Source organism: Nioella ostreopsis, from assembly GCF_004000255.1.
GTDB lineage: Bacteria > Pseudomonadota > Alphaproteobacteria > Rhodobacterales > Rhodobacteraceae > Nioella > Nioella ostreopsis.
Genome location: NZ_RCIQ01000002.1, coordinates 1 through 57,449 on the forward strand (window position 1 = coordinate 1; position 57,449 = coordinate 57,449).

Sequence of the window (57,449 nt, forward strand, 5' to 3'; positions counted from 1 at the left end):
GCGTTTCTTGTTCTGACACTTGCCAACAAACTGGATGTCTTCGCGCATCATAGCTTCCTGCTGGTCATGTGGTTTGGGATGCTTGGGGCCTACCTGTCGCGAATGATTGCTTTTCAGGGGGCATTTCGCCAACTCGACCATTCAAGCTTGAGAATAGATTTTTCTCTCATGTCACTCGGGGTCCGCCTCATCGTGGGAGCGTTGGCCGCACTTATCTTTTATCTGCTTATTCTGGGCGACCTCGTGGGTGGAGAATTCTTTCCGGAATTGGCGGAGGAACCGTTTCTCGTAGATCGGGATATTTTCCGGGAACCGCGGGGCCCGGATGGCGCCGATCAAGTGCTGCTCGATGATGAGGGCGCTGGCCAGACTAAGATCGAAGGCGAATCCGAGCCAGCGAATCAATTGCCGTCCGTACAGGCTAGCAATGTCACTGCAGTGGCCTCGACTCCAGCTTTGCCGGAACCGGCGCCAGACACGAGCGGTGACGCCGGTACCACTGAACGCAACACCAAGATCAACCTCTTCTCTTCCGCTTTCGCAAAGCTGTTGATCTGGGCCACCCTTGCAGGTTTCTCGGAAAGACTCCTGTCCGACAGGTTGCAAGGGATATGGCGGGGAAACCGCCGCGGCGAAAATGGTTCAGCGTCAGAAATGAGTTAGCGCTTGGGCGTTTCACGCACCGTGTCGATCATCAGCTGCACGTTCTCGGGATCTGCATCCGGCGTGATCCCATGGCCGAGATTGAAGATATGGGGTCCGCCCCGGAAGGCTTCGACAATCCGGCGGGTCTCATCAATCAGCGCCTGACCGCCGGTGACCATGTGGCCGGGCGCGAGGTTGCCCTGGATGCAGCTGTCGGATTGCAGGTTCTCGGCCGCCCAGGTTGCCGAAACCGAATTGTCGATGGCCAGGCAATCGGCCCCGACCGCCTTTGCGAAGCCGATATAGTTGTCACCGGCCTCTCGCGGGAAGGCGATGATGGGCAGGCCGGGATGGCGGGCCTTGAGTTCGGAGATGATGCGTTTCGCGGGGGCGAGCGCGTATTTAGCAAAGGCATCGCCCTTGAGTGACCCGGCCCAGGAGTCGAAGAGCTTCACAACCTCGGCCCCGGCCTCGACCTGCATCGAAAGGTACTCGATGGTCGACTCTGTCAGCAGGTCGATGAGGGTTTCGAACGTCGCGTTATCGCCTTCGCGCAGCGCATGGGCCGGGCCCTGATCCGGCGTGCCGCGTCCTGCGATCATGTAGGTGGCCACCGTCCAGGGCGCACCGGCGAAGCCAATGAGCGTGGTCTCCGACGGCAATTCCCGCGTCAGGATACGCACGGTTTCATAGACCGGGGCAAGGTGATCGTGGATGTCATCCTTGCCCTTCAGGCCGCGCATTCCTTCGGGGCCGGTGATGGTTGACAGGCGCGGCCCCTCGCCGGTGACGAACCACAGATCGGCCCCAAGCGCCTGTGGCAGCAGCAGGATATCGGCGAAGAGGATCGCCGCATCGAACCCATAGCGCCGGATCGGCTGCAGCGTGACTTCGGCGGCGAGATCCGGGTTGTAGCACAGGGACAGGAAATCCCCCGCCTCGGCCCGTGTGGCCCGGTATTCCGGCAGGTAGCGTCCTGCCTGCCGCATCATCCAAATGGGCGGGTTGGGCAGGGTTTCGCCAGCCAGGGCGCGCAGCAGGGTCTTGGTCATCTTGGGCCTCCGTCACAGTCGGCGCACCCTTTTACGCGCGGCCCCCGGTGTCAAGCAGGTCGCGTTGTCACGGGGGCAAACTGCGGCTAGGAAGGCGGGCATGAATCACTCGTTGCCCACCCCCGCCCAACCCCTGAAGATCGGCACGCGCGGCTCGCCGCTGGCGCTGGCCCAGGCCCATGAAACGCGCGACCGGCTGGCCGCCGCCTTCGACCTGCCGAAAGAGGCCTTCGAAATCGTGGTGATCAAGACGACCGGCGACAACCGGGCGCTCATCGACGCCGACAAGCCGTTGAAAGAACTCGGCGGCAAGGGGCTCTTCACCAAGGAAATCGAAGAGGCGATGCTGGCGGGCAGCATCGACATTGCGGTGCATTCGATGAAGGACATGCCGGTGCTGCAACCGGCGGGGCTGGTGCTGGACTGCTACCTGCCGCGAGAGGATGTGCGCGATGCCTTCGTGTCGCTCAACTGCGCCGGGCTGGCGGACCTTCCCGAAGGCGCTGTTGTCGGATCCTCGTCCCTGCGCCGCCGGGCACAGCTGCGCGCGCGGCGTCCCGATCTGAAGGTGGTGGAGTTCCGCGGCAACGTGCAGACACGGATGAAGAAGCTTGGCGATGGCGTGGCCGATGCGACCTTCCTGGCGATGGCCGGGCTGCGCAGGCTCGGCATGGCCGATGTCGCCAAGGCTCCGATCGCGGTCGAGGATATGCTGCCCGCCGTGGCGCAAGGGGCCATCGGGATCGAACGGCGCGGGGATGACAGCCGTGCCGCCGACATGCTTGCCGCGATCCATGATCGCGAGACCGGTATGCGGCTCGCGGCCGAGCGGGCTTTCCTCGCCGGACTCGACGGGTCTTGCGAAACGCCCATTGCCGGCCTTGCAGAGTTGAGCGGCTCCACTTTGCGCCTGCGCGGCGAAATCCTGCGCCCTGACGGGTCGGAGGTTCTGTCGGATGACATCACGGTTCCGGTCGAGGACGGGGCCGCTGCGGGCAAGGACATGGCCACCCGCCTGCGCGACCGGGCCGGTCCCGGTTTTTTCGACTGGATCGCGTAAGCCCGACCCTGCTTTCATCTTGGCCAAAATACCTCGGGGGAGTCGCGAAGCGACGGGGGCAGAGCCCCCGGAAACGCTCTTGCAAGAGCGTTCTGCACGGCCCGCATCGAGACGGAACGAAGCGGCGCGGGGCGCGAGTTACAGCGAGGGAAACCCGCCCCTCAGGCCACGCGGCCAAGCTCACGCCTCAGGGAATGACCTTGCCGGGATTGAGGATGCCATTGGGGTCAAGCGCCGCCTTGATCCGGCCCATCACCGCCAGCGCAACCGGGTCCTTGTGCGCCGCCATGGCGGAGCGCTTCAGCACCCCCACCCCGTGTTCGGCCGAGAATGACCCGCCAAGCGCGATGACCTCCTCCTCCACGGCCCGCGAGATGGCCTTCATCAGCTCTTGATCCGGCGATGAGGGCCAGCCTGCGAAATGCAGGTTTCCGTCGCCCAGATGCGCGACGTTCAGGAAGTCTATGCCGGGGTCCAACGCCCGCGCGCGGCGCTCAATACGCTCCAGCAGCTCTTGCATCAGGTCGGGCCGCACCGCCACGTCATTGTCGACGAAGGGCAGTTTCAGCAGCGCCAGTTCCGCCGCCGCCTCCCGTCGCGCCCACATCTCGGCCCGCTGCGCCTCGTTCTGGGCCACGACCGCATCGAGGACGCCTCCGGCTTCCATCGCGGCCACCAGAACGGCCTCCAGATGCGCGGCGATCGGCACGACCCCGTCAGCTCCAGGCACGGCATCGCGGTCAGAGACCGCGCCCACCTCCACCAGCACATTGACCTCGTGCCGGTCTGCAAAGGGCAGGCGGGCGTCAGGATAGCGGGTCTTGAATGCGTCCAGATAGGCGCCGGGCATGTATTCGAACGCCTCTACCGCGCCGCCGGTCTCGGCCTGCAACGCGTGCAGCAGGCTTATCGCGTCGTCGATCGTGGCCGTCGCCACCATAGCGGTGGCGTAGGCGCGTGGCTTGGGGAACAGCTTCACCACGGCGGCTGTGATGATGCCCAAAGTGCCCTCGGCCCCGATCACCAGATCCCGCAGATCGTAGCCGGAGTTGTCCTTGTGAAGCGCGCTCATCAGGTCCATCACCTCGCCCGTGGGCGTCACCACTTCGACGCCCAGGCAAAGCGCGCGGGCATTGCCGTAGCGCAGAACATTCGATCCGCCGGCATTGGTGGACAGCGCGCCCCCCAGCATCGCCGACCCGCGCGCGCCGAAAAACAGGGGAAAGATCAGGCCCTGCGCCTCTACCGCCATGTGCAGATCAGACAGGATGACCCCGGCCTCCGCCACCGCGATCCGAGCTTCGGGGCGAATGTCCCGAATGCGGTTCATCCTGTCCATCGACAGCATGATCGCACCCTCGGCGAAGGTGCCGCCTGCCATGCCGGTATTGCCGGATACCGGCACCACGGGCACACGCAGGTCATTTGCAAGCCGTACGACGGCGGCCACCTCTTCGATGCAGTCGGGCCGCGCGACCGCCAGCGGCGTCCAGCTCTCCTCGCCGCTCCAGTCGCTGGACCAGCGTGCCATATCCGGGCCGGTGACCAGCTTGCCGGGGCCGAGGATCTGCTCCAGTTGGGCGAGGATGTGATCGTGTTCCATGATCGGGACGTTGCGACCATTCCGTCGCCCGTGCAAGAGGTTGGGTGACCGGGAAGGGGAGTTTCCGCCCCGTATCCCCAAAAGGGCGATTTTCTGGCTTGACGCCATCCTGAGGCTGTCATACCTAGCCCCCCGTTCGGCGGTGTAGCTCAGTTGGTTAGAGCAGCGGAATCATAATCCGCGTGTCCGGGGTTCAAGTCCCTGCACCGCCACCATCTTCCCCCATATATTGATCAGAGAACCACGCGCGGATCGTCTGCCTGTCTTGCGCTCTCGTTCAGGGTCCGGTGACCGTCGGAATGCGTGGATCGGCGTCACCCGTCTGCACCCGTGCCGCGACCGCGAGCGCCAGGGCCTGCGCCAGGCACATGGGCGCGGCGAGCGATCTTGAAAAGCTGTAGTCGTGTTCGGGCACCGGGAACAGGACGCTCGCGGATTTGGCCAGCGGGCTCAATGTGCTGTCCGAAACGGCGACAACCGGAATCCCGGCCTTGGCGGCTTCATCCACGATGCTTACCACCTCGTTGGCATAAAACCGGAAGGACACGGCCAGCAGAACGTCGCCTTGCCGCATCGTGCGCCCGACATGGGTGGCCAGGCCGCCGCCGCTGTCCAGCAGGATGCAGCGTTTGCCCAACATGGTCAGGATATAGCGCAACAGCTCCACCACGGGGGCGGAGCGTAGCTGCCCCACCAAATAGATCACATCCGCCATGTGCAGCAATTCTGCCGCGCGGGCCAGGTCCGCGGTGTCGATGGCGGTCACCAGATCCTGAAGCGAGGCGATATCCCGCACCACCAGATCGCGCAGGAACGTGGCGTCGGACCCGTCCCCGGAGGCCAGCAGTTCCGCATCCAGCGCCTTGACCCGGGCTTCGAATCCCGGCGCTGCGGTGGACAGGCGTTTCTGGAACAGCGCCTGCAATTCCTTGAAACCGGAATAGCCGAGCGACTGCGCAAAGCGCACGAAGCTGGAGGCGTGGATGCCACAATGTTCCGCAATGGCGTTTACCGACAGCACCGCCACGTCATTGGGGTTCTGCGTCAGGTAGAGCGAGATTTTCTGATAGGTCTTGCTCATCTGCCCATGGCGGTCGTGAATCAGCCGGATCAGGTCCTCGTAATCTGCCGGTGCCTTGGCCGATGTCATCGCTGTCCTCCTGTGTCATGCCGAAACCGCGCAACGGCTCGGAACAGTTTGCAATGTCTATTGCAGGCGGGCTGCGTTCAAGTGGATTGTTTTCGCATGATCGCCTTCTGCGGTGCATATCCGCGAGGTCAGGTAATCCTTACTCGTGCTCCGGTTGCGCGATACCTATGTGAATGTGATGCCAGCGCAACGGACCCGCTGCATGGCGTCCGCAAGGGGAGAAATGTCATGGGCAGGATTTCAAGACGGGCCTTTCTGCTTGGCGCAGGCGGTGCCGCCGGATGGTATGGCGCGCGGCGCTTTGGCAGTCATCTGCCCGTGCTGGATGGGGCAGGGCTGACCGTACCGGCCTCTGGTGACGGCATTCTGAACGATGCAAGCGGCCTGTCCCCCACCCCGATCCACCGCCACATCACCCTGTCGCAGGATCCGGGCGAGGCGCTGATCACCGCGATCCGGGCCGAGATCCGCGAGGCCTCTGCCGAAGGCCGCCCGGTCAATATCGGGGCCGCGCGTCATTCCATGGGCGGGCAGGCGATCCCGCGTGAGGGCCACGCGATCACCTTCGACAATGGCATGGTGGAGGCTGATACAGCCAATGGCACCTACCGCGCCCATGCCGGTGCCCGTTGGTCACAGATCATCGGGGCGCTCGATCCCATCGGGTTCTCCCCCAAGGTCATGCAGTCGAACCACGATTTCGGCGTCGCCGCCACGTTCAGCGTCAATGCCCATGGCTGGCCGGTGCCCTGGGGGCCGATGGGGTCGACCGTGCGCAGCTTCCGCATGGTGCTGCCCTCAGGCGATCTGGTGACCTGTTCGCGCACGGAAAACGCGGACCTCTTCACCATGGCCATGGGCGGCTACGGGCTGGTGGGCGCGATCATCGACATGGAGGTCGAGATGGTCCCGAACCAGCGCCTCCTGCCAACTGCGCAGGTCATGCCTGCCCAAGACTTTCCCGCCGCTTTCGATGCCGCGATTGGGTCTGGCGAGGTGCCCATGGCCTATGGTCGCCTGAACGTGGCCCGCGCCGAATTTTTCGAGGAAGCGATCCTTGTCAGCTTCCGTCCGGATGCGGATCAATCCGACCTGCCCGCCGCCGAAAGCTCGGGTCTCATGTCGCATCTCGCCAGTTACATCTATCGCTGGCAATTGGGGAATGAGCCGATGAAGCATTTACGCTGGTGGACCGAAACCGTGGTCGGCCCTGCGCTTGGCAACGGAGCCTACACACGCAACAGCCTGATGAATGAACCCGTCGAAACCCTCGGCGACCGCAACCCGACGCGCACCGATATCCTGCACGAATATTTCGTGGCCCCCGACCAGTTCGACGATTTCCTGACCGCCTGTCGAGAGGTCATCCCCGGATCGTATCAGGAGTTTCTGAACGTCACCCTGCGCCATGTGGCGCAAGACGATGAAAGCTGGCTGTCCTACGCACCCGTAAACCGGATGGCCGCAGTCATGAGCTTCAGTCAGGAACTGACCGAAAGGGCCGAGGCCGACATGGCCCGCATGACCCGCGACCTCATCGACCGGATGATCGAGATCGGCGCGAGCTACTACCTGCCCTACCGGCCGCACGCGACGGTGGATCAGCTTGTCGCCACCTACCCGCGCGCACCGGAATTCGCGGCGGCGAAGCGGGAACTGGACCCCGATCTTATCTTCCGCAACAATCTTTGGGACAGCTATCTGGGGGCGCTATGACTATCCTGCAAAAGATCTGTATCGGCTATTTCGTCGCCCTGATGATCGCGGCGTCGCTGAATTACATCCCCGGCCTCACCGATGAAAACGGGCTCGTCTTCGGGATCTTCGCGCTCGATATCTTCGACGATTCCCTGCATGTGGTGTCCGCCCTCTGGGCGCTGGCCTCGGCCTTCATCTCGTCCCGTGCCGCGCGGACCTTCCTGATCCTCTTCGGCGCGGCCTATCTGGGCGACGGGGTGTTCGGGTTCTTCACCGGCTGGGGCTATCTGGACCTCGGCATCTTCACCAACGAGTCTCTCGGCATGGATGTCTCGCTGCCCCGCGTTCTCGCCAACCTGCCCCATCTGGCGCTCGGCGGCTTCGCGCTATGGGCAGGGCTGAGGCTGGGGCGCGGCTGATGCGCATCCTGTGGCGCTGGCTGAAACGGTTGATCATCACGCTTGTCGTGGTGGTGCTTGGGCTGCTCTCACCGGTGCTCTACGTCGAAACCATGTGCCGGGGGCAGGCCGTTGCGTCGGATTACACAGCACTTCTGCCGCCGGAACATCACCGCACCGAATCCCGCACGCTAATGACCTACCCCGAATGGCAAATCGTCCATGCCTATGACGATTATGCCGAGGTCATCCGCACCGGCGACCCGCATGAGTACAACTTCCTGCAGGCGATCACCGGTTACTGGTCGTCGCTTTGCGCGCTGAGCGAGGCCTCCGCCGCCCATGGCGGGGTCGATGGCCCCACCCGGCAGATGGTGCATGTGATCGGCGTCAGCTTCACCGCCGAACTGCTGCTGAAGGCGGCCTATGAGGAAACGGTGGGCCGTGTTTTCACCTGGCTGCGCGGGCAGGATCGGGCGCCGCTGGATGCGCTTTCCGCCGATCAGGCGGGCCGCTATGCCAGCTTCCTGCAACAGGTGCCGTGGTATCGGTGGGATTTCGCTGCCGACGCTCAAGCGCTGCGGGACAACGCGGGCGACAGCCTGCGCGACCGGGAACGCGCCTTTGCCCTCGGTCTCGAATTCCGCGCCAAGGCGGCCTACGCGCAGGTCATCGCGGCGGCGGTCGCCAGCACCGGGTTTGACGAGCTGCGGCTCAGGATGATCGTCACCGACCTGCCAGAGCCCTTGCCAGACGTGGACATCATCGCCGAACGCCCCGAGGGGCTGGAGCTGGAAACGCCCCGCTACCGGGAACTGACCCACCTGATGGCACGGATGGCCGGGGCGGGTGCGGATTTCGTGGAGATCGCCGGCAATGACGACATCCTGCTGACCGTGACTTCCTCCGAGGCTGAAATGCCAGAAGCGCTGCACAGCTTCCCCCGGCAGGGCTATGGTGACTATCGGCACCTTCTGCTGATCCCGGTGAGAGATCTGGCCGAAACCCTGCGCGGGCTGGAGGCGCGCGGGGTCACGCTGGAACATATCCATGATTATTAGGCGGGTTCTGCTGATGCTGCCCCTGCTGGTCGCAAGCTGGCTGCTTGTCCTCACCCTCGTCATGCGCTTCTCCGATGCCGCACCTGGGGCGGTGGTGATGTTCCCGCTCGAAGGGTTCATCGCCGGCCTCCCCGCCGATCTTTCGGTCGTGGCGGCCAACGGCTTCACCGTGACGCTGGTCAGCGACACCCCCGATATGGCCCGCCGCCTCTACGAGGCAGGCGCGCCCTGGGTGCTTCCTGCAGGTCTGCCCGGCTGCCTGCCATTGCCCGACCCGCGCTGAAGGCGTTTTGACATCCCCGCCCTATCGGCTAAGCCTGTTCCCAGATGACGCCACAGCCGGGGAGGGGCATGACCGTCACCCGCACCATCCTGTTCTCGATCCTGTTCCTGGCCTTCGCGTCCGGGGCCTATGTGCTGTCGTCGGGCTATTTCCGGTCCGAGGAGGTGACGCGCGCCGAGGGCCGCCTGTCGCTCTACCACTCCACCGTGGTGGCGGAGCTTGACCGGTTCTCGCACCTGACCTTTGTCCTCGCCCGCGACCCGTTCGTGATCGAAACCGCCAGCGGCGGGCCCACGGCACCGCTCGACGGACGACTGGCCAGTTTCGCCAACCAATCCGGCCTCGACGCCATCTACCTGATGGATTTCGAGGGTCTGACAATCTCTGCCTCCAACGCGGGCAGCGCCAGCAGTTTCGTCGGTCAGAATTACTCCTTCCGCCCCTATTTTCAGGAAGCGCTGGAAGGCGGGCAGGGCCGGTTCTACGGCATCGGCGCCACAACCGGGCTGCCGGGCTATTTCATTGCCGATTCCGTGGTGTCCGATCTGGGCGAGGCGCTGGGTGTCATCGCCATAAAGATCGACCTCACGCGGCTGGAAAACAGCTGGCGCGAGGGTGGTGAACAGGTGCTTCTGACAAATGCCGACGGGGTGGTGCTGCTCGCCTCCAACCCCGATTGGCGCTACCGCACCCTGACCCCGCTCGACGCCGATCAGCGCGCCGCGATTGCTGAAACCCGCCAGTTCCCCGGCCAGCCGCTCGACCCGCTCGATTGGCGGGAAGGGCAGGGTGACAGCGCCATCATCGCAGGCATGGAGGTCATCCACCTGGCCACCGATGATCTGCCCCATGGCTGGCAGCTGCACTATTTCGCCAGCACCGATCCGGTGACGACCCGCAGTTGGCTTGCCACGGTTCTGGCCGTGGTCATCGCGGGCGGCGTGGTGCTGGTGTTCCTGATGCGCAGGACCGCGCAGACGCAGGCGGCGCTCACCGCGCTGGAAGCGGAAGAGGCCGAACTGCGCCGCGCCTATGACCTGCTGGCCGTCGAGATCGAGGACCGCCGCGCCGCCGAACGCCGCCTGTCGCGCACCCGCGATGAACTGGCTCGCGCCAGCCGTCTTGCCGCGCTTGGGCAGCTTGCGGCATCGGTCACGCACGAATTGGGCCAGCCCATCACCGCCATGCGCAACCATCTGGCCGCGGCAGAAATCGGTGGCAGCGACCGCGCGCTTCCGCAACTGACCGGCCTTGTGGAACGGATGGAGGGCATCACGCGGCAGCTCAAGTTCTTCGCCAATCCCGGCGAGGACGCGCTGAAACCCGTCGATCTGGGCCATGCCATGCGCGAGGCGCTGAAACTCGTTGCGCCGAATGTCGAGGCGCTGCAGATCAATCTTGTAGAAGAAATTGAACCCGCCCCCGTCACAGTTCAGGGCAATGCGCTGCGGATCGAACAGGTGATGGTCAACCTTTTGCGCAATGCCATCGACGCGATGGAGGACAGCACCCCCCGCGACCTGACCGTGCGCGTCGGCAGCGGGGCCGGTACAGGCTGGTTCGAGGTGGCGGACCGGGGCCACGGGCTTGGCCAATCCAGCCTGCCGGAGCTTCAGGAACCCTTCGTCACCAGCCGCGAATCCGGACAAGGCATGGGGCTTGGCCTCGCCATTTCCGCCGGGATCGTGAAGGAACATCACGGGGCCATGACCGCCCGCAACCGCGCCGGGGGTGGCGCCGTCTTCCGCGTTGAGATCCCGCTGGCCGACACCGCAAAGGAGGCCGCGGAATGAGCGCCCAAGACACCGCGCTATCGGTCCTCATCGTGGACGATGACAAATCCATGCGCGCCTCGCTGGTCGATCTGCTGGAGGCTGCAGGCTGGCGCACCGAGGCGCTTCCCCGCGCCACGCAGGTGGCCGAGCTGTTGCCCAAACTGATGCCCGACGTGATCCTGTCGGACGTGCGTATGCCGGGTATGTCGGGGCTGGACCTGCTGGACAGCCTCGACCGCGCAACGACGCCGCCCATGGTGCTGATCTCGGCCCATGGTGACATCCCCATGGCTGTTCAGGCGATCCAGAACGGCGCCTACAGCTTCGTCGAAAAGCCTTATGATCCGCGCCGGTTGCTGTCGATCCTGCGCCACGCCGCAGACCAGCACCGCATGGCCAAGGGCACCGAACGGCTGAAACAAAGGCTGGCGCGGCTGTCGGGTCTCGACCGGGTGCTGCTTGGCGGGACCGGCGATATCACCCGCGTCCGGCAGGACGTGCTGGACCTTGCCGACACCCCCGCGCCGGTGCTGTTGCAGGGCGAAACCGGCACCGGGAAAGAGGTCGTGGCCCGCGCCCTGCACGACCTTGGCCCGCGCGCCGACGCGCCCTTCCTGGCGCTCAATTGTGCGGCCATCGCCGAGGCCACGTTCGAAGCCGAGATGTTCGGCGTGAAGGGCGAGGCGACGGGGCGTCTTGTGGCGGCCAATGGTGGCACGCTCTTCCTCGATGAAATCGCCGCCTGTCCCCTGCCGGTGCAGGCCAAGCTGCTGCGGGTGATCGAGGAAAAGGAGCTTACCCCCATCGGTGCGACGACGCCGGTGAAACTCGACCTGCGAGTGATCTCCGCCACCAATGAAGATGCTGAAAAGGCCGTGACAGAGGGTCGTCTCCGCCAGGATCTGCTGTTCCGGCTCAACACCGTCGTGCTGACCCTGCCGCCTCTGCGCGCCCGCCGCGATGATATCAGCCTGCTCTTCACCCATTTCCTGACCCAATATGCCCGCGTCTACGAGGTGGCCGCACCCGACCTGACCCATGACGACATGGCGGCGCTTCTGGCCCATGACTGGCCAGGCAATGTGCGCGAACTCAGGAACGCTGCCGAACGCCGCATTCTGGCCGCCCGTCGCGGGCGCGGATCGGTGGCCGAGGCGATCCGGTCCGACCAGACGCCCGAAGACGTCCCCGACACCCTGCGCGAGGCGGTCGCCGTCTTCGAACGCGAGCTGATCGGCAAGGCCATCAAGGCCCATGAGGGCCGCATGGATGCGGTGGCCGAAGCGCTCGGCATCGGGCGGCGGACGCTGAATGAGAAGATCGTCAAACTGGGGCTCGACAAGGACGCGCTGCTTTAGTCTGGTCCCGCGCAAAGGAGAGTGCCCGCTTAAGGCAAGCGCATAGCCGCGGAGCGTCGGGCCGCGGTACGGCGATCGAACCGCTTTTGGGCAGCGCTTTATGCCTGCCAAGCCCGTGCCACGTCAAAATCATGCGCCTGAGGTCGCCAAATCGCCGTGCCGGGGGGCGGCCCGACGATGCGCGGCGGCCTGACGGCCTTGATTCCGCGCGGGGAATCTCCTCAAGTGCGGGGCAGTTCGACGCGCGTCGCACAGGGGGCCGAGAAACTACAGATGATGCACCCGGTTGTTGCGTGACTGTGGTCAGCCGCAAAGGAGCCCGCCCATGAAAGACCTTGCCAGCCTCATGACCCACTGGCGGCACGATCTGCACCGCCACCCCGAGTTTGGCTTTGAGGAAACCCGCACGGCGGCGTTCGTGGCCGAGACCCTGCGCGAACTGGGGCTGGAAGTGGCGGAGAGCATCGGCGGCACCGGCGTCGTTGGCACCCTGAAACGCGGCACCTCGAACCGGGCGATTGCGCTCCGCGCCGATATGGATGCGCTCAGGATCGCTGAGGCCACTGGCGCGGGCTATGCATCAAAAACCCCCGGCACCATGCATGCCTGCGGCCATGACGGACACACCGCGATGCTGCTTGGCGCCGCGAAACTTCTGGCCGAGGAGGGCGGCTTCGACGGCACCATCCGGTTCCTCTTCCAGCCGGCGGAGGAATGGGGGCAGGGGGCGCTTGCCATGCTGAAGGATGGCCTCATGGAATGCTTCCCCTTCGACGAGGTCTACGGGTTGCACAACATGCCGGGGCTTCCTGTGGGCCATTTCGAGACTCGCCCCGGCCCGATCATGTCGGCCGAGGATATCTTCGAGATCACGCTCACCGGGCAGGGCGGCCATGCCTCCAGCCCGCATTGGGGGCGGGAGGTCATGGTGCCCGCCTGCGCGCTGGTGATGGACCTGCAAACCATCGTCTCGCGCCGCATCGCGCCGACGCAGACAGCGGTTGTCTCGGTCACTGAACTCATCTCTGACGGCACCCGCAACGCGCTGCCCGGTCACGCCCGCATCCTGGGTGACGCCCGCAGTTTCAGCCCCGAAGTGTCCGCCACCATAGAAACCGAAATGCGCCGGATCGCGGAGGGCATCGCAACCCAATACGGGGTCACCGCGCAGGTCAGATACGACCGCGAATTCGTGCCCACCATCAATGACCCGGAATTGGCCGAGGCGATGATGCAATCCGCTGCGCCCATATCCGCCGTGACCCAAATCCGCCCTGAACCCATGACGGGATCAGAGGATTTCGCCCGCTTCCTGACCCACGTTCCCGGCTGTTTCGCCTTCATCGGCAATGGTGAAAGCTCCGCCCCCCTGCACGCGCCGGATTACGATTTCAACGACGCGGCGCTGATCCATGGCGCACGGGTCCACGCTGCCATTGCGCGCGCGAGGCTGCCCGAAGCTTAGTCGCGCAGGAGTGCACAACTGACCCTGCCACAACGCACGGTTGCACCTCGCGCCTGCCCGTGCGACCTTCCGCCAACAGCGGCGGCTTGCATTCGGAGCGAATCCGCGACCCCGTTTCCAGTCTCGAACCCCACAGGTTTTTTCCAATGCGCGACCCCCTGTTCCGCATGGCGTTGCTTCTGGGTCTGCTCTCTGCAGTCGGCCCCTTCGCCATCGACATGTATCTACCGGCTCTGCCCATGGTGGCAGAAGACCTCGGTGCGTCGGAGGCCGGTGTGGCCCTGACCCTGACCGCCTATTTCCTGACCTTCGGAATCGCCCAGATGATCTACGGCCCCATGGCCGATGCGGTCGGGCGCAAGCCCCCGCTAGTGATCGGGCTGGCAATCTTCCTGCTGGCCACGGTTGCAGCCAGTCTGGCTCCGACGCTTGGCTGGCTTGTCGCCGCACGGGCCGCTCAGGCGCTTGGGGCGGCGACGCTGATGGCCGTGCCGCGCGCGGTGATCCGGGATATGGCCACCGGCCCGGATGCGGCGCGGATGATGGCCGCCGTCATGATCGTGATTTCCATCTCGCCCATGCTGGCCCCGCTGACCGGGTCTTTCGTCATGGTTTGGGGCGGCTGGCGAGAGATCTTCGCCGTGCTTGGTGCTGCGGCCCTGATCAGCCTTATGCTTGTCCTTTTCGTGTTGCCCGAAACGCTGCCTCAGGAACGCCGCCAACCCGTGCGCCTGCGCTCGATGGCAGCGGGGGCGAAACGGCTGCTGACCGATCGCCGATTCATGGGCCTGACAATGGTGGGCGGCTTCGGCATGGCCAGCTTCTTCGTCTTTCTCTCCACCGCCAGCTTTGTCTATACGCGCCAGTTCGGCCTATCGCCCACGGGCTTTTCCATCGCCTTCGCCGTGAATGCTGTGGGCTTCTTCTCGGCGTCGCAATTCGTCGGGACACTGGGCCGCATGTTCGGGATGGAACGGGTGATTTCGGTGGCTATTGCAGGCTTTCTCGGTGCCACGACCGCGCTCGCGGTTGCCGTAGGCCTCGGGGCTGAGACGCTGGTGGTGGTTGTGGCGGGGCTGTTTCTGGCCAATGCCTGCCTCGGTCTGGTGATTCCCACATCCATGGTGCTGGCACTCGACCCGCATCCGGATATCGCGGGCCTGGCCTCGTCGCTTGGCGGGACCATCCAGATGCTGACGGGCGGTGTCATGATCGCTCTGACCGGTCTGGCGATGGAGGCCACGGCATTTGGCATGGTCGTGGCCATTGCCATTTGCGCCGGGCTGGCATGGCTGTCGGCCGTGATTTCGTTGCCGCGGCAGCGTGTCGCCATCTAGGCCCCTGCGGAAATCCGCAGGCCCCCGCCAAAACCCTACGCAATTTCCTTCATAGGCAGGCGCGCAGGCGGTCCCCCATACTCCCCCCATCCACGAAACGTGTGATCAATTGGGAGGACATCATGAAAAAGACACTCACGGCCACCGCAGTGGCCGCAGTGACCGTTGGCTTCGCAGCCGAGGCACTTGCCACCGAATGGAACGTCTCTGTCTGGGGCGCGCGCCGCGCGTTTACCGAGCATGTGGAGCGGCTGGCGGAACTGGTCGCCGAACGCTCCGGCGGCGAATTCACCATGAACATTTCCTATGGCGGCCTCTCCGGCAACCGCGAGAACCTCGATGGCATCTCCATCGGCGCCTTCGAAATGGCCCAGTTCTGCGCCGGTTATCACGCCGACAAGAACCCCTCGATCACCGTGCTTGAACTGCCGTTCCTCGGCATGGGCTCGCTGGAGCAGGAGGCCGAGGTCTCCATGGCGCTCTACCAGCACCCCGCCGTTGTGGCCGATCTGGCCCGCTGGAACGCGACGCTGCTGATGCCCTCGCCACTGCCGCAGTATAACTTCGTCGGTCGCGGCGATGCGCCGTCGTCGGTCGAGGACTTCGCAGGCATGGCTGTGCGCGCAACCGGTGGTATCGGGGCCGCGATGTCCGCCATCGGCGCGGTGCCCACCTCGATGACCGCGACGGAAGTGCGCCAGGCCATGGATAGCGGCGTCGTGCAGGCGGTCAGCTTCGCCCCCCACGCGCATATGTCCTTCGGCACCATCGAAAACGCCGACTGGTGGACCACCAATCTCAACCCCGGCACCGTGAACTGCCCGGTGGTGGTGAACACCGACGCGCTTGACGCCCTGTCGGATGACGAGCGCGAGATCCTGATGGGCGCAGTTGACGAGGCGCTTCAGCATTACCTCGACTACTACAACGATCAGACCATGGCCGCCTGGGGCCCGGCGCTGGACGAACGCGGGATCGAACGGATCACCTTCGGCGATGCAGAGCTTGCCGCCTTCCGCGCTGCCGCTGCCGCCCCAGCCGCCGCTGCCTGGATCGAAGAGAACAATGCCCGCGGCCTGCCCGCGCAAGAGCTCTACGATTTTGTCACCGGCCTGATCGCCGAGGGCAACTGAGCCCGCGCGCCTGACAACCCCGCCCGAACATCCTTCGGGCGGGGTTTTTCTTTCGGGAACATCCATTCAAGGAGAGCCATAAATGGCCGGAGCTTCCCTCGTGCTGTCCGATGACAGCCTCGTCAGCCGTCTCGACCAATCCCTACTATGGCTGGAACGCAAAATGGCGTTGGTCAGCGGTCTGGCGGTCTTTTCGCTGATGATCCTCGCCGTGATCTCGGTCGGCGGGCGCAACTTCTTTTCTCAGCCGATCCCCGGCTATGTGGACTGGATCGAACAGGCCATGCCGCTGATCGCGATCATGGGCATCGCCTATACGCAGCGCGAAGGCGGTCACATCCGCATGGATCTGCTGGTCGGCAACCTGCGCGGACGGCCCATGTGGGCGGCGGAATTCGTCACCACGCTCGCCATCCTGATCCTGATGGTGCTGCTCGTCTGGGGCTCCTGGGCGCATTTCCAGCGCAGCTTCGACTTCAACGAACCCTGGTGGAGCCGCGACAGTTCCATGGATATCCGCCTGCCGCTCTGGCCTGCCAAGCTGGTGGTGCCGGTGGCCTTCTTCGTCATCTGCCTGCGCCTTGCGCTTCAGGTCTTTGTCTATGGCCGGGCGCTGATCCGGGGCGAGGATCAACCCGTGGGGGTTCCTCTGCACGCAGATGCCGCCACCCAAGCCGCCATGGAAGCCGCCCAGGTTTCCGGCCGCGACGACTAGGGGGGCAGAGACATGGAACCCATTCAAATTGGCCTCATCGTCTCGGGCGGCATGCTGGTGCTTGTCATCCTCGGGATGCGCGTGGCCTTCGCCGCCGGTCTTTCCGGCCTCGTCGGCCTGATCTGGATCTTCTGGAGCCGCCGGGGCTACGACCCCGAGGATTTCCTCTGGGCGCTGACCGTCGCTGTGAAAACAGCGGGGCAGGTGCCCCATTCCAAGATCTCCAGTCAGGCGCTCAGCCTCATCCCCACCTTCATCCTGATCGGCTACCTCGCTTATCACGCAGGGCTGACCAAGGCGCTGTTCGAGGCCGCCAAACGCTGGTTCGCCTGGGTGCCGGGGGGGCTGGCCGTCTCGACCGTCTTCGCCACCGCAGGCTTTGCCGCCGTGTCGGGGGCCTCGGTCGCCACCTCCGCCGTCTTCGCCCGCATTGCGATTCCGGAGATGCTGGCCGTGGGCTATGACAAGCGCTTTGCGGCGGGGGTCGTGGCAGCAGCGGGAACCCTTGCTTCGCTGATCCCGCCCTCCGCCATCCTCGTGATCTACGCGATCATCGTGGAACAGGATGTGGGCCGCCTGCTGCTGGCAGGCTTCATCCCCGGTGTGTTCTCCGCAGTGGTCTACACCCTGCTGATCGTCGGCATGGCCATGACCCTGAAGAATTTTGGCCCACCGGTGACCGGCTTCACCTGGAAGGAACGCTTCGCGTCCCTGCCGCCCGCGCTGCCGATTGTGGCGGTGGTCGTGATCATCATCTTCTTTGTCTATAACCCCTTCGGCGGCGACGCCTGGGGCACGCCGACAGAAGGCGGGGCCATCGGCGCATTCATCGTCTTCCTTATGGCGCTCTATCGCGGCATGCGCTGGCCGCAGCTGAAAGAGGCGTTGCTGGAAACCGCCAAGCTGTCCGTGATGATCTTCACGATCATATGGGGCGTTCTGATCTATGTCCGCTTCCTTGGCTTCGCCGACCTGCCCGGCGCCTTCGCCGACTGGCTGACGACGCTGCACATGTCGCCGATGCTGATCCTGATCTGCATCCTCCTGGCCTATGCGGTTCTGGGCATGTTCATGGACGCCATCGGCATGCTGCTGCTGACCCTGCCTGTGGTCTTTCCGGCGGTGATGGCGCTGAACGGCGGCATGAACGTCACGGCAGAGGCCAGCACCTTCGGCATGTCCGGCACCATGTGCGCGGTCTGGTTCGGCATCCTCGTGGTGAAGATGGCAGAGTTCTGCCTGATCACGCCGCCCATTGGCCTCAACTGCTTCGTGGTGGCGGGGGTGCGCGATGACCTCAGCGTGCAGGACGTGTTCAAGGGGGTGACGCCCTTCTTCATCGCCGATGCGATCACCATCGCGCTGCTGGTCGCCTTCCCCTGGATCGTGCTTTGGCTGCCGAGCCAGATGTAGCCTGATCTTCCATAAGATATAGAGGGCGGCGGCCTGGGACATCCCGGGCCGCCGTTTTTCGTGTTCGGTCTGCACGAGGGGTGTACGGGGGGGGTACAGGGGGTGCACGCATGGCGCCCCCCTGTTTTTGGTGTCGGGGCGAGATGCGGGGACTTGACTCACGCCACGCGCCGTGAAATTAATTTATCTATCAAAATAAATGCGGCGCCGGGGAGGGTGCCATGGGAGGAGCCATGTATCTCGGACTAGATCTGGGCACGTCCGGCCTGCGCGCCGTGCTCGTCGATGCGGATGGCACACTTGTCGCCTCGGCAGAGCAGGCGGCCCCCGTCAGCCATCCTGCACCCGGCCACAGCGAACAGGATCCGGCCCACTGGGTCGACGGATGTCGCGCCGCCATTGGCAAGCTGAAAGCGGAGGTGCCAGAGGCCCTGTCCGCCCTGCGCGGCATCGGTCTTTCCGGTCAGATGCATGGCGCGACCTTGCTGGATGCCTCGGACAACGTGCTGCGCCCCTGCATTCTGTGGAACGACACTCGCTCGCACGCCGAGGCAGCGGTGCTGGATGCGACCCCCGGCGTTCGGGAAGTGTCCGGCAACATCGTCTTCCCCGGCTTCACCGCGCCCAAGCTTCTGTGGGTGGAACAGCACGAGCCGGAGATCTTCGCACAGGTTGCCAAGGTTCTGCTTCCAAAGGATTATCTCAGGCTCTGGCTGACCGGGGACCATGTGTCGGACATGTCGGATGCGGCCGGCACAAGCTGGCTGGATGTGGGCAAGCGCGACTGGTCATACGACTTGCTGGACGCCGGTCACATGCGCCCCGACCAGATGCCGCGCCTTGTGGAAGGCAGCGAAGCATCGGGCCAGCTGCGCGCCGATCTGGCCGCTGAATGGGGCATCGAAAATCCCGTCGTCGTGGCTGGTGGTGGCGGCGACAATGCCGTTGCGGCCTGCGGCGTCGGCTGCTTCCGCGAGGGCGATGGCTTCGTGTCGCTCGGCACCTCCGGCGTGCTACTGGCCGCGAAAGACAGCTTCGCGCCCGCCCCCGAAACCGCCGTCCACAGCTTCTGCCACGCGGTGCCGGATACCTGGTACCAGATGGGCGTGATCCTGGCCGCGACCGACTGCCTGAACTGGCTGGCCAAGACGCTGAACGACAGCCCCGCCACGCTGGCGGGCCGCCTGCCCGACAGCATCAATGGCCCCTCCGACACGCTCTTCCTGCCCTATTTGTCAGGCGAACGGACGCCCCACAACGACGCCGATATCCGCGGTGCATTTGTCGGGCTCGACATCGGATCGGACCAACAAAACTTGACCCAATCCGTCATGGAAGGCGTCAGTTTCGCGCTCAGGGATTCGCTGGAGGCGCTGAAATCCACCGGCACGCAACTCGAGTCCGTGCTTGCCATCGGCGGCGGCACGCAATCGCGGTTCTGGCTGGAAAGCCTCGCCACCATCCTGGGTCTTCCCCTGCGCCTGCCCGCCAAGGGAGAATTCGGCGCAGCACTTGGCGCGGCGCGGCTCGCCATGGTCTCGGATGGCGCCGATCTTCACGATACCATGACGCCGCCGCAAGTGGCGGACACCATCGACCCCCGCGCGGACCTGCAGGCAGCTTACGACGACAGCTACGCCCGCTACCGCGCCCTTTACCCTTCCATCAAGGCAGCACTGACATGAGCACCGGCTTCTTCAAGGACATCACCGAGATCCCGTTCGAAGGCGCGGACAGCGCCAATCCGCTGGCCTTCCGCCACTACAACCCCGATGAGGTCGTCCTGGGCAAGCGCATGGAAGATCACCTGCGCTTCGCCGCCTGTTACTGGCACAATTTCGTCTGGCCCGGGAATGACCCGTTCGGCGGGCAGACCTTTGAACGCCCTTGGTTTCCGGCCGACACGATGGAGCTGTCGAAGCTCAAGGCCGACGTGGCCTTCGAGATGTTCAGCCTGCTGAAGGTGCCCTATTTCTGCTTCCACGACTTCGACATCCGCCCCGATGGCGCAAGCTTTGCCGAAAACCGCGACACGCTGAACCAGATCGCGGATTACTTCGCCGAGAAGATGGAGCAGACCGGGGTAAAGCTGCTCTGGGGCACGGCCAACATGTTCTCGAACCGCCGCTTCATGGCGGGCGCGGCCACGAACCCTGACCCGGATGTCTTCGCCTTCGCCGCCGCGACGGTGAAATCCTGCATGGACGCGACGCACCGTTTGGGGGGCGAAAACTATGTTCTGTGGGGCGGGCGTGAGGGGTATGAGACCCTGCTCAACACCAATCTTGCACAAGAAGACGCACAGTTCGGGCGCTTCCTGAACATGGTGGTGGACTACAAGCACAAGGTCGGCTTCGATGGCACGATCCTGATCGAGCCCAAACCGCAGGAACCCACCAAGCACCAGTATGATTACGACGTCGCCACGGTCTACGGCTTCCTCAAGCGTCACGGGCTGGAAGGCGAGGTGAAGGTGAATATCGAACAAGGCCACGCAATCCTTGCGGGGCACAGCTTCGAGCATGAAATCGCTCTGGCGCAGGCGCTTGGTATCTTCGGGTCGATCGACATGAACCGGAACGACTATCAATCTGGTTGGGACACCGACCAGTTCCCCAACAACGTGCCCGAGGTGGCGCTGGCCTACTACCACATCCTGCAAGGGGGCGGCTTCACCACCGGCGGCACCAATTTCGACGCCAAGCTGCGCCGTCAGTCGCTTGACCCGGAGGATCTGCTGATCGCCCATATCGGCGGTATGGACGTGTGCGCGCGCGGCCTGAAAGCCGCCGCCGCGATGATTGAAGACGGCACCCTGCCGGGCTTCGTCGAGGATCGCTACGCCGGATGGTCCTCGCCCGAGGCGCAGGCGATGCTGAACGGCGACCGCTCGCTGGAGGACATCGCCGCGCGGGTCGAGGCCGAGGGGATCAACCCCGCGCCCGTGTCGGGCAAGCAGGAATACCTTGAAAACGTCGTGAACCGCTTCGTCTGAGGGGGAAATGCCACGCGCCGGGGACATCCGAGACTTCAGGTTGGAGGACGGGGGCGTTTCGCTCTCGCTCCTCAACCTCGGCTGCATCACGCGGGGCTGGTGGGTGCCCCTTGGCGGGGCCTCGGTGCCGGTGGTTCTGGGCTTCGACGACCTGGCGGATTACCTGCACAACCCTACCTATATGGGTGTGATCGCCGGGCGCGTGGCAAACCGCATCGGCGGGGCACGCTTCGTGCTGAATGGGCAGGATCATCGCCTGACGGCGAACGAAGGTGCGAACCAACTGCATGGCGGGGCAGGGGGGCTGCATTCCCGCATCTGGCAAGCCGAAACTGACGGCGTGCGTGCGGTCCGTTTCTCTTACCGTTCCCCCGACGGGGAGGAAGGGTTTCCGGGCAAGGCCGATATCGAGGTCACCGTTCGGTTGAGCGGTTCGCGCGTGAACTATGATATGCGCGCGAGGGTAGACCGGCCCACGCCGATCAACCTTGCGCAGCACAGCTATTACAGCCTCGGGGTGCCGCAGACGTCCCGCAATGCCCACTTCACCTGCCCGGCGGACCGGTTGACGCCCGTGGACAGCGCCCTGATCCCGACCGGCGACATCGCCCCCGTCATGGGCACCCGCCACGATTACCGCGCCGGGGCCGTGCTGGCGGAAGCGGACCCGGACGGCATGGGGACCGATCTGAACCTTGTGACGCCTGAGGACCGCGACCCGGCGCTGCCGGTTGCCGAACTTCTGGCCCCGAACGGCCTTCGCCTGCGGATGTGGTCGGACCAGCCGGGGCTGCAGGTCTATACTGGGCATATGTTGCCCAATCTGCGCGGCGCGCACCTCGGCCAACACATTGCCCCCTGGGCCGGGATCGCGCTGGAGCCGCAGGGCTTTCCAAACGCGGTGAATTGCCCATCCTTCCCGTCGATCATTGTCACGCCGGATCAACCCTATCGCCAACGGCTGACGGTCGAGATCATGGAGATATTGCAATGAGATGGCTGCCGCTCGCCCTGATCCCGCTGCCCCTGCTGGCGCAGCCGGTATTCCCCCCGGCGGAGTTCGCCCCGACCGATCCCGCCCGCGTCGAACTGGGGCAGCTTCTGTTCTACGACCCGATCCTGTCGGGCAACCAGGAGGTCTCCTGCGCCACCTGCCACCACCCGCGCTTGGGCACCGGTGACGGGGTGTCGCTGTCGCTTGGCGACGGGGCGCATGGGCTGGGGCCGGACCGGGTGGCCGACCCCGAGAACCTGCCCGAGCAGCGCATTCCCCGGAACGCGCCGGGGCTGTTCAATCTTGGGGCCTCCGAATTCACCCACATGTTCCACGATGGCAGGCTGGAGGCGGACCCGACGCGGCCCAATGGCATCCGCACGCCATTGGGCGATGCAATGAGCGAAGGGTTCGACTCGGTCCTGTCCGCGCAGGCGATGTTCCCGGTGCTCTCGGCGGATGAGATGGCCGGGCACTATTCCGAGAACCCGATTTCGCAGGCCGTGCGCATGGGGCATCTATCTCTGGCGGGTGGGGCCTGGGACCAGATCGCAGCGCGGGTGGATGCGATCCCCGAATATCGCGCGCGGTTCGACGAGGTGTTGGGGCCGGGTGCGGAGATCCATTTCACCGACATCTCCAACGTTGTCGCCGATTTCATCCGCTTCGAATGGCGCGCGGATCGCAGTCCCTTCGATCTCTATCTTGCCGATGAGGCCGAGTTGCCCGAGGCGGCGGCACAGGGAGTGGCGCTGTTCTACGGCGAAGCGGGCTGTGCGGACTGCCACACAGGCCGTTTCCAGACCGACCACGATTTCCACGCCATCGCCATGGTCCAGATCGGCCCGGGCAAGGCCGCGCGGTTCGAAAGCCACGCCCGCGACGAGGGGCGGATGCGCGTCACCGGCGACCCGGAGGATGCCTATGCCTTCCGCACGCCGAGCCTGCGCAATGTGGCCCTGACCGCGCCTTACGGGCACGCGGGGGCCTATGCGACGCTGGAGGGGGTGATCCGGCATCATCTGGATCCCGTCGGATCGCTCTACGCCTATGATCGGACCCAGGCGGTGTTGCCCGTCCTGCCGGGGGTGGAGGATTGGCGCATTCTGGATGATCCGGCCGAGATGGCGGCGATTGCGGCAGCGAATGAGCTGGAGCCAATGGAGCTGAGCGACGATGAGGTTGCCGCCCTGGTGGCGTTTCTGGAGACGTTGACCGATACGGCAGGCGCGGAGGGGCGTTTGGGCGTGCCGGAAAGCGTGCCAAGCGGATTGCCGGTGGATCGGTAGCGGGGAAGGGTCTTGCAAGACCCTTGCAAGGATTTTGGAAAATCCTTGGCCCGCCTTACCCTTGGCGCGTGAGCGTTACCCGCTGGTTTGCATTGACCGAGCGCCAGTCGCTGATATCCCCGTCGGGCCAGACCACCCTCAGTTCGACGGTTTGCGCGGTCCCAAGTCCGACATGCAGCGGCCCCGCGACGCCGCCCGCATGCCCGCCGCCCACGGTGATTTCCTGAGTCCAGAGCCTGCCCTCCGACCGAAGTTCCACGAAGGCCCCCACGGCATCGCGATTCGGCCCTGATTGCGTGACATGGACCAGCAGCCATCCGCCGGCTTCCTCCGTTACGTTCTGGTAAAGCTCCATCGGGGCGTGACGGTTCAGGACCGCCAGATCCAGCAACCCATCCCCGTTCAGGTCGGCCAGCGCCGCACCCCGGCTGCGGTGCAGGCTGGCCACTCCGGCCTCAAGTCCCGCCTCGGCAAAACGGCCATCAGGGCTGCCCATCAGCAGGTTGTTTGGGTCCTCCATGGCGCTGCCCGGCATCTGTTCCACATTGCCCTTGGCGACGAACAGGTCATCCCACCCGTCATTATCCACATCGCCAAACACCGCGTGCCAGCCGGTCGAGGGCCTGCCATCGCCGCCCGTATAGGGCCGGTGTGCGGTGGCGCCGCTTTCATAGGGCGCGTCGAGATAGCTGGGGCCTGCCGCACCCTGGCTCAGGGCCTGCAGGCGCTGATCGCCCATGGAGGTCAGGTAGACCTCTGACAACCCGTCGCCATCCAGATCACGCGACGCGATGCCCATGCCCCAGAGCTGGTGGCTGTTCCATCCGTCCTCGGGTCCATAAAGGCGTGGCTCGGGCTCCATCGCCCACATCTGTTCCTCGCCACCGCGCACATAGTAGTGCCGGTCGTTCGAGACGCGCAGATCGGCGCGGCCCTGCCGCCCCCAGTCTGTGAAGAGCATGGAGAGCGCACAGAAACCGGGGGCCAAGGGCAGGGGCGGGGCGTAGCTGTCTCCCTCTGGCCGGTAGAGCTGGTTGATGTCGCAGGCTTCGAACGGGCCTTCCGGGTCGGTGCGGTCCACGTAGTTGCCGAAGGCGAGGGTGGGCAGGGTCTGGCCAGCCTCCCATGTGGCGGAAAACGCCGTGGTCCAGCGCGTGTCGGTCTGGAAGCCGATCCCCTCGAATGGGGCAAACGCGCAGTTGCCTAGCCCGCGCATCAGCATGTTGTCCCCCACCCGCAACACGGCGAGATCCATGATCCCGTCGCTGTCGATATCGAGCGGATAGGCCCCGATGACGGCGGTTAGGGACAGGGCACTGTCCACCGCATCGAAAACCAGATCGCCGCCAGAGGCAGAGCGATTGAGGAAAAGCTGCGCCGGGTTCTCCCCACCCGCAGCGTATAGCTCCGGTAGGTCATCGCCATTGCAGTCGAAGGCCGCGACCCCGCCGCCCACGAAATGCTCCCATCCGCCTTCGTAGCTGTGGGGGGCTATGGACCGTGGCTCGAACAGTGGGTCCGCCATCGCGGGCGTTGCGGCGATCAGCAGAACCGTCAGGCACAGGTCAGGCCGCATCGGCACCGAGGTTGCGGATCGTGAGTTCCGACACCCCCTCCATCGCGCAGGCGGCAGCCCCCTTGGCCCACATCAGGTCGCCCCATTTATGCACCCGGATTTCCGGCAGGGGCGCGTCGACCTGCACGACCGAGGATTTCACCCGGTCCAGCACATCCGAGCCATAGAGAAAGTCGAAGGTCATCTGTTCCCCCGACAGGATCACGAGGCTCGGGTCGAAGATGTTGATCACATTGGCCAGCCCCATGGCGAACATCCGTCCCGCCCGGTCGAAGATCGACCGCGCCATCGCATCGCCCGCCTTGGCGCGGGCGTAGAGCGCCGACAGATCGTCCTCGGGCTGTGCGCTGCCGCGGATATTGGCCTCGCGCAGCAGGGCATAGTCCCCGACATAGGCCTCCAGACAGCCGCGTTGCCCGCAGCGGCAGAGCGCCCCGTCGAGCTGCACCTTGGTGTGGCCGAATTCTGCCCCGCAACCGCGTTCGCCGCGATAGATCTTGCCGTCGATCACGATGCCCATGCCGACACCTTGTTCAATGGTGATGACGATGAAATCGGACACGTTGCGCGCTTCGCCGAATAGCTGCTCGGCCTTCGCAACGAGGTTGGCATCATTGTCCATGTAGAAGGGCACCGGCATGGCATCGGATAGCATGCGCCCCAGTTCCACGTTGCGTTGATCGAGAGAGGGCGACCAGTGCACGAAGTTGCGGGTCGCGTCGATGAGCCCGGCAAGTCCGAGGCCGACCCCAGAAATCTCGCGGACATGACGCCCGGCGGCGGCACAGGCCCCGGCCAGGGCCCGCATGACCAGATCGACAATCTCTTCGGCGGACATGACCGGGCCGGGCAGTTCGTGATCATATTCCCCGACGGTCTGGCCTTCGAAATCGACGAGGATCACGGTGGCCGAACGGTCGGAGATCTTGATGCCCGCGATCAGATGCGCCGCGCCGCGGACCTTGAGCGCCACCCGGGGGCGGCCCCGTTTGGCGCCTGTGCGGTCGCCTTCGGGGGTGATTTCCTCGATCAGCCCGGCGCTCAACAGTTCAGAGGTGATTGCGGTGACGGTGGCCGGGCTGACCTGGGTTTCGCGGGCGATGTCGATTCGGGCGATCCGGCCAGCCTGGCGAATCGCGTCGAACACATGCTGGCGCCCGTTCTCGCGCTGATCATTCGCAGGTGATGTGCGTTGAATGCTGGCCACAATGTCCTCCCACAGGTATAATTCACCAAAAAAAATAATTCAGCAAGCGCAGTGTTCGATGGGACTGTGGCCCCGGCTTCATCATTTAATTTGATCTTTGAAAAAAATAGTGCTAGAGCAGGGGAACATGGAGGGACTCGGTCACGCATTGGGCCCGCCAGGTATCACAGGGAGGAAAGCATGAAGTTTCTGAAAGCAGCCGCAGCAACGGTGTTTGCGGCAACCATGACCACCGCTGCCTTTGCGCAGGACATCACCGTTGGTGTCAGCTGGTCCAACTTCCAGGAAGAACGTTGGGCAACCGACGAAGCGGCCATCGTTGCCGCGCTGGAAGCCGCAGGCGCGGAATATATTTCGGCCGACGCTCAGTCGTCCGCATCCAAGCAGCTGTCGGATATCGAAAGCCTGATCGCGCAGGGCGTTGATGCCCTGATCATTCTGGCCCAGGACGCAGCAGCCATTGGCCCGGCCGTACAGGCCGCCGCCGACGAAGGCATTCCGGTCATCGCTTATGACCGCCTGATCGAAGACGATCGCGCCTTCTATCTAACCTTCGACAACGTCGAAGTGGGCCGGATGCAGGCCCGCGCGGTTCTGGAAGCAGCACCGTCCGGTCGTTACGTCATGATCAAGGGCTCGCCCACTGACCCGAACGCAGACTTCCTGCGCGGCGGTCAGCAGGAGGTTCTGCAGGCGGCAATCGACGCCGGTGAGATCGAGATCGTGGGCGAGGCCTACACCGATGGCTGGCTGCCCGCCAACGCACAGCGCAACATGGAGCAGATCCTGACCGCGACCGACAACGGCGTTGACGCTGTCGTGGCCTCGAATGACGGCACCGCAGGTGGTGTTGTCGCCGCTCTGACCGCGCAGGGCATGGAAGGTATCCCGGTGTCCGGCCAGGATGGTGACCACGCCGCGCTGAACCGTGTGGCGCTTGGCACCCAGACCGTGTCGGTGTGGAAAGACGCCCGTGATCTGGGCCGTGCGGCCGGTGAAATCGCTGTCGCTTTGGCACAGGGCACCGCGATGGCCGACATTGAAGGCGCACAGGAATGGACCAGCCCCGCTGGCACCACCATGACCTCGATGTTCCTCGCACCGGTTCCGATCACCGCCGAGAACCTGAGCGTCGTTGTCGATGCTGGCTGGATCGATCTGGAAACGCTCTGCCAGGGTGTTACCGACGGCCCCGCGCCTTGCAGCTAAACCTGTGATACACTGCATAGTGTAGCACCCGGTACGCCCCGCTTCGTCGGGGCGTACCACCACCAGACACGCTGAACTCTGGAGTCCGGACATGACCGACACCACGTCTCAGCCAATTCCCCCGCAGCGCAAGAGTTTCGTCCAGCAACTGGAGCTGGATACGCGTCTATTGGGAATGGTTGGCGCCTTCATCATCCTTTGCATCGGGTTCGATTTCTTCACGGAAGGCCGCTTCCTGACCCCGCGCAACATCTTCAACCTGACGATCCAGACCGTTTCCGTCGCCATCATGGCCTGTGGCATGGTCTTCATCATCGTCACCCGCCATATCGACCTGTCGGTCGGTGCCTTGCTGGCCACCTGTTCGGCCATCATGGCGATCACACAGACCGATATCCTGCCCAACATGATGGGGCTGGGGCTTGGGCATCCGCTCATCGCGCCGATCACCATTGTCGTCGGGATCGCGGCGGGGGCCCTGATCGGGGCCTTCCATGGCTACCTTGTGGGCTACCTGACCATCCCCGCCTTCATCGTGACGCTTGGTGGCCTGCTGGTCTGGCGCAATGTGGGCTGGTTCCTCACCCGCGGTCAGACCATCGGCCCGCTGGATGAGACCTTCATGGCCTTCGGTGGCATCAACGGCACGCTCGGGCCGAGCCTGTCCTGGATCGTCGGTGGGGTTCTGACGGTCGCTGCCATTGCCGCGATGTGGAATTCCCGCCGCAGCAAGGCCAGCCATGACTTTCCGGTCAAGCCGGTCTGGGCCGAGCTGACCCTGTCGGCAATCATCGCCTCTGCCATCATGGGTTTCATCTGGGTTCTGAACTCCTACGAAATTCCCACGGCCCGTCTGCGCCGCCTGTTCGAGGCGCGGGGCGAGGTCATGCCCGAAGGGTTCACCACCACCTACGGTCTGCCGATCTCGGTTCTGCTGCTGATCGGTATCGCCATCGCGATGACCATCCTGGCCCGCCGCACCCGTCTTGGCCGTTACATCTTCGCCACTGGCGGCAATCCGGATGCGGCAGAGCTGTCGGGCATCAACACGCGCCTTCTGACGGTCAAGATCTTCGCCCTGATGGGCGCGCTCTGCGCCGTGTCTGCGGTCGTGGCCTCGGCGCGTCTGGCCAACCACACCAACGACATCGGCACGCTCGATGAACTGCGCGTCATCGCGGCGGCGGTCATTGGCGGCACGGCGCTTTCGGGCGGTCTTGGCACCATTCACGGGGCGATCCTGGGGGCGCTGATCATGCAGTCGCTGCAATCGGGCATGGCCATGGTCGGTGTCGATGCGCCCTACCAGAACATCGTTGTCGGTGTTGTGCTGGTCGCGGCCGTCCTGATCGACATCATCTACCGCAAACGCACGGGGGATCACTGATATGACCGCACCACTTGTAGAAATGCGTGACATGTCGATCTCGTTCGGCGGGATCAAGGCGGTGGATCATGTGACGGTCGACCTGCAACCCGGCGAGGTCGTGGGTCTGCTCGGCCACAATGGCGCGGGCAAGTCGACCCTGATCAAGATGCTGTCGGGGGCCTACAAGCCCGATGGTGGGCAGATCTTCATTAACGGAGAGAAGGTCACCATCAACAACCCGCGCGACGCACGGGCGCATAATATCGAGACGATCTACCAGACGCTGGCGCTGGCCGACAATCTCGATGCGGCGTCCAACCTGTTTTTGGGGCGGGAACTGGTCACGCCTCTTGGATTGGTCGACGACGCCGCGATGGAGGCGGAGACGCGCAAGATCATGGGGCGGCTCAACCCGAACTTCCAGAAGTTCAACGCGCCTGTGTCGGCCCTGTCCGGCGGTCAGCGTCAGTCGGTCGCCATTGCCCGCGCCGTCTACTTCAACGCGCGCATCCTGATCATGGATGAACCGACCGCAGCCCTTGGCCCCCATGAAACGCAGATGGTTGCCGAACTGATCCAGCAGTTGAAGGCCGAAGGCATCGGGATTTTCCTGATCGACCACGACGTTCATCAGGTCATGAACCTCTGCGACCGGGCCAGCGTGATGAAGAACGGGCAGCTGGTCGGGACCGTCAATGTGAACGAGGTGACGGATGACGACCTGCTCGGCATGATCATCCTCGGCAAGCACCCGCACGAAACCGCCGCCTGATCCGGGGGCGAGAGTTCAGCAAGGCGGCGGTCCCCTGGGGGCCGCCGTTTTTCGTTGGCGATTTTGGCGCATGTCGTATCCTGCAAGGGCGTTTCGCATTCGGGCAGGTGCCCCGGGGCGAAGCGCGGTCAAGTTGGTCCACCTTCAGGATGGAGACCGCCCATGTCCGATACCGCCCTCAAGCCCCGCGCCCGCGCCGGTGGCCGCAACGCCCGCCGCAGTCAGCGCATGGTCACCGACAGCCGCATGCTGCCGGGGCTGGTGAACAGCCTTCCACATTGCGAAGTGATGGACGGATCGCAGGTGGAGCGGATTGACTCGGCCTCAATGGATATTCTGGAAAACGTGGGCGTCGTGTTTCGCGATGATATTGCTCTGGCGGATTGGAAGCGCGCGGGCGCCGATGTGCGTGGCGACCGGGTGCATCTGGACCGGGGGCTGGTGCGAGAGCTGATCGCGACGATCCCGGCCGATTTCACCTACCACGCCCGCAACCCGGCCCATAACGTGCGCCTTGGCGGGCGGCACGCGATCTTCGTGCCGATGACCGGCGCGCCCTTCCTGCGGGATCTCGATGACGTGCGCAGGAACCCGACGCTGGCCGATCTGGCGATGTTCCACAAGCTCAGCCACATGTCGCCTGCGCTGCACAGCTCTGCCCACCACATCGTGGAGCCATATGACCACCCGATCAGCCAGCGGCACCTGCGGATCACCTATTCCTCGATGAAGCACTCGGACAAGACCTTCATGGGCATGACCACCAGTCCGAAGAACGCCGAAGACGTGATGGAAATGTGCGCGATCCTGTTCGGGGACGATTTCCTCGAAACCCACCCCGTCACCACCGGCAATTGCAACGGCAACAGCCCGCTTGTGTGGGACGAAACCATGTTGGGCGCGATGCGCGCGTTCTGCCGTCGGAACCAGCCGGTGCTGTGCAGCCCCTTCGTTCTGGGCGGCGCCAACACGCCCGCATCCGTCGCGCCCGCCGTGGCACAACTGAACGCAGAGGCCCTGTCGGCACTCGCCTACACTCAGGTGATCCGACGCGGTTGCCCGGCGATCTACGGGCATTACCTGTCGACGGTCTCCATGAAATCCGGCGCGCCGATGGCGGGGACGCCCGAGATCAGCCTGATGAACTTCATGATCGGCCAGATGGCGCGGTTCTATGGCGTGCCCTGGCGGACCTCGAACACGCTTGGCGGGGCCAAGACCTTTGATGCGCAAGCGGGCTATGAAAGCGCCACGACGCTTTCCGCCGTCATGCATGCGGGCGCGAACTACATCTGGCATTCGGCAGGCTGGAACGAGGCCGGGATGCACTGTTCCGTCGCCAAGTTTGTGGTGGATGCCGAACAATGTGCCATGGCCTACCGCATGGCCGAAGGGCCGAGGTGGGACGATTTCGACGAAGGCATCGCCGCGGTGTCCGATATCGGGCCGGGCGGGCACTACCTTGGCCATCCGCATACGCAGGAGAATTTTCAACGGGCCTTTTTCATGCCGGAGCTATTCGACAACAACTCCATCGAGCAATGGGTTGCGGAGGGGTCGAAAGAGATCACCGAACGGGCCCTGACCCATGCGCGGAAGCTTCTGCGGGAATATGAGGAACCGATACTCGATCCGGCGAAGAACGAGGCGCTGCTGGACTATATCGCCCGGCGCGAGCGGGAAATTCCCGCTGCCGATGCCCTGAACCAGGAGTTCTGACCGCATGGCCGATCCCCTGCTGGAGCCCTTCCAGCTGCGCCACCTGACGATCCGCAACCGGATCATCTCGACCGCGCACGCCCCGAACCTGGTGGAGGAGGGGCACCCGCGCGACCGCTACCGTCTCTATCATGAGGAGAAGGCCAAGGGAGGGATCGGGATGACCATGGTGGGCGGGTCCACCAATATCGCGCCCGACAGCCCGTCTGTGTTTGGGCAGCTCTACGCGGGCGATGACAGCATCGTGCCGTGGTTCCAGCGGCTGACCGAGGGGGTGAAATCCCATGGTGCTGCGATCATGTGCCAGATCACCCATATGGGGCGGCGCACGGCCTGGGACGATGGCCATTGGCTGCCGGTGATCGGCCCGTCGGGGCGGCGAGAACGGGCGCATCGGGCCTTCCCGAAGGGGATGGAGCGGGAGGATATCGCGCGGGTGGTGGGCGATTTCGCCGCCGCCGCGCGCCGCTGTCAGGAGGGCGGGTTCGACGGGATCGAGCTGCTCTCGCATTCGCATCTTCTTGGGCAGTTCCTGTCGCCTTTGGTGAATGACCGAGAAGACGACTACGGCGGGTCGCTGGAAAACCGGTTACGCCTGACGCTGGAGGTTCTGGCCGCCGTGCGCGCTGCCGTGGGACCAGAGATGATCCTTGGCATCCGCATGACAGGGGATGAACTGGAAAAGGCCGGGCTCTCCGCTGATGACTGTGTGGCCGTGGCGCGGATGCTGGCGAATACGGGGCAGGTGGATTTCCTGAATATCCTCGCCGGTGCGCCGTATGACGACCTTGGCCTTGCGGGATGGGTGCCGCCTATGGGGATGCCCGCCGCCCCGCATCTGCCCATAGCGGGCCGTATCCGGCAGGCGACGGGCCTGCCCGTGATCCACGCAGGCGGCATCGCCGATCTGGCCACTGCCCGACATGCGGTGAGCGAAGGCCATGTGGACCTCGTCGGCATGACCCGCGCCCATATCACCGACCCGCATCTGGTGGCGAAACTGATGCGCGGCGAGGAAGATCGTATCCGCCCCTGTGTCGGCCTCGGCGCCTGTGTCGACCGCGTGAACCAGGGCAAGCCCGCCGTTTGTGGCCACAACGCCGCGACGGGGCGCGAAGCGGTGATGCCGCATGTGATTGCCCCCGCTGAAATCCGTCGCAAGGTCGTCGTTGTGGGTGGCGGCCCCGCAGGGCTGGAGGCGGCGCGCGTATCCGCGCTTCGGGGCCATGACGTGGTGCTGATGGAAGCGGCGGATCGGCTTGGCGGGCAGCTGCTGCTCGCGTGCAAGGGCAGGGTGCGGCGGCAGGTCAGGGGCGTGGCCGACTGGCTGATTGCCGAGGTGGAGCGGCTCGGAGTCGAAACCCGGCTGAATTGCTATGCAGAGGCCGGGGACGTGCTGACTGAGGCGCCCGATACGGTCATCATCGCCACTGGCGGCTGGCCGGAGCCGCCCGCGATCCCCGGCGGCGACCTGACCCTGTCCGGTTGGGATGTGCTCTCCGGTGCGGCCCGGCCATCCGGCGCGGTCCTGCTGATGGACGAGGCAGGCGACCAGCCCGGGGCCGTTACCGCCGATGCGCTGGCCGAGATGGGATGCGCGGTGGAATTGGTCACCCCCGATCGCACCGCGCTGCACGATCTCGGCCCCACGACCTCCGCCGTTGCCCTGCGCCAGTTGGCCCGCGACGGGGTGCGAATGACCTGCCTGCACGAATTGACCCGCGTCGAGGCGGACGGTGCGAAACTCTTGGCCACGCTGCGCCATGTGCTGACCGGCGACACCGTCAGGCGGAGCGTGGATCATGTGGTGGTGGAACATGGCCTGACGCCCTCGGACGCGCTTTATCACGCGCTGAAGGAAGGCTCGTCCAACCTCGGCCAGCTTGACCATGCGGCCATGATCGCGGGCACCGACCCGTTCCGGCAGCTGAACCCGCACGGCCGCTTCCGGCTGGCCCGGATCGGGGATGCGGTGGCGGGGCGGAACATCCATGCCGCTGTCTACGATGCGTTGAGGGTCTGCAAGTCCCTATAAGGGATTTACTTTTCCCGCGCTTTGCCGCTCTGTCACCACCATGACCGACCACCTCAAAGGCCTTCTGATCACAACCTGCGGCGTCCTGCTCGTGGTGCCGGATTCGCTTTTCGTGCGGCTCATCGTGGCGGAACCCACGGTGATCGTCTTCTGGCGTGGGCTGATCGCGGGGCTTCTGGTCGCCTCCGCCGTGCTGGCGTTTCAGGGGTTGAGCGGCTTCCGCGCCGTGCTGCGCACCGGCTGGCCGGGGGTGATCTACACCGTTTTGCTTGCCTCCACCGCGCCGGGCTTCGTCATGGCGGTGGCGCATACGAGCGTGGCAAACGTGGTGTTCATCCTCGCCTCGATGCCCATCTTCGCCGCCGTCTTCAGCCGGGTCTTTCTGGGCGAGCCGATCACGCGACGGATGCTGTTGACCATCGTCGCCGTTCTGGCGGGGCTCGGGGTCATCGCTTATGGCTCGGGCGAGAATGAACTGGCCTCGTGGAAGGGCGACCTCTGGGCGCTTTACACCTCCGCCTCCTTCGCCGCTGCGCTGACGGCGGTGCGGCGGCTGCGCGATACCTCGATGATCCCGGCGGTGCCGGTGGCCTATTTCCTGGCCGCCCTGATGATGTCGGCCATTTCCGACCCGTTGGCGAGTTTTGCCCCGCAATGGCCGCTCTTCCTGGCACACGGGGCGATCATCGGCGCGTCCTCCTGCCTGCTGGTCCTCGGCCCGCGCTACCTGAGCTCGGCGGAAGTGGCGCTGCTGATCCTGCTGGAATCCGTCCTCGCACCGCTGCTGGTCTGGGCCGTGGTGGGCGAAGACCCCGGTATCTGGGCGATCTTCGGTGGCGCGGTGGTGATCGGGGCGCTTCTGGTCTCGAACCTCATCGCACTGCGCCGCCGCCGCCGGGTCCCGGTGGCGCGCTGATCCGGCCAGCGCGCCGTCGCCAGGGAAAGCTTACGCGGGGGGAAGGATGGTCATGCCGACCGCTTCGGCCTTTTGCAGCACGGCGGGGATATTCGGTTCCGACGGGGCAGGCAGGTCGGTCTGACCATTCGGCAGGACTGTGCCGATCCCGGTAAAGAAAGCCTCGTGCATATTGCCGGGGCTGTTCAGGATCAGGAGCCGCGCAGGCGCGTCTCCGACCGCCTGAAAGGCATGCACGGCCCCGTCCGGTATCGGGATGAAGTCGCCCTTCCGGGCAAGGGTTTCCGTGCCGTCGATCATGAAGCCGACCTGACCGTCGAGGATAAAGAATCCCTCGGTTTCCCCGGCATGGTGGTTTGGGGGCGCGCCCGCGCCAACGGGAACCACGCATTCCACAAGGCAGTATTTTCCATCCACCTCGTCGGGAAATGCGTGAAAGTTCATGAGAATATTCAATACGTTATATGTGCGTGCGCGATCCGACATGGGGTGTTTCCTGTTGCTTGATTCCTGCGATTATGATACACAAATCTCAATATGAGACAAGTGTCTCATTAACTGGAGGATCGGCATGACCAAGGGCAGAACGTCCCAGAAAGAACGCACGCGCAGGGCGATCCTGGATGGCGCACGCCAGCTTCTGTCCGAAGGTGCCCCCGTGACCGTCGCCGCCGCGGCAGAGCGGCACGGCGTGTCGAAGGCTACGGCATACCGCTATTTCTCGGACCCCGACATTCTGGTGTCGGAGGCGATGCTGGACATCGAGGTGAAGTCCTATGAAGACATCACGCGGAACGCGAACAGCCTGCGAGAGCGTTTGCTCGCCATTAACCTCTATTTCCTTGATCTTGCGCTCGAAAATGAAATGGGCTTTCGCCAGTTCCTTGGGCGGACACTGACGGTTTCGGCCTCCGGCACGGACAAGGTGCGTCGAGGTGCGCGGCGCATCAGCATGTATCGCCAGGCGCTGGCCGATGACGACGGGGGGTTGTCGCGAACGGATCAGGATGCGTTGGTTCGGGCGCTTGCCCCCGCGACCGGCATCGAGGCGATGACGGCGCTGCTGGACGTGGCCGGGGCGGAGCCTGAACAGGCACGCGAGGCGGTGTCGACCATGACACTGGCGATACTGGATCGGTTGCTCGGGCCCGCCGGGCAAGCAGGCCAGAGGTGAGCGTGGTGTCTATTCCGCCCCGGCGCGCCATTCTTTCCAGCGCAGAAACACGTTCGCCCCGATATCCGAAAGGGGCCGGGGGGGAAGGCGTGTCGGGTCCGGCTCCGCCCGCAGCGCGCGGGTGATGTCGCTGTCCACCTCCATCGCCATTTCCGCCGCCCCCATGCCGGTGAGCGTCCCCCGCGCGGTGCCAAGCCCGTTCTGACAGCAGGCGGCGTAGAGCCCTTCCTCCAGCTCCCCCGTGACCGACACGCTGTTCCGGCTGAGGCAGAGATGACCCGCCCAGGTAAACTCCATCTCCAACCCGCGCAGGTCCGGGAAGCGGTTGCCGAACTTCTGGTCATGGATACGGCGAGCCCGGCGCATGGCTGCGTCGCTCGCCACCATGCCGGGTTTGAAGCTTGCCGCCGTGCGGGTGATGATCCGGCTGCCCCCCTGTGCGCCGCTGATCTTGCGCATGGTGGTGCCCATGGGATCGGACGGCGTCACGCCCCACCGATCCGCGCCTTTCACGGCACCCTCGGGCAGAACCGGCGTCATCGAGGCATAGAGGAAGATATGCATCAGCCTGTTCCGGGCGAAGCCGAAGCTTTCGAGCTGGCCGTTATTGGCCATGATCACCCTTGGTGCGGTGACGGAGCCATGCGCGGTGCCGACATGCCAGTCATTTCCGATCCGTGCGATGCCGGTGACGGGGCTGTTTTCGTGGATCGCGGCCTTGGCCTTCAGCCCCTCCGCCAGCCCCCGGATATATCCCGCCGGTTGCAGCATCACCGTGCCCGGCGTGTAGAGGCCCGAGAGGTAATAGGCGCTGCCGGTCAGCTCTTCCATCGCCTTGGCGTCGAGCATCTCGGACGCCTCGCCAAGTGTGGACAGGTGCTTGGCGTAGCTTTCGTTGTGGGCGTGTCCCGCTGCGCTCGCCGCCCCGTTCACCTTGCCCACGGGATCCGCGAAATCGCGGGGGATGCCATATTCCTCGGCTGCCGACAGGGCGAAAGCGATGGCTTGCCGGTTGAGGGCGATCACGGCCCGGTCATCGCCAGACCCGGCGTAGTCGTCAGAGGCCAGATCATGCGGCAGGTCGATCATGAAGCCGGAATTGCGGCCCGCCGCGCCTTCGGCCACGCGACCTGCGTCCAGCACCACCACCTTCAGCGTCGGGTCCAGTTGCAGAAGCCGCCGCGCGGCGGACAGCCCCGCGAAGCCTGCCCCCACCACCGCCACATCGGCGGTGATATTGTCCGAGAGCGGCACCGGGGCGGGCTGCCCCGGCAGGATGGCCGACCATGCGGCCGGCCCCTTGTGAACCGGCAGGCGCCGGGCGTGATGGCTGCTCACTCCACCGCCTCATCCGCGTCATCGGCGAGGTCCAGCCAGATGGTTTTCAGCTGCGTGTACTGGTCATGGGCGTGAATACCGTTGTCGCGCCCGCCGAAGCCCGATTGCTTGAACCCGCCGAAGGGGGTCGTCGCATCGCCCTCGCCGAAGCTGTTCACGGTCACGGTCCCCGCCCGCAGCATCCGCGCACCGCGAATGGCGCGTTTGGCATTGGCGGTGAAGAGCGAGGCACAGAGCCCGTAATCGGTGTCATTCGCCACGCGGATCGCCTGGTCGAAATTGTCCACCGTGATCACCGACAGAACTGGCCCGAAGATTTCCTCGCGCGCCAGGACGTGATCGTTGCCGGGGATGTCCACCACCGTCGCTTCAACGAAGCCCCCCTCGGCCTTGCCGCCGATCACGAAACTTTCCGCTTTCTCCACATAGCCGCAGACCTTGTTGAAATGCGCCTCACTGACAAGCGCGCCAAGCCGCGTTTCCGGGTCCAGTGGGTCGCCGGTGTTCCACTGTTTCGCGTGGTGGGCGATACGCTCCAGCAGTTCCGCCTTCACATCCTTGTGGACGATCAGGCGAGAGGAGGCGGAGCAATTCTCGCCCATGTTCCAGAACGCACCCTGCACGATATGCGCCGCCACCCGGTCGAGGTTTTCGGCATCGTCCATCACGATGGCGGGGTTCTTGCCGCCCATTTCCAGCGTGATTTCCTTGGCATTCGACTCGCCCGAGTAGCTGAGGAACCGCTTGCCGGTGACGGTCGATCCGGTGAAGGACACCGCGTCGATATCCATGTGGCGGCCAATCGGCTCGCCCACCTCCGGCCCGCTGCCGGGAACGATGTTCAGCACACCGCGCGGCAGGCCCGCCTCGGTTGCCAGTTCCGCGACGCGCAGCGCGGTCAGACTGGTTTCCTCCGCCGGTTTCACCACCACCGAGCATCCTGCCGCCACGGCCGGGCCGATCTTCCACGCCAGCATCAGAAGCGGGAAGTTCCACGGCAGGACGAGGCCCACGACACCGATGGGTTCGCGCACCACCATGGCGATATGATCGTCGGAGGCCGGGCTGACCTGATCGTAGATCTTGTCGATCGCCTCCGCATGCCACTTGATGCAGTTGATCGTCTCGGGGATGTCCACCGTCTCGCAATCGTAGATCGGCTTGCCGCTGTCGAGGCTTTCCATCACCGCGAGTTCCCGGGCGTTCCGGGTCAGAAGCTTGGCGAAGCGGATCAGGATGCCCTTGCGGTCTGCCGGGTGCATCCGCGACCAGCGGCCATCGTCGAAGGCCTCTCGCGCCTTCGCCACCGCGAAATCCACGTCCTCGACCCCGCAGGCGGCCACGTCTGTCAGTGTCTCCCCCGTTGCCGGGTTCACCGTGGCGAAGGTCTTGCCAGAGATCGCCGGGCGATAGGCCCCGTCGATATAGGCGGCATTGGGGAAGTCCATCTCGGCGGCCAGCGCCTTGTATTCGTCGCGTGTCAGCAGGTCCATGTCTCAGCCCTCCGCCTCAATCTGCGCAATGGTGCGCTTGAGCACGCCGACCACCTGTTCCAGCGCGCGCTTGTCGTCCTTGTTCAAACCCTTGAGCGGCGGGCGCATGGGGCCTGTCGTGATCCCGTTCAGGTCCACCCCATACTTGATCGTCTGGATGAACTTGCCGCCCTGTTCCAGCACCCGCATCAGCGGCATCATCGCCGACATGATCCGGCGGCCCTTGTCGAAATTCCCCTCGACCGCGCAGGCGTTGTAGAGCGCGATGTGTTCGGCAGGCAGGAAGTTCGATCCGCCGCAGACCCAGAACCGCGACCCCCATGCGAAGAACTCCAGCGCCTGATCATCCATGCCGCAGCCAAGCTGGATGTGGGGGTAATCACGGGCCAGCAGATGCACCCGGTTGATATCGCCCGAGCTTTCCTTGATGCCGCAGAAATTTCGGCTGCGGCCCACGCGGTCGAGGAAGTCTTCGCCCATCATCGTGCCGGTGCGGCCGGGGTAGTTGTAGAGCATCACGGGAAGGCCAGCCGCCTTGTCGATGGCAAGCGCATTCAGCGCGTTTTCCCGGTCGGTCGGCACCGCATAGGGGGGCGAGGCCAGCAGGATCGCGTCGGCGCCCATGTCTTTGGCGCCGCTTGCCAGCGCGACGGAGTCGGCGGTCAGCATCGCACCAGTGCCCACGACCAGCGGCAGGCGGCCTTTCATGCGGTCATGGGTGAAGCGGGCGATTTCCAGCCGTTCTTCCACCGTCTGCGCATAGTTCTCGCCCGTCGACCCGCCGGAGATCAGCCCGTGAACCCCCGCTGCGATCAGGCTGTCGATCATATCGGCCAGCGCGTCCCAGTTGACGGAGTAGTCATCATGAAAGGGGGTCACGACGGGCGTATATATCCCCTCGAACCGGAAGATGGGTGTCATGGGCCTCTCCTCAGGCGGTTGCGGCGCGTGGCGGCGCGCCAAGCGGCAGGTCGAGCCCGCCCGGCATCACGAACAGTTCGATGCGGTGGCGAGACAGGTTCCAATGGTCGATGGCCAGCATGGCGGCGGCATCAGAGTCGCCCGCCTCGATCGCGGCGATGATCTGGTCATGCTGGTCGGCAGCCTCGTCCACGCTGCGGGCCATGGCCGCGTCGCGCGGGCGGTAGAAGGTCATGGAAATCCGGGCGTGGTCGATCAGCAGGCGTTGGAAGGACGGCAGCAGGTAGACATTGCCGGCCATTTCGCCCGTGATCTCATGGAAGCGGTTGTTGACCAAGGCGCGGTCGCGGGCCGATCCCTGTTGCAGCACCTTGCGGAACCTCGCCTGGGTGGTTTTCAGCTCTTCGATCTGTGCAGGCGTCGCGTTTTCCGCCGCCAGCCGCAGGATCGCGCCATAGATCATCGGGGCGGCGAGGAAGAAATCGCGCAGGGTGGTGTGGGACATTTCACTGACCCGCGCGCCACGGTTCTGGCGCAAGTCAACATAACCTTCCCCCGCCAGCCGCCGCAGCACCTCCCGCAGCGGGGTGCGCGACAGGCCGAACTCTGCGCTCAGGCTTGCCTCATCCAGATCGGCGCCGGGCTGAAGCTCCAGCGTCAGGATCGCGGTTTTCAGCGCCTGATAGCAGCTATCCTTGGGGCTTGGGGTCGAATCGGGCATCGGAATTCCTTCGTTGCCGGGATTGCCTAGCAAAGATCGTGCGCAAATAAAATACATATTGCATACAAAGAGAATTCCCGGCAAAGCTGCGCTATCCTGAGGACATGACGATGCCACGCCCTGAACACTTCGCTTTCCTGTTGGTCGAGGACCTGACCCACATGGCGTTCGGCTGTGCGGTCGATCCCTTGCGCATCGCCAATATGATCAGTGGCGAGACGCTCTATGAGTGGACGCTGGTGTCAGAGACCGGCCCGACCGTTGCGTGCTCCAACGGGATCGTCAGTCAGGTCGATTGCACGTTGGACGAACTGCCCCCGGTGGACCGCCTGTTCGTTCTGTCCGGTATCGGGGTGCAAGGCCGCGCGACCCGCAGTCTGATGAATGGGATCAGACGTCAGGCGCGTCGGGGGGTGAAGATCGGTGGTCTTTGTTCGGCCACATGGATTCTGGCGCGTGCAGGGCTGCTGGACGGGCAACGCGCCGCGATCCATTGGGATTATCACGACGCCTTCATGGAAGAGTTTCCTGATGTGAACCTGCAACGCAGCGTCTTCGTGGCGGATGAAAAGACCGTCACCTCTTCCGGGGGCACTGCAACCGCCGATCTGATGCTGCATCTGATAGAGGCCCGGCACGGCAATACGCTTGCCGCAGATGTTGCCGACCAGATGGTTTACAATACGGTCCGCAATGCAAGCGCGGAACAACGCCTGTCCTTCCAGGCAAGGCATGGTATTCGGAACAGCCACCTCAGCCACGCCATTCGCCGAATGAATGAAACCGTCGAATTCCCGATCTCGCCAGCTGATATCGCGGCGGAGATCGGAATCTCGGTGCGGCAATTGGAGCGGCTGTTCGGGCGCTATCTGAATTGTTCACCCAAGAAATACCAGGTCGATATCCGTTTGCAGAAGGCCCGGCACCTTCTGCTGCAAACCGAAATGCCTGTGACAGAGGTTGCGTTTGCCTGTGGATTCAAGAGCTCAGGCCATTTCGCGCGAAGCTACAAGTCCCATTTCGGGGTGGCACCGGGCAGCCAAAGAGGCCGAATATCCTGATCTATTGCAATGGCCGCACCCGATCGAGGAGTCAGAAACCCCTCGTTCCGGTTTGTCGCCACACATGACCCTTTCGATATGGGTTAAACATTCAATTCATAGTTTTTTGTCGACCTGGAAATAAAACGGCCCTATTAGAGAATGGCGGGCTGGGGATTGAAACTGCCCAATTGGTCAATTCTCTGCCCGGACTACTGGGGGCGAAAAAGAAATGAGAAACCAGAATGCGGCACCGCATTGGATCGCGGTGGATTCGTGCGCGGGCGGAATGCGGGCTTGGGCCATGGATCAGAACGGGACGGTCCTGATGAAGGTCCGCTCGGCGCAAGGGTTGGCGCAGGTGGCCGTCGATGCTTTCGAAATCGTGCTGCTCAACCTGGTGCGGCCCTGGTTGATCCGCGAACAGACACCGGTGATTGTCAGCGGGCTGCCAGGACACGCGCCGGAACCCTTGGGGACGTCCCGCCGCCCGGCAGATGCCCCGATCAGGCCGGTCGCGACCTCTGACGACAGGTTGACCCTGCATGCGCTTCCGCGCCTCGGGGCGGAAAAGGGTCCCGAAAAGACGCTGTCCCATCATGGCCTGATCCGCGGGATCGCCGCAGAAAGGCCAGCATTCAATGGCGCGATCTGCATCCCCGATTTGCAGACGCAATGGGTGCAGATCCATGCCGGAGAGGTCCGCAAACTGCGGCTTTTCATGACGCTGGAACTTTTCGATCTGCTGGCACCACAGCGGGAACGGATAGGGGCCATGTCCGAACCCGCTCTGGATATGGGTGTTTTCCATGGCGCGGTCTCAGAGGCCCTGAACCAGCCTGAAATGACAGCGCAACGGCTGTTGTCCGCCCGGTCCGACAACGACCCGGCCAAGGCGCGGCTGAAGGGGGTTCTGATTGGTATGGAACTGGCCAGCGCCAGGGCAGCCTGGGAGGGGAAACAGGTCATGATCGTCAATTCTTCCCCCTGGTCGTCACTCTATGAACAGGCGCTGTCCGGGCAGGGTGTTGCTGTCCAGACCTGCGACTCGGACACAATGACGCTTGCGGGTCTGAAACACGCCTATCGGAGCCTTTGCGAAACTTTCGCCTAGATGCGCCTCTGGCCAGACTGAAAACCGCACAGAGCATGGCTTGAACCTTCTCTGCGCCCGTGCATCACTGCGCGCAACTTCAGCGTGGGGGAACGGGAATGACACGGGTCGTGATCAACGGGTTCGGGCGGATCGGCCGGTCGGTTCTCCGCGCCTGGCTGACCTCCGATGCGTGGCAAGGGGTTGAGGTGGTCGGCGTCAATGACATCGCGCCGCTGGACACCTGTGCCTATCTGTTTGAATTCGACAGCGTTTTCGGCCCGTTCCCGGGCGGGGTGACGACAGAGCCGGGTGCGCTGATCGCAGCCGGTCGGCGGATTCCGTTTACACAGCAGCAAAACCTTGCAGCGCTGGAGCTTTCGAATGTCGACGTGCTGATGGAATGCACGGGCCGGGCCAAGGATCGCGAAATCGCTGAACAGGGGCTGGCGGCAGGGGCCGCGCGGGTGCTGGTGTCCGGCCCGTCACTGGATGCGGACCTGACCGTGGTTCTGGGGGCCAATGACGCGTGCCTGAGCGCGGATCACAGGATCGTTTCGAACGCCTCATGCACCACCAATGCGCTGGCACCGCTGGCCCGCGTGCTGGACGATGCCTATGGGCTGGAAACCGCGCTGATGACAACGGTGCATTGCTACACGGGCAGCCAGCCAACGGTCGACATGCCGATGGCCAACCCGGCCCGCAGCCGCGCCGCGGCGTTGTCGATGGTGCCGACCACAACAAGTGCCGAACAGCTGGTCGATATCGTGCTGCCGCATCTGGCGGGGCGGATCACCGGCTCGGCGGTGCGGGTGCCCACGGCCAGCGTGTCTTGCGTGGATATGGCCGTCATCACCCGCGCCCGGCCAAGTGCCGAGGAGGCCCGCGCGCTTCTGGCCTCATCGGGGGGCGTGATTGGATATACCGATAAACCGCTTGTCTCGTCAGACCTGCGGCAAAGGCCCGAGTCCCTCATTGTGGCGGGGCCAGAGATCAAACGGTCGAAAGGCGGCATGCTGCGCGTCTTCGGCTGGTACGACAATGAATGGGGATTTTCCTGCCGGATGCTCGACGTGGCCCGGCGGATGGGCAGTTTCGCCTGAGATGGGAGAGAGAAGATGAGCTACACGACCTGGCTGCGCGAAGGCAATTTCATTGATGGTCAGTGGGTTGGGGCCGAAAGCGGCGCAACGATAGACGTGATCAACCCGGCCACGGGCGAGGTGATCGGCACCATCCCGAACGCGGGCGACGCGGAAACCAAACGCGCCATTGCCGCCGCCGAGGCCGCCTTCCCCGGCTTCGCCGCGATGGACCTGATGAGCCGCATCGGTCTGCTGTGGAAGCTGCACGATGCGCTGATGGACAATCAGAAGGACCTGGCCGAATTGCTGACCGTCGAGATGGGCAAACCGCTGGCCGAAGCCATGGGCGAGATTGCCATCGGCGCGCAATATGTCCGCTGGTTCGCGGAAGAAGCGCGCCGTGCGAAGGGGGAAATCGTGCCCGCAGGCGTGAATGGCCGTCGCATCCTCGTGACCCATCATCCGGTCGGCGTCGTAGGTATGATCACGCCGTGGAACTTCCCCTCGTCGATGCTGGCGCGCAAGATCGGCCCGGCGCTGGCCGTGGGCTGCACGGTGGTGGCGAAGCCCGCGACGGCGACGCCCTATTCGGGCCTGGCTTGGGCGGCGCTGGCGGAAGAGGTGGGTTTCCCCAAGGGCGTCGTCAACGTGGTCACGGGCTCTGCCCGCAAGATCGCGGGTGCGATGATGGAGAGCCCGGTGGTGCGCAAGGTGACCTTTACGGGCTCCACCGAGGTGGGCAAGGAGCTGATCCGGCAAAGTGCTGATACTGTTAAGAAAGTTTCGATGGAACTGGGCGGCAACGCGCCTTTCATCGTGTTCGACGACGCCGATCTCGACAAGGCGGTCGAGGGGGCGATGGTGTCGAAGTTCCGCAACGCGGGGCAGACCTGTGTCTGTGCGAACCGGATGTATGTTCAGTCGGGTGTCTATGAAGCGTTCTTGGCCAAGCTGGTGGAGAAAACCGCAGCCCTGAAGGTCGGCAACGGGCTGGAGCCGGGCGTCGAGCAGGGGCCGATGATTGACGTGGATGCTGTTGAAAAGGTTGAGGAATTCATTGCCGACGCCACCGCGAAAGGTGGTGAAATCGCGACCGGTGGTGCGCGTCATGGCAATGGGGGCAGCTTCTTCGAGCCGACAGTGATCAAACACGCGACGCAGGACATGATGTTCGCGAAGGAAGAGATCTTCGGGCCGCTTGCCCCGGTCTTCAAATTCGAGACCGAGGAAGAGGCGATCGCCATGGCCAACGACACGGAATATGGGCTGGCCTGCTACGCCTATACCTCTGATCTTGCTCGGGCTTTCCGGCTGAACGAGGGGCTGCAATACGGGATGATCGGGATCAACTCGGGCCTGATCACAACCGTGGAAGCGCCCTTTGGCGGGGTGAAGGAAAGCGGCATGGGCAAGGAGGGCGGCAGCCAGGGGCTGACCGATTATCTCGATACCAAATACGTCTGCATCGACGGAATCTGACCAAAGGCGCGCGGCGCGGAGCGCCGCCCCGCGATCCCGAAAACAGGGGGGTGCCGTGCGTACACCCCCCGTGCACCCCCCGTATATACGAAACGGGGTTTCGCCGTGATGCCGCGTCGATCCGGGGCAGCCCTCTTCAGGCGATTTCGGGGCCAGCCTGGTGCCGCGTTGCCACGGGATATCGGTGCCCGGTCCGGCTCTGATGCCGGCTGAACGCGGGGAGGTGCCTTACTCTCCGTAGGGCACCCAGATCGTCTTGACCTCGGTTGCTGCGCGCAGGAAGGCCTTGCCCTCGACAGTCGCCCCGAACCAGTCCGGGTTGCGTCCGTTATTGACCCAGGTCCGTTTCAGCGACCCGGCGCTGCCCGCCTCGATCACGCCCGAGATATCGGCGGACGAGAAGCTCCAGACCGCGTCCACGTCCATATGGGTGGCGAGCGGCTTGGCCAATTCGGAATGTGACCCGGTCAGGATGTTGACCACGCCCCCCGGCACGTCCGAGGTGTCGAGCACCTGGTAGAGATCCGTGGCGCTGAGCGGCGCGCTTTCGCCCGCGACCAGCACGATCCGGTTGCCCATGGCCACCGCAGGCGCCAGCAGCGAGACCGGTCCCAGCAAAGGCGCCTCTTCCGGGCAGAAGGCCCCGATCACGCCCACGGGTTCGTTCATCGCCAAGGCCACGCCCCGGATCGGCACGGATTTTGCCGCCCCGTCGAACTTGTCGGCCCAGGCCGCGTAGCTGAAAAGCCGCGACAGCGCGATCTCCACTTCTTCGCGGGCCGAGGCCGCGCTGCGCCCGGTCTGTGCCCGGATGCGGTCGGCGAATTCACCCGCCCGCGCGCCGAGGTTCTCGGCGATGTAATAGAGGATCTGCGCCCGAAGATGCCCTGTGGTCTTGCCCCACCCGGCGGCCTTCTGCGCGGCTTCCACCGCGTTGCGGATGTCCTTGCGGTTGGCGATCCCCACATGGCCAAGCAGCGCCCCGCGATGCCCATGCACAGGCCGCGAATAGCCGCCATCGGGCCGCGCCTGCTTGCCGCCGACATAGAATTTCGCGGTGCGGTCGATGCCCTCGAAATCTGCCTCACCAGGCGCGTGGACCTTCGCGGGCTTCACCGGCTTGCCCGCATCCGCAGGCTTGAGATAGGCCAGCAAGCCCTCCCAACCGCCTTCGCGCCCGAAGCCGCTTTCGCGCACCCCGCCGAAGCCTGCCGCCGCGTCGAAGAGGTTGGTGGCGTTCACCCAGACCACGCCCGCCGCCAGCGTGGGCGCCACGTCGAGCGCGAGGTTCACATTTTCGGTCCAGAGTGTCGCGGCCAGCCCGTAGCGGGTGTTGTTGGCCAGTGCCACCGCCTCGCCCGGCGTGCGGAAGGTGGAGGACACGAGGACGGGGCCGAAGATTTCCTCCTGCATCAATCGGTCCGCAGGCTCCAGCCCGGTAATCAGCGTGGGCGGGTAGAAGCAGCCCGTCGAAGGCATGTCGATCGGCGCGTGATAGGTCTCGCCTGCGGTGTTCTCGCTCACCATCCGGCTGATCTGTGCGTGCTGGACCGGGTCTACGACCGCGCCGATGTCGATGCATTTGTCCAGCGGATCGCCCGCGCGCAGATTGGCCATGCGGGCTTTGAGCCGGGCGTGGAAATCCTCCGCGATGTTTTCTTGTACAAGAAGGCGGCTGCCTGCACAGCAGACCTGCCCCTGATTGAACCAGATCGCATCAACCAGCCCCTCGATGGCGCTGTCGATATCGGCGTCGTCGAAGACGATGTAAGGGGACTTGCCCCCCAGTTCGAGCGTCAGCGCCTTGCCGCTGCCCGCCGTCGCCTCGCGGATCTTGCCGCCCACCTCTGTCGATCCGGTGAAGGCCACTTTCGCCACGCCTGGATGGTCGACCAGTGCCGCGCCCGTTGCGCCGTCGCCGGTCACGATATTGACGACGCCCTTGGGCAGCCCCGCCTCGCGGCAGATATCGGCGAAGAGAAGCGCGGTGAGAGAGGTGTATTCGGCGGGCTTCAGCACAACCGTGTTGCCAGCGGCCAGCGCGGGCGCGACCTTCCATGCTAGCATCAGCAGCGGGAAGTTCCACGGGATCACCTGCCCGCAGACGCCAAGCGGTTGGTGCCCCGGTAGCTCGCTGTCCCGCAGTTGCGCCAGCCCGGCGTGGTAATAGAAATGCCGCTGCGCGAGGGGGATATCTATATCGCGGCTTTCGCGGATCGGCTTGCCGTTATCCATCGTCTCCAGCACGGCGAAAAGGCGGCTGTGTTTCTGCAAGAGCCGCGCCAGCGCATAGAGATGCCGGGCGCGTTGGTGGCCGGACAGCTTGGACCAGCGGGGGAAGGCCTTGGCAGCGGCGTCGACGGCGGCGTTCACATCGGCTTGCGTGCCTTGGGTGATATGGGCAAGGTCCTCGCCCGTGGCGGGGTTCCTGGTGGCGAAACTCTCGCCGGCTGCCGTGAACGCCCCGCCGATGAAATGGCCGAACCGGCCCTCATGCTTGGCAATCCAGGCGTGTGCTTCCGAGGCGTCCTCCATCGCGGGGCCGTACTCCATGGTCTCGAAAATCTCTGGGATGGTCATTTGCGGGCCTCTTGTGTGGATTGCCGGAGTATCTCCAGAGCTCTTGCGGCATCTTCGTGAAAATAGCTGTCACCTATGGTGCGACGGATCACATGGAGTTCGATATCACCCAACCCAAGGCGTGCAGGCCAAGAGCTTACCTTCTTTCCCAGAGCGATGATCCGCCGGGGCTTCAGAATCCTGACAGCGGGAAGGAAATAGAGTGTCCCCGCATTCCGCATGGCATTGGCGACAGGCATCTTGTCTTTCCGCGTTCGGAACGGGCACCAGTTCAGGTAGGCGACTTCATCCTGCTCGGCACCGCAGGCGTCGAGGACCGCAGAAACGATCTTCCATAACCTCCAAGTTCGCATCCCTTTCATGGTAGTCTCGCAGACTTGTCGCGCACTAGGACCATCTGCTGCGCCTTTGTCGAAAGAGGTGATAAGACCAAACCGGCGCTCGTCCTCGGCTGTTCTCCTATAGGTATCGCCGCCGCCTCCCGGATTGATCCCGAGCAGCAGATCGCCGCCTTGCCGATAGTTGGCGCCAATAAATCCGATCTGAGGGACATTGGCATCTCGAATCTCACTGATCGGTAGTTGCGCATCCATTTCGCCAAAGATGTCGGAACGTGAGATGCTAAGGGCTGTTCGCAGCACCTGTTCATCTAGGTCAAGTTCTGGGAACGAGCTCATTTTCACGCCATCGCGTGCCGCCAACTGGCGGAATAGGCCCCTGACACGTGGTGTTCCAGCTGCCGCTCGATATCGCCCAGGAGGGACGACGCCCCGAAGCGGAAGAGGTCGGGGCGCAGCCAGCGGTCGCCCAGTTCCTCTTTCATCAGCGACAGATACACCAGCGAGTCCTTCGCCTTGGAAATTCCGCCCGCGGGTTTGTAGCCGACGCGGGTGCCGGTCACCTGTTGATAGGCCCGGATCGCGCGGATCATGACGAGCGACACGGGCAGGGTGGCGTTGACGCTCTCCTTGCCGGTGGAGGTCTTGATAAAATCCGCCCCGGCCATCATGCAGACCAGCGAGGCGCGGGCGACATTGCGCAATGTGCCCAGCTCACCCGTCGCCAGAATGGCCTTCACATGCGCCTCGCCGCAGGCGGCGCGGAAGTCTTTCATCTCCTCATAGAGCGCCTGCCAGTTGCCAGTCAGCACGTGGCGGCGGGAAATCACGATGTCGATCTCTTCCGCACCCGCCTTGACGCTTTCCTCGATCTCCTTCACCCGCAGGGGGTAAGGCGAGAGCCCCGCCGGGAAGCCGGTGGAGACGGCGGCGACCGGAATGCCCGAGCCGGCCAGCGCCTCGACCGCGTAGGGCACCATTTCGTGATAGACGCAGACCGCGCCGGTGGTCAGATCGGGCAGGCCGAGCGCCTCCAGCAGATCGGCCCGCACCGGCTGCATCGCCTTGGCGCAGAGCCGTTTCACGCGCCCCGGCGTGTCGTCGCCCGCCAGCGTGGTCAGGTCGATGCAGGAAATCGCGCGGGCCAGCCACGCGGCCTGATACTCTTTCTTCACCGTCCGGCGGCCGGGCAGGGTGGCGCAGCGGCGCTCGATGGCCGAGGTGTTGGCCTGCGCGCCCATCACCCAATCCATGTCCAGTGCCATGCCGGGGTTGCGCGGGTGGCTGACCTGCGGCAGGCCCGCCGCCACGGTCGTTGTCTCTAGGGTCGTCTGGGTCATCCCGCCGGTCCGTTTTTGATCAGATGGTCAGGGTCGCATGGGCCGCGTGGTCGTGCAAGCACCTGCGTCGCGTCAGCTGCCCGTTGCGCAGATCGGGCGGCCCTGAAGGCGGGCGATGTCGGACAGGCTCAGAACACCCTCTCGCCCCAGAACCTGCGCCACATGGGCGATGCTCTGCTGTCCGTCCACGGCCTGTTCTGCGGGCTGCACATAGGTGCCCGAGACATAGCGGGTGACGCGGGTCGGCAGATAGGCAGGCATCTGCGCTTCCAGCCCATTGGGACCGGGCAGAAGGTCGAAGTAGAGAATGGCCGAAGACCGCTGCGACAGCGCCCATTGGGAGGAGATGAAATTGCCAAGCGAGTAGGCCACGAAGCCCTGCCGCCCGTCCGAGGTCGTGATGGCTTCGATCGGCTGCAGCACATGCGGATGGGTGCCGATGACGGCGGCGGCCCCGGCCTCCATCGCGGCGCGGGCAAGGCGGCGTTGGTTGGCATCGGGGGTCTGGACATATTCATTGCCCCAATGCGGCAGGAAGATCACCGCATCAATGGCGGGCTCTGCGTGCAGGGTGCGGATGGTGGCAAGAACCTCTGCCTCATCGCGGTAGCACAGCAGAACCTGGTGATGCGGATCGGCCCGGCCGTTGGTGGAATAGGAACAGGCGAGGAAGGCGATCCGCGCGCCCCCGGCACTGACGACGGTGTGCCACGGGGCGTCTGGGGCGGCGCGGGACCTTGTGCCGGTATGGGGAAGGCCTGCGGCATCGAGGGCCTCCAGCGTCCTGTCCACCCCCAGAGGTCCCCGGTCCATCGCGTGGTTGTTCGCGGTCTGGATCACGTCGACGCCGCTGTCGCGCAGGTCGGTGACCAGCGACGGGTGAAAGTTGAAGGTCGGGTAGCCGGAATAGACCGCCCCGTCGGTCAGAACGTGATCCGGCAGCAAGCGTTCGCCGCCACCCGGCAGGACGTTGCGCGCGGCGGGGCCTTCCAGATTGGCCACGGTCAGATCGGCGATTCCCAGATAGGGGGCCACGGGGCGCAGCAGGTCGGCAAATCCTTCCGGTTGAGCGGCGGCCTCTTCCTGAAGGAAGATATGCATCAGCACATCACCGACCGCCGCCACGGTTACCGCCCCCGGGCGAAAGACCTCTCTTTGCACCATGGCAGAGCTGTCACCGGCAGGAATACAGGCCCGGTTGCCGGTCGATTCGCCCACTGGCACACAGGATGACAGCGCCAGAAGCCCCCCGATCAGGGTCGCCCGCTGCGACAATATGTAAGCGCTTACAAAAAATCTGGCCATATCGCCCCTAAAAGACTGGTCCTCGCTTGACGGGTCAAGCATCGTTACCAAAAATCCGGCAAAACGTTCTGGCAAGAGGCTATCTTTTGTGATCCGGTCGCCAAGGCGGCGGAAATGAAGAACAGGAATTCCTGCAGGAAGGTACAGGACAGCACATGGCCCATACTCAACCGGCGATTGATCTCTCCCCGAAAGTGTCGGACGAGATCCGCAAGACCACCTGCTACATGTGCGCCTGTCGTTGCGGCATCAACGTGCATATGAAGGACGGCAAGGTCGCCTATATCGAGGGCAACCGCGACCATCCGGTGAACAAGGGCGTGCTCTGCGCCAAGGGGTCGGCGGGGATCATGCAGGTCAATGCACCCTCGCGCCTGCGGGCGCCGCTCAAACGCGTCGGTCCGCGCGGGTCGGGGGAGTTCGAGGAAATCACCTGGGACGAGGCGCTGGAGATCGCCGTCTCCTGGCTGAAACCGATCCGTGAAAATGACCCTGAGAAGTTGGCCTTCTTCACCGGGCGCGATCAGTCGCAAAGCTTCACCGGCCTTTGGGCGCAACATTTCGGCACCCCCAATTTCGCGGCTCATGGCGGCTTTTGCTCCGTCAACATGGCGGCGGGCGGCATCTACACCATGGGCGGGGCCTTCTGGGAATTCGGTCAGCCCGACTGGGACCATACGAAGCTTCTGATGATCTTCGGGGTGGCAGAGGATCACGATAGCAATCCAATCAAGATGGGCCTTGGCAAGATCAAGGCGCGCGGGGCGAAGGTGATCGGCGTCAATCCGATCCGCTCGGGCTACAACGCGGTTGCCGATGAATGGGTGGGCATCACGCCCGGCACGGATGGGCTGTTCATCCTGTCGCTGATCCACTGTCTGCTGAAGGCGGGCCGGATCGACCTCGACTACCTGCGCCGCTACACCAATGCGCCGGTGCTGGTGAATGGCGACGAAAGCTCCCCCGAACATGGGCTGCTGCTGCGCGACGAAGACGGCAAGATGCTGGTCCTTGACCGCCGCACCGGCAAGCCCGCGCCCTTCGACGATCCCGATGTGGTGCCGGACCTTGCGGGAACCTGGCGCAAGGCGGGCGTCACGCATCGCCCGGTGTTCCAGTTGCTGGCGGAACGCTACCTGTCCGAGGACCATGCGCCCGAAGCCGTGGCCGAGCGCGTTGGCATCTCCGCCAAACGCATCCGCCATATCGCGGCGGAACTGGCGCGCGTGGCCTTCGAGGAAGAGATCGAGATCGACCAGCCCTGGACCGATTTCCGCGGTGTGAAACATGACAAGATGATCGGCCGCCCGGTCAGCTTCCACGCCATGCGGGGCATTTCCGCACATTCCAACGGCTTCCAGACCTGCCGCGCGTTACATGTTCTGCAGATCCTTCTGGGCAGCGTCGAGGTGCCCGGCGGTTTCCGTTTCAAACCGCCATACCCCAAGCCCGTGGCCGCGCACCCGAAACCCCATTGCGGCGTCACCCCCGGCAAACCGCTCGACGGCCCGCATCTGGGGTACGTGCAGGGGCCAGATGACCTCTGCCTGAAGGACGATGGCAGCCCGGCTCGCATCGACAAGGCCTATACATGGGAAAATCCGATGAGCGCCCATGGCCTCATGCATATGGTGATTTCCAACGCCTATGCGGGCGATCCCTACAAGATCGACACGCTGTTCATGTATATGGCGAACATGTCGTGGAATTCGTCGATGAACACGTCGGGCGTCATGAAGATGCTGACGGACAAAGACGAAAACGGCGACTACGTCATCCCGCGCATCATCTATTCGGATGCTTATTCGTCAGAGATGGTGGCCTATGCCGACCTGATCCTGCCCGACACCACCTATCTTGAACGGCATGACTGCATCAGCCTGCTCGATCGCCCGATCTGCGAGGCCGATGCGGCGGCGGACGCGATCCGCTGGCCGGTGATCGAGCCCGACCGCGACGTGCGCGGGTTCCAGTCGGTGCTGGTGGATCTGGGCGCGCGGCTCGGCATGCCTGCCTTCGTCAACGAAGATGGCAGCGCCAAGTACAAGGATTACGCCGACTATATCGTGAACCACGAACGCAAACCCGGTATCGGGCCGCTGGCCGGCTTCCGGGGCGATGGCAGCGAAAAGGGCCGGGGCGCGCCCAATCCGGACCAGCTCGACCGCTATATCGAAAACGGTGGCTTCTTCGTGGAACACATCCCGGATGAGGCGCTCTATTACAAACCTTGGAACCAGGCCTATCAGGACTGGGCCGTCGGCATGGGGCTTTATGACAGCCCGCAGCCCTATCTCTTCAGCCTCTACGCCGAACCGATGCGCCGGTTCCAGTTGGCCGCTGAAGGTCATGGCGACCGCCAGCCGCCAGAGCATCTGCGCGAGCGGGTCAAGACCGTCATGGACCCGCTGCCGATCTGGTATCCGCCCTTCGAGGACGGCCATGTCGACCCCGAGGAATTCCCGGTTCACGCCCTGACGCAACGCCCGATGGCGATGTATCATTCCTGGGGCACCCAGAATGCGTGGCTGCGCCAGCTCCATGGCCGCAACCCGCTATACGTACCCACGAAGATCTGGGAGGCGAACGGCTTTGCCGAGGGCGATTGGGCGCGCGTGACCTCCGCCCATGGCTCCATCACCGTGCCGGTGGCCCACATGGCTGCGCTGAACGAAAACACTGTCTGGACATGGAACGCGATCGGCAAGCGCAAGGGGGCCTGGGCGCTGGATGAACACGCGCCGGAGGCAACCAAGGGCTTCCTCCTCAATCATCTTATACATGAACTTCTGCCCCCCAAGGGCGACGGCATGCGCTGGACCAATTCCGACCCGGTGACCGGGCAGGCCGCCTGGTTCGATCTGCGCGTGAAGATCGAGAAAGCCGCCGCACCGGAGGAATCGCAACCTGCCTATCCTGCGATCAAATCGCCGGTGGGGCAGGGGCCTGCGAACCTCGCGTGGAAGGTGGGCAAATGAGCGCCGCGAAGATCGCCAGCAGCGACGGCACCCGTATCGCGACCTATTCGGCCGGGGACCCTGCCAACCCCGCGATCCTGCTCATTCACGGGTGGGCGCAGCAGTCGCTGTGCTGGGATCCGCTGATCGCGCGCCTCAAGGACCGGTTCCATATCGTTGCCATGGACCTGCGCGGTCATGGTGCCTCCGACAAGCCGGACGATCCGGCGGCCTATACCGATACCCAGCTTTGGGCCGATGACGTCGCTGCCGTGATGGAGTTGCATCATCTGTCGCAGGTCACCCTCGTCGGCTGGTCCTATGGCAGCCGCGTCATCGCCAGTTACCTCGCCACCCATGGCGACGCGGCGCTGTCTGGCGTGGTGCTGGCGGGCGGTATCGTTGCCATCGGCACCGCGCGGGAAGACTGGATGGTCGGCGCGGACAGCCCCGGGCTCGACCGCGATCTCTACACCACCGATCTCGCGCGTCTTATCCCCGCCACGGCGCAGTTCGTCGATGCCTGCACGGCCAAGCCGCTCGACCGCGACACCTATGGCCGCATGGTCGCCGCCAACATGCTCTGCCCCGCCACGGCGCGCCGCGCGCTCTTCGCTGCCAACTGGGACATGCGCCCGACCTATGCGGCGATGACCTGCCCCGGTCTGGTGATCCATGGAACCGCCGACACGGTCGTGTCCCCGCAAACGGGCGAAGCCGCCGCCAATGCCATGCCCAAGGGCCGGTACCTGCCCTATGAGGGCATCGGCCACGCCCCCTTCCTCGAAGACCCGGACCGGTTCGCCGCTGACCTCTCCGCCTTCATCCAAGACACTCGCAAGGAGCAGGCCGCATGACCGAGCTTCCCGCAAGCACGCAAAAGAAACTCGGGCTGGTGATCGACCTCGACACCTGCGTCGGCTGCCACGCCTGCGTCATTTCCTGCAAGGGCTGGAACACCGAGAACTATGGCGCGCCGCTGTCCGACATGGATGCCTATGGCGCCGATCCCTCGGGCACGTTCCTGAACCGCGTCCACAGCTACGAGATCACGCCGGCCGAAGGCCCCGCGCAGCTGGTCCATTTCCCCAAGTCGTGCCTCCATTGCGAAGACGCGCCCTGCGTCACCGTCTGCCCCACGGGGGCCAGCTACAAGCGGCAGGAAGACGGGATCGTTCTGGTCAATGAATCCGCCTGCATCGGTTGTGGGCTCTGCGCATGGGCCTGCCCCTACGGCGCGCGGGAGCTTGATGCGCTGGAAGGGGTGATGAAGAAATGCACCCTTTGCGTGGACCGCATCTATAACGAGAACCTGCCCGAGGAAGACCGCCAGCCCGCCTGCGTGCGCACCTGCCCGGCGGGCGCGCGTCATTTCGGCGATCTGGGCGATCCCGACAGCGACGTGTCGCGCCTGGTGGCCGAACGTGGCGGCATGGACCTGATGCCCGAACAGGGCACCAAGCCCGTCAACAAATACCTGCCACCGCGTCCCAAGCAGGATGTGTCGCACGATATGGATATCCTCGCCCCCTTCCTCGAACCCGTCGCCGAAGACCCCAAGGGTTTCCTCGGCTGGCTGGACAAGGCACTGGAGAAGCTCTGATGCATCCCGCACCTTCCGTCATCATCTTTACCAGCTTTTCCGGCCTCGGTTTCGGGCTGCTTCTGTTCCTCGGCCTCGGATTTCCACCCGTCACGGGCTGGGTTGCGTTTGTCTTCTATGCCATCGCCTATGCGCTGGCCGTGGGCGGGCTGCTGGCCTCCGCCTTCCACCTGGGCAATCCGCAGCGGGCGCTGAAGGCGTTTACCCAGTGGAAAACCAGCTGGCTCAGCCGCGAGGCGTGGCTGTCTGTCATGGCGTTGCTGGTCATGGCGGTTTACGCCTTCTGCGCCGTCTTCCTCGACACCCGGCTGACGGTGATCGGCTGGATCGGCGCCGCCTTGTCGCTGCTCACCGTCTATTCCACCTCGATGATCTACGGGCAGCTCAAGACCGTGCCACGCTGGAACCAGCCCTTGACGCCGGTGCATCTGCTGACGCTTTCCATAGCAGGGGGCGCGCTCTTGGCCGGTCAGATGACCGTCGCCGCGGCCCTTCTGGCCTTGGCTGCCGCCGTGCAGGTGGCCCATTGGCAGGTTGGCGACGGTGCGCTGAAGGCGTCGGGCACCAATCTTGCCACGGCCACGGGCCTCGGCACGCCGGGCAGCATCCGCGCCTTCGAGCCGCCGCATACCGGCACGAACTACCTGCTGAAGGAATTCGTGCATGTGGTGGGCCGCAAGCATTCCCGCAAGCTGCGGATGATCGCGCTGACCCTTGGCTATGGCCTGCCGGTTGTCCTGCTGATCATCCCCGGCGCGGGGCATGTGCTGGGGTTGCTCGCGGTCATCAGCCACGTGGCGGGCCTCGTCACCTCGCGCTGGCTGTTCTTCGCAGAGGCCGAGCATGTGGTCGGCCTCTATTACGGCAAACGCTCAGCCTGAGCCCTCTGGCCGCGCCCCGGGCGCGGTCTGCACGTAGCCGCCGAATTCCAGCATCCGGTCTTCGTAATCGGCGATCCGCTGTGCAGCGGTGTCGCTGCGCGCGATCATCTCGCCCACCAGCACCTCGGCCAGCGCGAACGAGGCTCCTTGCGAGGGCAGGGGTTGCGGCCCGTCCATCGGCAGGCAGAAGACCACGTCGGCCCCCCGCGCCACGGGCGAGACATAGCTGTCTGTGATGGCAATGACCCGCGCCCCGCGCGCCAACGCCGCCTCATAGGCGCGCACGACCTCGGAGGAATAGAGCGAGAAGGTGATCACGATCACCACGTCCCGTGGTCCCGTCGAGGTGATGGCATCCGCGATGCCGCCGGGTTCGTTCAGCGGCGGCGCAAAGCTGTCGAAGGCCATGCGGCCCGAATAGCTGAGGTAATGGGCCAGCGAAAAGCAGCTGCGCACGCCGACGACGAAGATACGCTCTGCCGCTTCCAGCAGGTCCACCGCCTCGCTCACCCGCTGGATATTCGCCTCGGAAAACAGCGCGTCCAGGTTCTTGTGCGCTGATTCGCGAATCCGGGCCGTCAGGGCCGCCGTTCCCCCGGATCTCAGCTGTTTTGCCCGCGATCCGTACATTCCGCCCTCGCCCCGCAGGGCCGCCTGAAAGGCCGTTCGGCAAGGTTCGTAGCCGGAAAACCCAAGCGCAACGGCCAGACGAAACACCGTGTTTGCATTGACATCAGCCCGTTTCGCCAGCGCCCTGACGGAGTGAAACGCCATCTCCTGCGGATGCTTCAAAGCCCATGCAGCAAGGCGCGAAACCTTGGGAGACGCAGTGTGAACCTGCTCGGCCAGGGCCTGTCTGAGATCGTCAAGAGTCATGTCAAAGGGACCGTTACTGTTTCATTCCCGAACGTTTGATTTATGTCTTGACGAATTTCAATGGTTTGTTTCACCTGACCGGCATCCGTGTTTCACTTCGGATCAATTGGGAGAGAATTCATGAACAAACACTTGGTTGGCGCCGTCGTGGCGGCCGCGACTGCATTTGGTGCAGGCGCTGTTTCGGCTCAGGATCAGACCTTCGTCACCATCGGCACCGGCGGCGTGACCGGCGTGTACTACCCGACCGGCGGCGCGATCTGCCGTCTGGTGAACCGGGGCCGCTCTGAGCATGGCATCCGCTGCGGCGTCGAATCCACCGGCGGCTCGGTCTACAATATCAACGCGGTGCGCGGCGGAGAGCTGGAATTCGGCGTGGCGCAGTCCGATTGGCAGTACCACGCCTATAACGGCACCTCACGCTTTGAAGAGCAGGGCGCCTTCGAGGGCCTGCGCGCTGTCTTCTCGGTGCATCCCGAGCCCTTCACCGTGGTCGCCCGTGCCGATGCCGGGATCGAGAACTTCGAAGACCTTCAAGGCATGCGCGTGAATGTGGGCAACCCCGGCTCCGGTCAGCGCGGCACGATGGAAGTGCTGATGGAGGCCATGGGCTGGACGATGGACGACTTCGCCATCGCGTCAGAGCTTCAGGCCGCCGAACAGTCCCAGGCGCTGTGCGACAACAACATCGACGCGATGGTCTACACCGTCGGTCACCCCTCCGGCTCCATCCAGGAAGCGACCACCGCCTGTGACTCGGTCCTCGTGAATGTCACCGGCGACGCGGTCGACATGCTGGTTGCCGAAAACCCGTTCTACCGCACCGCCACCATCCCCGGCGGCATGTATCGCGGAAATGACGAAGACACGATGACCTTCGGTGTCGGCGCGACCTTCGTCACATCCGCCGATGTGCCCGATGACGTGGTCTACGAAATCGTCCGCGCGGTGATGGAAAACATCGACCAGTTCCGCAGCCTGCACCCGGCCTTCGC

The 57,449-nt window shown here is 64.4% G+C and carries 48 protein-coding genes and 1 tRNA gene (1 of these 49 running past the window's edge); 34 read left to right on the forward strand and 15 right to left on the reverse strand.

Features of this window, described 5'->3' with window-relative positions; all coding sequences use genetic code 11:
- Nucleotides 1-663: hypothetical protein (locus tag EP237_RS23030; RefSeq protein WP_164744599.1), on the forward strand; the 663-nt coding region annotated here is incomplete at its 5' end.
- Here the strand turns inward: EP237_RS23030 and hemE are convergent.
- Entirely contained in the window at nucleotides 660-1,697 is a 1,038-nt protein-coding gene (hemE, locus tag EP237_RS02570) for a uroporphyrinogen decarboxylase (RefSeq protein WP_127557826.1), read from the reverse strand. The two genes, EP237_RS23030 and hemE, sit on opposite strands and share 4 nt — an antisense overlap.
- A gap of 100 nt (nucleotides 1,698-1,797) precedes the next feature.
- Between hemE and hemC the strand changes: the two genes are divergently transcribed.
- Entirely contained in the window at nucleotides 1,798-2,757 is a 960-nt protein-coding gene (gene hemC, locus EP237_RS02575; protein ID WP_127557828.1) for a hydroxymethylbilane synthase, read from the forward strand.
- 187 nt (nucleotides 2,758-2,944) lie between these two features.
- On the opposite strand, the gene EP237_RS02580 is transcribed toward hemC, so the two are convergent.
- Nucleotides 2,945-4,360 carry an FAD-binding oxidoreductase gene (locus EP237_RS02580; RefSeq protein WP_127557830.1) on the reverse strand — a complete coding sequence of 472 codons (1,416 nt, stop codon included), beginning with the start codon at nucleotides 4,358-4,360 and terminating at the stop codon, nucleotides 2,945-2,947.
- 138 nt (nucleotides 4,361-4,498) lie between these two features.
- On the opposite strand from EP237_RS02580, the gene EP237_RS02585 reads away from it, so the two are divergent.
- A tRNA-Met gene (locus tag EP237_RS02585) sits at nucleotides 4,499-4,575 on the forward strand.
- A 62-nt stretch (nucleotides 4,576-4,637) separates the two neighbouring features.
- On the opposite strand, the gene EP237_RS02590 is transcribed toward EP237_RS02585, so the two are convergent.
- Complete coding sequence (locus tag EP237_RS02590; RefSeq protein WP_127557832.1) at nucleotides 4,638-5,510, reverse strand: MurR/RpiR family transcriptional regulator; 873 nt, start codon at nucleotides 5,508-5,510, stop codon at nucleotides 4,638-4,640.
- 228 nt (nucleotides 5,511-5,738) lie between these two features.
- Between EP237_RS02590 and EP237_RS02595 the strand changes: the two genes are divergently transcribed.
- From EP237_RS02595 to EP237_RS02665, 15 genes are all read left to right on the forward strand, one after another.
- A complete protein-coding gene (locus EP237_RS02595; protein WP_127557834.1) occupies nucleotides 5,739-7,226 on the forward strand; it encodes an FAD-binding oxidoreductase in 1,488 nt (495 codons plus the stop codon).
- Entirely contained in the window at nucleotides 7,223-7,627 is a 405-nt protein-coding gene (locus EP237_RS02600) for a DUF4383 domain-containing protein (protein WP_127557836.1), read from the forward strand. The genes EP237_RS02595 and EP237_RS02600 overlap by 4 nt, the downstream gene beginning before the upstream one ends.
- Nucleotides 7,597-8,667, forward strand: a complete 1,071-nt coding sequence (locus EP237_RS02605; protein ID WP_240661465.1) for a hypothetical protein — start codon at nucleotides 7,597-7,599, stop codon at nucleotides 8,665-8,667. Before EP237_RS02600 ends, EP237_RS02605 begins: the two co-directional genes overlap by 31 nt.
- Nucleotides 8,657-8,950 carry a hypothetical protein gene (locus EP237_RS02610; protein WP_206052243.1) on the forward strand — a complete coding sequence of 98 codons (294 nt, stop codon included), beginning with the start codon at nucleotides 8,657-8,659 and terminating at the stop codon, nucleotides 8,948-8,950. Before EP237_RS02605 ends, EP237_RS02610 begins: the two co-directional genes overlap by 11 nt.
- Before the next feature lie 68 nt (nucleotides 8,951-9,018).
- Nucleotides 9,019-10,743 (forward strand): sensor histidine kinase, encoded by a 1,725-nt coding sequence (locus EP237_RS02615; RefSeq protein ID WP_127557840.1) that lies wholly within the window; start codon nucleotides 9,019-9,021, stop codon nucleotides 10,741-10,743.
- Nucleotides 10,740-12,083, forward strand: a complete 1,344-nt coding sequence (locus EP237_RS02620; RefSeq protein ID WP_127557842.1) for a sigma-54-dependent transcriptional regulator — start codon at nucleotides 10,740-10,742, stop codon at nucleotides 12,081-12,083. The genes EP237_RS02615 and EP237_RS02620 overlap by 4 nt, the downstream gene beginning before the upstream one ends.
- A 325-nt stretch (nucleotides 12,084-12,408) precedes the next feature.
- Complete coding sequence (locus tag EP237_RS02625; protein ID WP_127557844.1) at nucleotides 12,409-13,548, forward strand: M20 aminoacylase family protein; 1,140 nt, start codon at nucleotides 12,409-12,411, stop codon at nucleotides 13,546-13,548.
- 146 nt (nucleotides 13,549-13,694) lie between these two features.
- The gene (locus EP237_RS02630; RefSeq protein WP_127557846.1) at nucleotides 13,695-14,885 is read left to right on the forward strand and encodes a multidrug effflux MFS transporter; all 1,191 of its coding nucleotides are present in this window, start codon (nucleotides 13,695-13,697) and stop codon (nucleotides 14,883-14,885) included.
- A gap of 122 nt (nucleotides 14,886-15,007) precedes the next feature.
- Nucleotides 15,008-16,018 carry a TRAP transporter substrate-binding protein DctP gene (gene dctP / locus EP237_RS02635; protein ID WP_127557848.1) on the forward strand — a complete coding sequence of 337 codons (1,011 nt, stop codon included), beginning with the start codon at nucleotides 15,008-15,010 and terminating at the stop codon, nucleotides 16,016-16,018.
- Between the two features lie 82 nt (nucleotides 16,019-16,100).
- Nucleotides 16,101-16,733, forward strand: a complete 633-nt coding sequence (locus tag EP237_RS02640; protein ID WP_127557850.1) for a TRAP transporter small permease subunit — start codon at nucleotides 16,101-16,103, stop codon at nucleotides 16,731-16,733.
- A 12-nt stretch (nucleotides 16,734-16,745) separates the two neighbouring features.
- Nucleotides 16,746-18,146 (forward strand): TRAP transporter large permease, encoded by a 1,401-nt coding sequence (locus tag EP237_RS02645; protein ID WP_127557852.1) that lies wholly within the window; start codon nucleotides 16,746-16,748, stop codon nucleotides 18,144-18,146.
- Between the two features lie 233 nt (nucleotides 18,147-18,379).
- On the forward strand, nucleotides 18,380-19,831 hold the full coding sequence (gene xylB, locus EP237_RS02650; protein ID WP_127557854.1) for a xylulokinase: 1,452 nt from the start codon (nucleotides 18,380-18,382) through the stop codon (nucleotides 19,829-19,831).
- On the forward strand, nucleotides 19,828-21,141 hold the full coding sequence (gene xylA / locus EP237_RS02655) for a xylose isomerase (protein ID WP_127557856.1): 1,314 nt from the start codon (nucleotides 19,828-19,830) through the stop codon (nucleotides 21,139-21,141). Before xylB ends, xylA begins: the two co-directional genes overlap by 4 nt.
- A gap of 7 nt (nucleotides 21,142-21,148) precedes the next feature.
- The gene (locus tag EP237_RS02660; protein WP_127557858.1) at nucleotides 21,149-22,135 is read left to right on the forward strand and encodes an aldose epimerase family protein; all 987 of its coding nucleotides are present in this window, start codon (nucleotides 21,149-21,151) and stop codon (nucleotides 22,133-22,135) included.
- Nucleotides 22,132-23,424, forward strand: a complete 1,293-nt coding sequence (locus EP237_RS02665; RefSeq protein WP_127557860.1) for a cytochrome-c peroxidase — start codon at nucleotides 22,132-22,134, stop codon at nucleotides 23,422-23,424. Before EP237_RS02660 ends, EP237_RS02665 begins: the two co-directional genes overlap by 4 nt.
- A gap of 55 nt (nucleotides 23,425-23,479) precedes the next feature.
- On the opposite strand, the gene EP237_RS02670 is transcribed toward EP237_RS02665, so the two are convergent.
- Together EP237_RS02670 and EP237_RS02675 are read right to left on the reverse strand one after the other, a co-directional pair.
- Entirely contained in the window at nucleotides 23,480-25,000 is a 1,521-nt protein-coding gene (locus EP237_RS02670) for a CRTAC1 family protein (protein ID WP_127557862.1), read from the reverse strand.
- The gene (locus EP237_RS02675; protein ID WP_127557864.1) at nucleotides 24,990-26,207 is read right to left on the reverse strand and encodes an ROK family transcriptional regulator; all 1,218 of its coding nucleotides are present in this window, start codon (nucleotides 26,205-26,207) and stop codon (nucleotides 24,990-24,992) included. Before EP237_RS02675 ends, EP237_RS02670 begins: the two co-directional genes overlap by 11 nt.
- A 180-nt stretch (nucleotides 26,208-26,387) precedes the next feature.
- Between EP237_RS02675 and xylF the strand changes: the two genes are divergently transcribed.
- The 6 genes from xylF (at nucleotide 26,388) to EP237_RS02705 (ending at nucleotide 34,227) form a co-directional block, all read left to right on the forward strand.
- Nucleotides 26,388-27,416, forward strand: a complete 1,029-nt coding sequence (xylF, locus tag EP237_RS02680) for a D-xylose ABC transporter substrate-binding protein (protein ID WP_127557866.1) — start codon at nucleotides 26,388-26,390, stop codon at nucleotides 27,414-27,416.
- A gap of 91 nt (nucleotides 27,417-27,507) precedes the next feature.
- Entirely contained in the window at nucleotides 27,508-28,803 is a 1,296-nt protein-coding gene (locus tag EP237_RS02685) for a sugar ABC transporter permease (RefSeq protein ID WP_127557868.1), read from the forward strand.
- A 1-nt stretch (nucleotide 28,804) separates the two neighbouring features.
- Nucleotides 28,805-29,557: an ATP-binding cassette domain-containing protein gene (locus tag EP237_RS02690; protein WP_127557870.1), complete on the forward strand. Its 753-nt coding sequence runs from the start codon at nucleotides 28,805-28,807 to the stop codon at nucleotides 29,555-29,557.
- A 162-nt stretch (nucleotides 29,558-29,719) separates the two neighbouring features.
- A complete protein-coding gene (locus tag EP237_RS02695) occupies nucleotides 29,720-31,276 on the forward strand; it encodes a trimethylamine methyltransferase family protein (protein ID WP_127557872.1) in 1,557 nt (518 codons plus the stop codon).
- 4 nt (nucleotides 31,277-31,280) lie between these two features.
- Nucleotides 31,281-33,311, forward strand: coding sequence for an NADH:flavin oxidoreductase (locus tag EP237_RS02700; RefSeq protein ID WP_127557874.1), 2,031 nt, complete (start codon nucleotides 31,281-31,283; stop codon nucleotides 33,309-33,311).
- 40 nt (nucleotides 33,312-33,351) lie between these two features.
- Complete coding sequence (locus EP237_RS02705; RefSeq protein ID WP_127557876.1) at nucleotides 33,352-34,227, forward strand: DMT family transporter; 876 nt, start codon at nucleotides 33,352-33,354, stop codon at nucleotides 34,225-34,227.
- Nucleotides 34,228-34,257: 30 nt separating this feature from the next.
- On the opposite strand, the gene EP237_RS02710 is transcribed toward EP237_RS02705, so the two are convergent.
- A complete protein-coding gene (locus tag EP237_RS02710) occupies nucleotides 34,258-34,671 on the reverse strand; it encodes a cupin domain-containing protein (RefSeq protein ID WP_240661466.1) in 414 nt (137 codons plus the stop codon).
- Nucleotides 34,672-34,798: 127 nt separating this feature from the next.
- Between EP237_RS02710 and EP237_RS02715 the strand changes: the two genes are divergently transcribed.
- Nucleotides 34,799-35,401, forward strand: a complete 603-nt coding sequence (locus EP237_RS02715) for a TetR/AcrR family transcriptional regulator (protein WP_127557880.1) — start codon at nucleotides 34,799-34,801, stop codon at nucleotides 35,399-35,401.
- Nucleotides 35,402-35,410: 9 nt separating this feature from the next.
- Here the strand turns inward: EP237_RS02715 and EP237_RS02720 are convergent, their stop codons facing one another.
- The 4 genes from EP237_RS02720 to EP237_RS02735 are packed head-to-tail and all read right to left on the reverse strand — an operon-like array spanning nucleotide 35,411 to nucleotide 39,874.
- Nucleotides 35,411-36,739 (reverse strand): NAD(P)/FAD-dependent oxidoreductase, encoded by a 1,329-nt coding sequence (locus EP237_RS02720; protein WP_127557882.1) that lies wholly within the window; start codon nucleotides 36,737-36,739, stop codon nucleotides 35,411-35,413.
- Nucleotides 36,736-38,232 carry an aldehyde dehydrogenase gene (locus tag EP237_RS02725; protein ID WP_127557884.1) on the reverse strand — a complete coding sequence of 499 codons (1,497 nt, stop codon included), beginning with the start codon at nucleotides 38,230-38,232 and terminating at the stop codon, nucleotides 36,736-36,738. The genes EP237_RS02720 and EP237_RS02725 overlap by 4 nt, the downstream gene beginning before the upstream one ends.
- Nucleotides 38,233-38,235: 3 nt before the next feature.
- Nucleotides 38,236-39,153, reverse strand: a complete 918-nt coding sequence (locus EP237_RS02730) for a dihydrodipicolinate synthase family protein (RefSeq protein ID WP_127557886.1) — start codon at nucleotides 39,151-39,153, stop codon at nucleotides 38,236-38,238.
- 10 nt (nucleotides 39,154-39,163) lie between these two features.
- Nucleotides 39,164-39,874, reverse strand: a complete 711-nt coding sequence (locus EP237_RS02735) for a GntR family transcriptional regulator (RefSeq protein WP_127557888.1) — start codon at nucleotides 39,872-39,874, stop codon at nucleotides 39,164-39,166.
- Nucleotides 39,875-39,984: 110 nt separating this feature from the next.
- Here EP237_RS02735 and EP237_RS02740 point away from each other — a divergent pair, with 110 nt between their 5' ends.
- The 4 genes from EP237_RS02740 to EP237_RS02755 all read left to right on the forward strand — a co-directional run bounded on the left by EP237_RS02740 (nucleotide 39,985) and on the right by EP237_RS02755 (nucleotide 44,574).
- On the forward strand, nucleotides 39,985-40,935 hold the full coding sequence (locus tag EP237_RS02740) for a GlxA family transcriptional regulator (protein ID WP_127557890.1): 951 nt from the start codon (nucleotides 39,985-39,987) through the stop codon (nucleotides 40,933-40,935).
- 211 nt (nucleotides 40,936-41,146) lie between these two features.
- Nucleotides 41,147-42,028: a 2-dehydro-3-deoxygalactonokinase gene (locus tag EP237_RS02745; protein WP_127557892.1), complete on the forward strand. Its 882-nt coding sequence runs from the start codon at nucleotides 41,147-41,149 to the stop codon at nucleotides 42,026-42,028.
- Nucleotides 42,029-42,126: 98 nt separating this feature from the next.
- A complete protein-coding gene (locus EP237_RS02750; RefSeq protein ID WP_127557894.1) occupies nucleotides 42,127-43,113 on the forward strand; it encodes a type I glyceraldehyde-3-phosphate dehydrogenase in 987 nt (328 codons plus the stop codon).
- Between the two features lie 15 nt (nucleotides 43,114-43,128).
- Nucleotides 43,129-44,574, forward strand: a complete 1,446-nt coding sequence (locus EP237_RS02755) for an NAD-dependent succinate-semialdehyde dehydrogenase (protein WP_127557896.1) — start codon at nucleotides 43,129-43,131, stop codon at nucleotides 44,572-44,574.
- A gap of 228 nt (nucleotides 44,575-44,802) precedes the next feature.
- On the opposite strand, the gene EP237_RS02760 is transcribed toward EP237_RS02755, so the two are convergent.
- The 4 genes from EP237_RS02760 to EP237_RS02775 form a co-directional block, all read right to left on the reverse strand.
- Entirely contained in the window at nucleotides 44,803-47,154 is a 2,352-nt protein-coding gene (locus tag EP237_RS02760) for an aldehyde dehydrogenase family protein (protein WP_127557899.1), read from the reverse strand.
- Nucleotides 47,151-47,831: a hypothetical protein gene (locus EP237_RS02765; RefSeq protein ID WP_127557902.1), complete on the reverse strand. Its 681-nt coding sequence runs from the start codon at nucleotides 47,829-47,831 to the stop codon at nucleotides 47,151-47,153. The genes EP237_RS02760 and EP237_RS02765 overlap by 4 nt, the downstream gene beginning before the upstream one ends.
- Nucleotides 47,832-47,833: 2 nt before the next feature.
- Nucleotides 47,834-48,832, reverse strand: coding sequence for a deoxyribose-phosphate aldolase (deoC, locus tag EP237_RS02770; RefSeq protein ID WP_127557904.1), 999 nt, complete (start codon nucleotides 48,830-48,832; stop codon nucleotides 47,834-47,836).
- Between the two features lie 72 nt (nucleotides 48,833-48,904).
- Nucleotides 48,905-50,137 (reverse strand): CapA family protein, encoded by a 1,233-nt coding sequence (locus EP237_RS02775; protein WP_164744600.1) that lies wholly within the window; start codon nucleotides 50,135-50,137, stop codon nucleotides 48,905-48,907.
- Between the two features lie 155 nt (nucleotides 50,138-50,292).
- Here EP237_RS02775 and EP237_RS02780 point away from each other — a divergent pair, with 155 nt between their 5' ends.
- Genes EP237_RS02780 through EP237_RS02795 form a run of 4 tightly spaced genes read left to right on the forward strand, consistent with a single transcriptional unit; the run spans nucleotide 50,293 to nucleotide 55,578 of the window.
- Nucleotides 50,293-53,115 (forward strand): molybdopterin oxidoreductase family protein, encoded by a 2,823-nt coding sequence (locus EP237_RS02780; protein ID WP_127557908.1) that lies wholly within the window; start codon nucleotides 50,293-50,295, stop codon nucleotides 53,113-53,115.
- The gene (locus EP237_RS02785; protein WP_127557910.1) at nucleotides 53,112-53,951 is read left to right on the forward strand and encodes an alpha/beta fold hydrolase; all 840 of its coding nucleotides are present in this window, start codon (nucleotides 53,112-53,114) and stop codon (nucleotides 53,949-53,951) included. The genes EP237_RS02780 and EP237_RS02785 overlap by 4 nt, the downstream gene beginning before the upstream one ends.
- Nucleotides 53,948-54,697 carry a 4Fe-4S dicluster domain-containing protein gene (locus EP237_RS02790; RefSeq protein WP_127557912.1) on the forward strand — a complete coding sequence of 250 codons (750 nt, stop codon included), beginning with the start codon at nucleotides 53,948-53,950 and terminating at the stop codon, nucleotides 54,695-54,697. Before EP237_RS02785 ends, EP237_RS02790 begins: the two co-directional genes overlap by 4 nt.
- The gene (locus tag EP237_RS02795; RefSeq protein ID WP_127557914.1) at nucleotides 54,697-55,578 is read left to right on the forward strand and encodes a dimethyl sulfoxide reductase anchor subunit family protein; all 882 of its coding nucleotides are present in this window, start codon (nucleotides 54,697-54,699) and stop codon (nucleotides 55,576-55,578) included. The genes EP237_RS02790 and EP237_RS02795 overlap by 1 nt, the downstream gene beginning before the upstream one ends.
- Here EP237_RS02795 and EP237_RS02800 read toward each other — a convergent pair.
- Nucleotides 55,570-56,454, reverse strand: coding sequence for a MurR/RpiR family transcriptional regulator (locus tag EP237_RS02800; RefSeq protein WP_127557916.1), 885 nt, complete (start codon nucleotides 56,452-56,454; stop codon nucleotides 55,570-55,572). The genes EP237_RS02795 and EP237_RS02800 overlap by 9 nt on opposite strands.
- 120 nt (nucleotides 56,455-56,574) lie before the next feature.
- Here EP237_RS02800 and EP237_RS02805 point away from each other — a divergent pair, with 120 nt between their 5' ends.
- A protein-coding gene (locus EP237_RS02805) for a TAXI family TRAP transporter solute-binding subunit (RefSeq protein ID WP_127557918.1) crosses the window boundary here: on the forward strand, nucleotides 56,575-57,449 show its 5' portion. It continues 97 nt past the right edge of the window; only the first 875 of its 972 coding nucleotides appear in the window; it begins with the start codon at nucleotides 56,575-56,577; its stop codon lies off the right edge, out of view.

Excerpts from the sequence above, each read along its gene's own strand:
- hemE (WP_127557826.1), bottom strand. The coding sequence starts at position 1,697 with ATGACCAAGACCCTGCTGCGCGCCCTGGCTGGCGAAACCCTGCCCAAC.
- hemC (WP_127557828.1), top strand. The coding sequence starts at position 1,798 with ATGAATCACTCGTTGCCCACCCCCGCCCAACCCCTGAAGATCGGCACG.
- EP237_RS02580 (WP_127557830.1), bottom strand. The coding sequence starts at position 4,360 with ATGGAACACGATCACATCCTCGCCCAACTGGAGCAGATCCTCGGCCCC.
- EP237_RS02590 (WP_127557832.1), bottom strand. The coding sequence starts at position 5,510 with ATGACATCGGCCAAGGCACCGGCAGATTACGAGGACCTGATCCGGCTG.
- EP237_RS02595 (WP_127557834.1), top strand. The coding sequence starts at position 5,739 with ATGGGCAGGATTTCAAGACGGGCCTTTCTGCTTGGCGCAGGCGGTGCC.
- EP237_RS02600 (WP_127557836.1), top strand. The coding sequence starts at position 7,223 with ATGACTATCCTGCAAAAGATCTGTATCGGCTATTTCGTCGCCCTGATG.
- EP237_RS02605 (WP_240661465.1), top strand. The coding sequence starts at position 7,597 with ATGGGCAGGGCTGAGGCTGGGGCGCGGCTGATGCGCATCCTGTGGCGC.
- EP237_RS02610 (WP_206052243.1), top strand. The coding sequence starts at position 8,657 with ATGATTATTAGGCGGGTTCTGCTGATGCTGCCCCTGCTGGTCGCAAGC.
- EP237_RS02615 (WP_127557840.1), top strand. The coding sequence starts at position 9,019 with ATGACCGTCACCCGCACCATCCTGTTCTCGATCCTGTTCCTGGCCTTC.
- EP237_RS02620 (WP_127557842.1), top strand. The coding sequence starts at position 10,740 with ATGAGCGCCCAAGACACCGCGCTATCGGTCCTCATCGTGGACGATGAC.
- EP237_RS02625 (WP_127557844.1), top strand. The coding sequence starts at position 12,409 with ATGAAAGACCTTGCCAGCCTCATGACCCACTGGCGGCACGATCTGCAC.
- EP237_RS02630 (WP_127557846.1), top strand. The coding sequence starts at position 13,695 with ATGCGCGACCCCCTGTTCCGCATGGCGTTGCTTCTGGGTCTGCTCTCT.
- dctP (WP_127557848.1), top strand. The coding sequence starts at position 15,008 with ATGAAAAAGACACTCACGGCCACCGCAGTGGCCGCAGTGACCGTTGGC.
- EP237_RS02640 (WP_127557850.1), top strand. The coding sequence starts at position 16,101 with ATGGCCGGAGCTTCCCTCGTGCTGTCCGATGACAGCCTCGTCAGCCGT.
- EP237_RS02645 (WP_127557852.1), top strand. The coding sequence starts at position 16,746 with ATGGAACCCATTCAAATTGGCCTCATCGTCTCGGGCGGCATGCTGGTG.
- xylB (WP_127557854.1), top strand. The coding sequence starts at position 18,380 with ATGTATCTCGGACTAGATCTGGGCACGTCCGGCCTGCGCGCCGTGCTC.
- xylA (WP_127557856.1), top strand. The coding sequence starts at position 19,828 with ATGAGCACCGGCTTCTTCAAGGACATCACCGAGATCCCGTTCGAAGGC.
- EP237_RS02660 (WP_127557858.1), top strand. The coding sequence starts at position 21,149 with ATGCCACGCGCCGGGGACATCCGAGACTTCAGGTTGGAGGACGGGGGC.
- EP237_RS02665 (WP_127557860.1), top strand. The coding sequence starts at position 22,132 with ATGAGATGGCTGCCGCTCGCCCTGATCCCGCTGCCCCTGCTGGCGCAG.
- EP237_RS02670 (WP_127557862.1), bottom strand. The coding sequence starts at position 25,000 with ATGCGGCCTGACCTGTGCCTGACGGTTCTGCTGATCGCCGCAACGCCC.
- xylF (WP_127557866.1), top strand. The coding sequence starts at position 26,388 with ATGAAGTTTCTGAAAGCAGCCGCAGCAACGGTGTTTGCGGCAACCATG.
- EP237_RS02685 (WP_127557868.1), top strand. The coding sequence starts at position 27,508 with ATGACCGACACCACGTCTCAGCCAATTCCCCCGCAGCGCAAGAGTTTC.
- EP237_RS02690 (WP_127557870.1), top strand. The coding sequence starts at position 28,805 with ATGACCGCACCACTTGTAGAAATGCGTGACATGTCGATCTCGTTCGGC.
- EP237_RS02695 (WP_127557872.1), top strand. The coding sequence starts at position 29,720 with ATGTCCGATACCGCCCTCAAGCCCCGCGCCCGCGCCGGTGGCCGCAAC.
- EP237_RS02700 (WP_127557874.1), top strand. The coding sequence starts at position 31,281 with ATGGCCGATCCCCTGCTGGAGCCCTTCCAGCTGCGCCACCTGACGATC.
- EP237_RS02705 (WP_127557876.1), top strand. The coding sequence starts at position 33,352 with ATGACCGACCACCTCAAAGGCCTTCTGATCACAACCTGCGGCGTCCTG.
- EP237_RS02710 (WP_240661466.1), bottom strand. The coding sequence starts at position 34,671 with ATGAACTTTCACGCATTTCCCGACGAGGTGGATGGAAAATACTGCCTT.
- EP237_RS02715 (WP_127557880.1), top strand. The coding sequence starts at position 34,799 with ATGACCAAGGGCAGAACGTCCCAGAAAGAACGCACGCGCAGGGCGATC.
- EP237_RS02725 (WP_127557884.1), bottom strand. The coding sequence starts at position 38,232 with ATGGACCTGCTGACACGCGACGAATACAAGGCGCTGGCCGCCGAGATG.
- EP237_RS02730 (WP_127557886.1), bottom strand. The coding sequence starts at position 39,153 with ATGACACCCATCTTCCGGTTCGAGGGGATATATACGCCCGTCGTGACC.
- EP237_RS02735 (WP_127557888.1), bottom strand. The coding sequence starts at position 39,874 with ATGCCCGATTCGACCCCAAGCCCCAAGGATAGCTGCTATCAGGCGCTG.
- EP237_RS02740 (WP_127557890.1), top strand. The coding sequence starts at position 39,985 with ATGCCACGCCCTGAACACTTCGCTTTCCTGTTGGTCGAGGACCTGACC.
- EP237_RS02745 (WP_127557892.1), top strand. The coding sequence starts at position 41,147 with ATGAGAAACCAGAATGCGGCACCGCATTGGATCGCGGTGGATTCGTGC.
- EP237_RS02750 (WP_127557894.1), top strand. The coding sequence starts at position 42,127 with ATGACACGGGTCGTGATCAACGGGTTCGGGCGGATCGGCCGGTCGGTT.
- EP237_RS02755 (WP_127557896.1), top strand. The coding sequence starts at position 43,129 with ATGAGCTACACGACCTGGCTGCGCGAAGGCAATTTCATTGATGGTCAG.
- EP237_RS02760 (WP_127557899.1), bottom strand. The coding sequence starts at position 47,154 with ATGACCATCCCAGAGATTTTCGAGACCATGGAGTACGGCCCCGCGATG.
- EP237_RS02765 (WP_127557902.1), bottom strand. The coding sequence starts at position 47,831 with ATGAGCTCGTTCCCAGAACTTGACCTAGATGAACAGGTGCTGCGAACA.
- deoC (WP_127557904.1), bottom strand. The coding sequence starts at position 48,832 with ATGACCCAGACGACCCTAGAGACAACGACCGTGGCGGCGGGCCTGCCG.
- EP237_RS02775 (WP_164744600.1), bottom strand. The coding sequence starts at position 50,137 with ATGGCCAGATTTTTTGTAAGCGCTTACATATTGTCGCAGCGGGCGACC.
- EP237_RS02780 (WP_127557908.1), top strand. The coding sequence starts at position 50,293 with ATGGCCCATACTCAACCGGCGATTGATCTCTCCCCGAAAGTGTCGGAC.
- EP237_RS02785 (WP_127557910.1), top strand. The coding sequence starts at position 53,112 with ATGAGCGCCGCGAAGATCGCCAGCAGCGACGGCACCCGTATCGCGACC.
- EP237_RS02790 (WP_127557912.1), top strand. The coding sequence starts at position 53,948 with ATGACCGAGCTTCCCGCAAGCACGCAAAAGAAACTCGGGCTGGTGATC.
- EP237_RS02795 (WP_127557914.1), top strand. The coding sequence starts at position 54,697 with ATGCATCCCGCACCTTCCGTCATCATCTTTACCAGCTTTTCCGGCCTC.
- EP237_RS02800 (WP_127557916.1), bottom strand. The coding sequence starts at position 56,454 with ATGACTCTTGACGATCTCAGACAGGCCCTGGCCGAGCAGGTTCACACT.